This is a genomic window from Streptococcus mitis, assembly GCF_005844455.1.
GTDB lineage: Bacteria > Bacillota > Bacilli > Lactobacillales > Streptococcaceae > Streptococcus > Streptococcus mitis_BF.
In genome coordinates this window covers 1-56196 of the sequence record NZ_SPGF01000005.1, presented here as the reverse complement: position 1 = coordinate 56196, position 56196 = coordinate 1, and the positions used below count along the sequence as shown (strand labels likewise).

Sequence of the window (56196 nt, the reverse complement as noted above, 5' to 3'; positions counted from 1 at the left end):
AGGATTGGAAAAAAGTGTTTTAAAGTCCACTGTCAGCAGACAATGGACAAAGTTGCTTTTTGGAAACAATTGAGTATAACATATGATTTAATCGTTATTGGATTTGGTAAAGCTGGAAAAACACTAGCTGGTAAATTGGCTTCAGCTGGTAAAAAAGTGGCCCTCGTTGAACGTAGCAAAGCTATGTACGGTGGAACTTGTATCAACATCGTATGTATCCCAACCAAAACCTTGCTAGTTGCTGCTGAGAAAGATTTGTCTTTTGAAGAAGTCATTGCTACCAAAAATACCATCACTAGTCGCCTCAACGGTAAAAACTATGCTACTGTTGCAGGTACAGGCGTAGATATCTTTGATGCGGAAGCTCACTTCCTTTCAAATAAAGTCATCGAAATCCAAGCTGGTGATGAAAAACAAGAACTGACTACTGAAACAATCGTCATCAACACTGGTGCTGTTTCAAACGTCTTGCCAATCCCTGGACTTGCTACAAGCAAAAACGTCTTTGACTAAACAGGTATCCAAAACTTGGACAAATTACCTGAAAAACTTGGTGTCCTTGGTGGCAGAAACATCGGTCTTGAATTTGCTGGTCTTTACAACAAACTTGGAAGCAAGGTTACCGTCCTAGATGCCTTGGATACTTTCCTACCTCGTGCAGAACCTTCCATCGCAGCTCTTGCTAAACAATACATGGAAGAAGACGGTATTGAATTGCTTCAAAACATCCGTACTACTGAAATCAAAAACGACGGTGACCAAGTCCTTGTCGTAACTGGAAACGAAACTTATCGTTTCGATGCCCTTCTCTACGCAACTGGACGTAAACCAAATGTTGAACCTCTTCATCTCGAAAACACAGATATTGAACTGACTGAACGTGGTGCTATTAAAGTAGACAAACACTGTCAAACAAACGTTCCTGGTGTTTTTGCAGTTAGAGATGTCAACGGTGGCCTTCAATTTACTTACATTTCACTTGATGACTTCCGTGTTGTTTATAGCTACCTCGCTGGTGATGGCAGCTACACACTCGAAGATCGTCTCAATGTACCAAATACTCTTTTCATCACACCTGCACTTTCACAAGTTGGTTTGACTGAAAGTCAAGCAGCTGATTTGAAACTTCCATACGCTGTCAAGGAAATCCCTGTTGTAGCAATGCCATGTGGTCACGTAAATGGAGACCTTCGCGGAGCTTTCAAAGCTGTTGTCAATACTGAAACAAAAGAAAGTCTTGGAGCAAGCATCTTCTCAGAAGGTTCTCAAGAAATCATCAACATCATCACTGTTGCTATGGACAACAAGATTCCTTACACTTACTTCACAAAACAAATCTTCACTCACCCAACCTTGGCTGAGAACTTGAATGACTTGTTTGCGATTTAAGTTGAGATTTAATCGTATTGAGAGACTGGGCAAAAAGTCTTTAAAATCATAAAAACGCATAGTATCAGGTATTGAACAACCTTGATACTATGCGTTTTATTGCGGGAAGATTTACTTGATTTTCTCCTAAAATTGAGTTTTTGCCCAGCCTCTTTTACTTCTGCGAAATCTCAAATCTGTCTTTTCCCTCTTTTATGATATAATAGAAACATGAAATTAAAAACTACTTTGGGCCTTCTTGCTGGGCGTTCTTCCCACTTCGTTTTGAGCCGTCTTGGACGTGGAAGTACGCTCCCAGGGAAAGTCGCCCTTCAATTTGATAAAGATATTTTACAAAACCTAGCTAAGAACTACGAGATTGTCGTGGTCACTGGAACAAATGGAAAAACCCTGACAACTGCCCTCACTGTCGGCATTTTAAAAGAGGTTTATGGTCAAGTTCTGACCAATCCAAGCGGTGCCAACATGATTACAGGGATTGCGACAACCTTCTTAACAGCCAAATCTTCTAAAACCGGAAAAAATATTGCCGTCTTAGAAATTGATGAAGCCAGTCTATCTCGTATCTGTGACTACATCCAGCCAAGTCTCTTCGTCATCACCAATATCTTCCGTGACCAGATGGACCGTTTCGGTGAAATCTATACTACCTATAACATGATATTGGATGCTATTCGGAAAGTTCCAACTGCCACTGTTCTTCTCAATGGTGACAGCCCACTTTTCTACAAACCATCTTTCCAAAATCCTATACAGTATTTTGGTTTTGACTTGGAGAAAGGGCCAGCCCAACTGGCTCACTACAATACCGAAGGAATCCTCTGCCCTGACTGCCAAGGAATCCTCAAATATGAGCATAATACCTATGCAAATTTGGGTGCCTATATCTGTGAAGGTTGTGGATGTAAACGTCCTGATTTAGACTATCGCTTGACAGAATTGGTTGAGTTGACCAACAATCGCTCTCGCTTTGTCATTGACGGACAAGAATACGGTATTCAAATCGGTGGTCTCTACAATATCTACAACGCCCTAGCTGCTGTGGCCATCGCCCGTTTCCTCGGTGCAGATTCGCAACTCATCAAGCAGGGATTTGATAAGAGCCGTGCTGTCTTTGGACGTCAAGAAACCTTCCATATCGGGGACAAGGAATGTACCCTTGTCTTGATTAAAAATCCAGTCGGTGCAACCCAAGCTATCGAGATGATTAAACTAGCACCTTATCCATTTAGTCTATCGGTTCTCCTTAATGCTAACTATGCAGACGGAATTGATACCAGCTGGATCTGGGATGCTGATTTTGAACAAATCACTGAGATGGATATTTCCGAAATCAACGCTGGCGGTGTTCGCCATTCTGAAATTGCTCGTCGTCTACGAGTAACAGGCTATCCAGCTGAGAAAATCACTGAAACAAGTAGTCTGGAGCAAGTTCTCAAGACCATTGAGAACCAAGACTGCAAGCATGCTTATATCCTGGCTACCTATACTGCTATGCTTGAATTCCGCGAACTGCTGGCTAGTCGTCAGATTGTTAGAAAGGAGATGAACTAATGGTTTATACTTCACTTTCCTCAAAATCTGGCAATTACCCCTATCAGCTCAACATTGCCCACCTCTACGGTAACCTCATGAATACCTATGGGGACAATGGCAACATCCTCATGCTCAAGTATGTTGCTGAAAAACTGGGAGCCCATGTGACCGTTGACATCGTTTCACTTCATGATGATTTCGATGAAAATCACTACGACATCGCCTTTTTCGGTGGTGGTCAAGACTTTGAACAGAGTATCATTGCAGACGACCTACCTGCTAAAAAAGAGAGTATTGACAACTACATCCAAAACGACGGAGTAGTTCTAGCCATCTGCGGTGGTTTTCAACTTTTGGGGCAATATTATGTTGAAGCTTCAGGTAAACGTATCGAAGGGCTCGGTGTCATGGGTCACTACACCCTCAACCAGACTAATAACCGCTTTATCGGTGACATCAAGATCCATAATGAAGAATTTGATGAAACCTACTATGGATTTGAAAATCACCAGGGACGTACCTTCCTCTCAGATGACCAAAAACCGCTGGGACAGGTTGTCTATGGAAATGGAAACAACGAGGAAAAGGTCGGCGAAGGGGTTCATTATAAGAATGTCTTTGGTTCCTACTTCCACGGACCTATCCTCTCTCGCAATGCCAATCTAGCTTATCGCCTGGTTACTACTGCCCTCCGGAAAAAATACGGTCAGGACATCCAACTCCCTGCCTATGAGGACATTCTCAGTCAAGAAATCGCTGAAGAATACAGTGACGTCAAAAGTAAGGCAGACTTTTCTTAAACTAAAGAAAACTATATCAAAGAACTCCGCTATCATGTCGGAGTTCTTTTTGCCTGTTCTTTTACCCTTCTCCCTTGCATTTTCTCTCTTTTTTTGCCAAAATAGAGGGGTAGAAAGAAGGTAGCATATGTCTAAATTACAACAAATCGTAACATATCTTGAATCAGAAAAACTAGACGTCGCTGTCGTATCTGACCCCGTCACTATTAATTACCTCACTGGTTTTTACAGTGATCCACACGAACGCCAAATGTTCCTCTTTGTCCTTGCAGACCAGGAACCACTTCTCTTTGTTCCAGCCCTTGAGGTTGAGCGCGCAACAAGCACTGTCTCTTTCCCAGTTGTTGGTTATGTGGACTCTGAAAATCCTTGGAAGAAAATCCAAAATGCCTTGCCACAGCTTGATTTCAAACGTGTAGCAGTTGAGTTTGATAACCTCATCTTGACTAAATACCACGGTTTAAGATCTGTCTTTGAAACTGCTGAGTTTGAAAATCTCACTCCTCGCATCCAACGCATGCGCCTCATCAAATCAGCTGACGAAGTGCAAAAAATGATGGTTGCAGGGCTCTACGCTGATAAAGCTGTAAAAGTTGGTTTTGACAATATCTCTCTTGATAAAACAGAGACAGATATCATCGCCCAAATCGACTTTGCCTTAAAGCGTGAAGGCTATGAAATGAGTTTTGATACCATGGTCTTGACTGGTGACAATGCTGCAAATCCACACGGAATTCCTGGTGCAAACAAGGTCGAAAAAGACGCCCTTCTCCTCTTTGACCTGGGTGTTATGGTCAATGGCTATGCATCAGATATGACTCGTACAGTCGCTGTCGGCAAACCAGACCAATTCAAGAAAGATATTTACAACTTGACCCTTGAAGCCCAACAAGCTGCCCTTGACTTTATCAAACCAGGTGTGACTGCCCATGAAGTGGACCGCGCTGCCCGTGAAGTCATCGAAAAAGCTGGTTATGGCGAGTACTTCAACCACCGTCTCGGTCACGGTATCGGTATGGATGTCCACGAATTCCCATCTATCATGGAAGGAAATGACATGGTCATCGAAGAAGGCATGTGCTTCTCTGTTGAACCAGGTATCTACATTCCTGGTAAAGTCGGTGTCCGTATCGAAGACTGCGGTGTTGTAACCAAGGATGGTTTTGACCTCTTTACAAGCACCAGCAAAGACTTGCTTTATTTTGATTAATATTCATCTAATACTCAATGAAAATCAAAGTGCAAACTAGGAAACTAGCCGCAGGTTGCTCAAAACACTGTTTTGAGGTTGTAAATAAGACTGACGAAGTCAGTCACATATACTACGGCAAGGCGACGTTGACGCGGTTTGAAGAGATTTTCGAAGAGTATAAAATCTTCCCACAATAAAACGCATAATATCAAGGCTTTTCAACACCTGATATTATGCGTTTTTCTGATTTTGAAGACTTTTGACTCAGCCTCTTTACTTCATCTTCTTGATACTTTGACTAAGAATAAATCCCACAATCATCCCTACAATATTTTGCATGAAATTTGGTAGGATTTCTGGTAGAGCTGCTGCCCAGCCATTCATCAAAGTTGAACCCAAGGCATAGCCCCCCACCATGACAATAGTTGCCAACATAAGGCCTAGCCACTGAGTTTTGCCTTTAAATCCTGCGAAAAATCCCTGCAAGCCATGGTTGATCAAGCTAAAGAACATCCACTGAGGGTAGCCTGATAAGAGGTCAATCAAGAAACCTGCTAGACCTCCAACGACAGCCCCCTCTTTACTACCAAAGTAGAAGGCCGCAAAGAAGATACCCGCATCTAAGAGAGTTAGAATACCTGTTGGTGTCGGGATTTTTAAGAAATAACCTAGAACCACAGAAAGGGCGGTTAATAGAGATACAAGGGCGATTTTAGTTGTTTTGGTTTGCTTCATATTGTCTTACTCCATATTGATCTGCTTGTGCAATGGCACGGTAAACGAAAGCCTTCGAGCTTTCTACTGCTGGTAAAAGTTCATCACCTTTAACAAGATGACTGGCAATGCTTGAGGCAAAGGTACAACCTGCACCAGCATTTTGGCCTTGGATGACAGGATTTTCTAGGACTGTAAAGGTTTGTCCGTCATAAAAGACATCTACAGCCTTGTCCTGACTAAGGCGATTGCCTCCCTTGATAATGACTGCTGGTGCTCCCAAGTCATGCAATTTCTGCGCTGCAGTTTTCATGTCTTCCAAGGTTTTGATCTCTTGACCAGCCAATAATTCTGCTTCTGGGAGATTAGGCGTAATCACACTGACATAAGGGAAAAAGCGAATCAACTCTTGGCAGAGCTCACTAACAGCCACGTCGTGCGTTTCCTTGCAGACCAAGACAGGGTCCAATACCACAGGCACTCCTGAGCGCTGCTTGATAAAGTCCAAGGCCTTCTCAGCTACACTAACAGTAGGGAGAAGGCCAATCTTAATCCCTGCAAACTCCACATCACGCAAACTATCCAATTCATGTTGAAAAATGGCATCGTCAGTTGGAAAGACTTCAAACCCCTTCTCTGTCAAGGCTGTCAAACAAGTCACAGCTACGAAACCATGCAAGCCGTTCAAAGTATAAGTGGCTAAATCAGCCGATAATCCACCGCCACTAAAAATATCATTTCCAGAAAGTGCTAAAATACGATTATTCTTCATAACGAATCTCCTTTAAATACAAGCCATTTGGTGCTGCTGTTGGACCTGCAAGTTGCCTGTCCTTTTTCTCCAAGATGAGGTCAATCTGCTCCACTTGCATACGATTATTGCCGATTTTGAGCAGCGTCCCCACCATATTGCGAATCTGCTTATACAAGAAACCATTTCCTGAAAAGGTAAAGGTCAAAAATTGTCCTGTCTCATCAACCCTGAGACTAGCTTCTGTGATGGTACGAACCTTGTCTTCTACACTGGTTCCAGAGGCTGTAAAGCCTGTGAAATCATGGGTTCCTTCTAATTTCTTAACAGCCTCCTGCATCCGCTCTACATCAAGCGGATAAGGAAAGTGAGTAGCATAGTGACGGCGCATCGGATTTTTAGGACGGCCCCTATCCACGATAAACTCATAGGTCTTGCTGTGCTTGGCATAACGACAATGAAAATCATCCGCCACAAGCTCAATTGAAATCACATCAATATCTTCAGGGGACTGGGTATCCAGAGCAAATCGAAGTTTCTCCTCATCCATTTGATAAGGCAAGTCAAAATGAATGACCTGTCCCAAAGCATGAACCCCACTATCAGTCCTACCAGCACCGTGAACGATAATGGCTTGCCCCTTATTCAATCTAGTCAAGGTTTTTTCAATTTCTTCCTGAACGCTCCGCGCATGAGGCTGGCGCTGAAAGCCAGCAAAGGCATAACCATCATAGGAAATAGTTGCTTTATATCTCGTCATAACTTCTATTCTATCAAGAAATTAGTCTCGTAACAAGCTAGAAAATATATAATTGTCCGGGTACAAAAGCTCCAAAAAGAAAAACTTAGGAAACAAATCCTAAGCTCTCTTTTGAAGTAAGTACATAACAAAGATAGAGGTTACAATCAACCAGGATCCTAAAATGGCGAAGACCAGCATCCCATTGTGAGTTAGTAATCCAATCGCACCTAGAACGAATGGGGTTGTGAAAGCTCCGAAACTACAGCCTAAAACTGCAAATGAGGTTGCTTGATTGAGGAGTTTAGCTGGAATTCGTTCAGAGACAAGTTGAAAGACCGTCGTCAAGGCTACACTGTAGGCAAAACCAGCCAAAATGCTTCCTGCCACTACCACCCACAAGGATGGAGATAAAGCAATCACAATTTGCCCTAAGCCGAAGGTAATACCAGACCAGAGGAGCAATTTTTCCTTAAAGATAGAAATCAAGAAAGAAAAACTCACCCCAGCCACAATTCCAATCAACTGCATGACACTAAGAACAAAACTAGATAACTGGGCATCCCCCAGTCCTCTTTCCACCATCAAACTTGGAATACGGATAGTAATAGCCGTATTGGTACAAACTACCACTGCTGCTTCTATAGCTAGGGTAAAAATCAAGCCTTTCATTTCCCGAGTTAAGCGACTTGCTTCCTTCGCTTTTTTCTTGACTTCTTTTTTTTCCTTTCCATAAGGGACAAAGAGCAGATAAAGAGTCAGCACCAAAAATCCAGCACTATAAGCTAAGAAGGTAGCTGTCCAACCAAAGGCCAACAACTGGCCGACTGCCAAGGTAATGAGAGAGGCCCCAACGACCTCTGCAGAGCCACGTAGCCCTAACATCTGAATTCGTGTTTTTCCTTGATAACGTTCACTGATAATGGAAATAGCCTTGGCATTGATCATCCCAACACCCAAACCAAAGAGAATCCGTGTTCCAAAGACAAAAGGATAGGCTTGATACCAGAAGGGAGCCGTTCCACTCAGTGATAAAATCAGCAAGCCCAAACTAATCTGTAAGCGCTCAGGGAATATTTTTTCTAAGAAACCATTTAGTAGTAACATGATCATGATTCCAAAGGAAGGCAAGCTCGCCAAAAGCTCAATTTGTTCCTTATGATAACCTTGATAATAGTCAAACATGGCTGGTAGGGCACTTGAAATCGAAAAGGAGGTAATCAAAACGAGGGAGAGAGCCAAAATACTGGCCCGTTCTAAAAATTGTTTCATGAAATCTCTTTCTATCTTTCTCTTAATCTTCTATTTTTTGATAGTTATCAAAAAAAGCAAGAAAAGAAGAAGTCTCATTGGTTTGTAGACTCCTTCTTAAACTCGAAAATGAATCCCTTGTGTCTTAGGATGACTTTCTCTTAATTTGCTTAATAAAGTAGAAGATAAATCCTGCCACCATATAGGCAACAAAGATAATCAGACACCACTTGAACACGACATCCCACCCCTTGTTCACATTTAAAAAGAAGTAAGGGAAAGGACTAACCTTAGAATTAGGAATGTCTAGTTTCAGTACCAAGCCATTAAAAAGAGCAAAAATCATATACAGCAAGGGTAAAATCGTCCACACAACTGGATCCCAAATCTTGTATTGACCCTGTTTGTCAAAAAAGAGGGTATCCGCTAAAAACCAAAGGGGAACGATATAGTGGCAAAGGAAATTTTCCAGAGTATAGAAATTAGTCGCAATGGGCGCTAAGAGGAAATGGTAAATCACACAAGTAATCATGATACTCATGGTAACCCCACCTTTTAAGCGCAAGAGACTTGGCCTTTGCCAGTTTTCACCTAAACGGCTCATAACCTTTAGGAGATAGAGCGTAAAAATCGCTACTAACAGATTTGACAGAACCGTATAATAGAGAAGCATCCCAAATCCACCATGCTTGGCGATTTCAAGATAAACTCCCGTAAAAGCCGCTAGAAACAAGAAGATACGGCTATAAAATACTAGTTTATAGTGCTTTGACATACTTAAATTTTCTTCACAAACTCTGATTTGAGTTTCATGGCACCAAAGCCATCAATCTTACAATCGATATTGTGGTCGCCTTCTACGATGCGGATATTTTTCACGCGCGTCCCTTGTTTCAAATCTTTCGGCGCACCTTTTACTTTCAAGTCCTTGATGAGGGTTACAGTATCACCGTCAGCCAATTTATTTCCGTTGGCATCGATAGCGACAAGACCTTCTTCTACTTCTGCAACTTCAGCAGGATTCCACTCGTGAGCACACTCTGGGCAAACCAGTAAGGCACCGTCCTCGTAGACATACTCTGAGTTACATTTTGGGCAATTTGGTAGGTTGTTCATGGTTTCTCCTTATAATCATTCACTATTCTTTGAAAATCAAAATTTCTCGAACAGCAACTATTATACCTTAAAATCAGTATTTTGACAAATTTAGAAAAAAACCGATATCAATCTATCGGCTTTCCAACATCTACATTCTTTTTTCAGCTTCTGCTTTGATTTTTTCAACTACTTCTTGAATATTCAAACCAGTTGTATCAAGGTAGACAGCATCCTCTGCTTGTTTGAGAGGTGAAGTCTCACGATGACTATCTTTGTAGTCACGCGCAGCAATTTCCTCTTTTAGAGTTTCAAGGTCTGTTTCAATTCCCTTGGCAACATTTTCCTTGTAACGGCGCTCTGCTCTCTCATCAACAGAGGCTACTAGGAAAATTTTCAACTCTGCTTGTGGCAATACGACAGTTCCAATATCACGACCGTCCATGACAATTCCACCTTGCTGGGCAATCTCTTGTTGGAGAGAAACTAGTTTCTCACGCACTTGAGGAATTGCTGCAATAGCAGAAACATGATTGGTTACTTCATTTTCACGGATAGGATGAGTAATATCCACATCTCCCACAAAAACAAGCTGGTCTCCAGTTTCTGAACGTCCAAAACTAATTGGGTGCTGGTCCAATAAGTCTAAGAGCTCTTCAACTTCTTCAACTCCTAATTGGTTCTTGAGAGCCATATAGGTCGCTGCACGATACATAGCACCTGTATCTAGGTAGGTGTATCCAAAATCCTTGGCAATAATCTTCGCGACCGTACTCTTACCACTTGAAGCAGGGCCGTCAATAGCAATTTGAATTGTTTTCATATCAACTCCTATTTGATTTTTACAACATCACCTGGATTAGCAAACCAAGACCCTGTAGCCATGTGCCCAGGATTCAAGGCCTCTAACTGAGCAATCGAAATCCCAGCGCGAGCTGCAATAGCTGCTTCTCCTTCTCCAGCCAAGACTTTTGTCGTCCCTTCTGAATCTGTAGTTTCCTCCGAGTGCTCAGAAGAAGATTCTGATTCTGAACTCTGTTCAGTCTGGGAGCTACTAGAAGATGAAATCTGTACTACATTTGCGTCTGAATCGTGAAAATCTTTCAAGGCTGCTGTGCGATTACTCCCACCCAATGATAGATAGATGAGAACAATAATCATCACCACCACAATTACAAAGAAAATACTGGCTAGGATTGTCAAAACACGATTGGCTACTACATCTCTACCTTGAGTTCTCTTACGACGTTCTGATCTTGTTTCTTCTTGGTTTTCATAAATATCTTCTTGCCACGGTTCTTTTGCCATACCTTACTCCTTGTTTTTTTTAACTTTTCTTATTACAATATAAATATGAAAATCACACTTATACCTGAACGATGCATCGCCTGTGGGCTTTGCCAAACTTATTCTGAATTATTTGATTACCACGATAATGGAATCGTACGTTTTTACGATGATCCTGATCAACTGGAAAAAGAAATTTCTCCGAATCAGGACGTCTTAGAGGCTGTTAAAAATTGCCCAACTCGCGCCCTGATTGGAAATCAGGAAGCCTAAATCAATGTCGACAATCCACTCCCTCTAGTTTAGCACATTTCCATGTAAAATTATAGTCTTTTCTCTCTATTTTTTTCTATAAAATCAGGAAGGTCACTTTTTTCTTTGATGAGATAAAGTGGTCTTTTTTTGGTCTCTAGATAAATCTTACTAATATACTTGCCGAGAATCCCAATGGTCAAGAGTTGAATACCACCAAGAAATAGAATAACAGCCATCAGAGAGGTCCAACCTGATGTCGGATTGCCCAAAATAAGGGTCCGAACCACAACAAAAAAGGTCATGAGCAGAGAAATAAAACAAGATAGGATACCAGCCACAAAAGCTATAATCAAGGGAAAATCTGAAAAATTTACAATACCCTCAATGGAGTAGAAAAAGAGTTGCCTAAAACTCCAACTGGTCTTGCCAGCCTGTCTTTCTACATTAGGATAATCCAGATAGTGGGTTTTAAAGCCGACCCAAGCAAAGAGTCCCTTTGAAAAACGATTGGACTCAGTCAAACTTAAAATGGCATCGACCACAGACCTTCTCATCATGCGAAAATCACGGACACCTGACGGTAAGGCTACTGGACTAATTTTTTGCATGAGGCGATAAAAAAGATTAGCACAAAAACTGCGAAAGAAGGGTTCTCCCTCCCGACTGGTTCTCCGTGTTCCTACGCAGTCCAAGTCTGTATTTTGTTCCAGTAAAGTTTTCATCTCAAGCAACATACTAGGAGGATCTTGAAGGTCCGCATCCATTACCACCACCAGATCTCCTGTCGCATACTGCAGGCCTGCATAGAGGGCTGCTTCTTTGCCAAAATTTCGAGAGAAAGAAATATAATGCACTGCCGGATTTTGTTCCCGATAGACCCTTAAGAGTTCCAAGGTCCCATCACTCGATCCATCATCGACAAAGACATACTCGATTTCTGTTTCCAAATCTGGAAGTAAATCTTCCAAAGCCTGATAAAAAAGAGGAAGTACTTCCTCTTCGTTTAGACAGGGGACAATGATTGACATCCCCATCTTAGTCTTCAAATCCATTTGGATGCTTACTTTGCCAACGCCATGCGTCTTCACACATTTGGGTGATATCTAGTTCTGCTTCCCAACCGAGTTCTGCTTTGGCTTTTGCTGGGTCTGAGTAGCAGGCTGCGATGTCACCTGGGCGACGGTCTACAATGCGGTAAGGAATCGGATGCCCCACTGCTTTTTCCATATTTTGGATAATTTCAAGAACAGAGTAACCTTTACCTGTCCCAAGGTTATAAACATTTAGACCTGAACCTTTTTGAATTTTTTTCAGAGCTGCAACGTGACCTTTAGCCAAGTCGACAACGTGGATATAATCACGAACACCAGTTCCGTCTTCCGTATCGTAATCATCTCCAAACACTTGCACTTGCTCTAATTTTCCAACGGCTACTTGAGTCACATATGGCAAGAGGTTGTTTGGAATACCGTTTGGATTTTCTCCCAAATCACCACTCTCATGGGCTCCAATTGGGTTAAAGTAACGAAGTAAGACCACATTCCATTCTGAGTCTGCCTTGTAAATATCCGTCAAAATTTCCTCTAACATGAGTTTAGTACGGCCATATGGATTGGTCACTGAAAGTGGGAAATCTTCCAAGATTGGCACTGTATGCGGATCTCCATAAACTGTCGCAGAAGAACTGAAAATGATGTTTTTACAGTTGTTTTCTTCCATAGCTTTTAGAAGACTGACAGTTCCAGCGATATTATTGTCATAATAGGCAAGAGGAATACGGGTAGATTCTCCAACAGCCTTCAAACCAGCAAAGTGAATCACACCAGTCGGTTCTTCCTGCTTAAAGATATCTCTGAGAGTATCAGTATCACGGATATCTGCCTCATAGAAAGGAATTTCAACTCCTGTGATTCTTTCAACAACTTCTAAACTTTTGCGATTGCTGTTGACAAGGTTATCCACCACAATAACCTGATGACCTGCTTGGATTAACTCAATAACAGTGTGGGTTCCGATGAAACCTGCTCCACCTGTTACCAAAATCTTTTCTTGCATCTTTGTTCCTCGATTCTCGGATTTTTTCTTATTTTACCATTTTTGATAGGGAATGTCATTTGCCATCCTAGAGGGGAAGCTAAAATTTCAGTAAAATTCTTATTCGCTTTTTACTCGTTTGACATAGTTTTCAATTGGGTAGTTTACTGGGTCCAAAGTTAATTCCTTGCCTTGGATAAGTTGGGCTAGATGGTAGCCAATGATAGGACCCGTTGTGAGGCCTGATGAACCTAGTCCACTAGCCGCATAGACACCTGCTAAGCCAGGTACTTGCCCAAAGAAAGGTGAGAAATCACTTGTATAGGCACGGATGCCCACGCGCTCACCTGATGATTTCGCTCCTGCCAAGGCTGGGTAGTGAGGTAAAGCTGCCTCCTCCATTTGTTTGAGCAAGGTTTCATCTACCGTCAAATCAAATCCCATGTCATTTTCATGAGTAGCGCCTAGGGATAATTTCCCACCTGCAAAAGGAATCAAATCCCACTCCCCTTCTGGCATAACAACAGGGTAAGCTTCCATATCTTGGGCAAGCTGATAATCTCGGAGCTGTCCTTTCTGAGGACGGACATCCACAGCATAACCCAAGGGTTCTAACAAGTCCACCAACCAAGCTCCCGTCGCCAAAATAACCTGCTCAAACACCTCTTCACCAATCTGATAACCGGATGTTAAAGGTGTCAGAGTCACTTTTTCTTTGACCAGCTTGACGTGACTGGCTTCTAGCAGACGATTCACTAAGAGTTGACCATCTACTCTCGCTCCACCAGAAGCATAGAGCAGGCGGTCAAATCCCTGCAAGCCAGGGAATAATTCGTTAGCTGATGCTTGGTCCAGAATGACTAATTGCCCTATCAAAGGAGATTCTTCTCTGCGCTGAAGGGCTAGTTGGTAGAGTTCTTCCAACTTGGATTCATCCTTTTTCAAGAGAAAGACTCCCGAACGCTGGTAAAAGTCAATTTCCTGCCCTGATTTCTCTAAATCAGCCAATAAATCCACATAAAAGTCAGCACCCAAGCGCGCCATCTTGTACCAGTCTTTATTGCGACGTTTGGAAAACCAAGGACTGATAATTCCTGCTGCTGCCTTGGTAGCCTGACCTTGTCCATGGTCAAAAACGGTCACCTCTAGGTCACTTTCTTTTGAGAGGTAGTAGGCAGCTGTTGCTCCCACAATTCCTGCTCCGATAATGGCAACTTTTTTCATTCTTTTCACTTTCTAACTAGATATGGTGGAAAGGATTGGTCGATGCTTGACTAGGTACAATATCGATTGTCCAGCCATTTTCTTCCTCCCATTGAGTAAGAAGTGCTGCAATTTTTTCCACAAAAAGCACTTCGATATAATGACCTGGATCCAATGCCAACAAGCCATCAGACAGCATATCCTGAGCAGTATGATAATATATATCGCCAGTAATGTAGACATCTGCCCCCTTTGCTAAAGCATCCTTATAGAAAGACTGCCCGCTTCCGCCACAGATAGCCACTCTTGAAATAGGCTTCTGCAAATCACTCTCTTGATAATGCACCATTCGCAGACTATCTAGACCAAAGACTTGCTTGACATTCTGGGCCAATTCCCCAAAGGTCTGAGGCTGAACATTTCCAATACGACCAATCCCACGTTCAGGGCCTGTCTCCTGCAGATAAGTCGTTTCCTCCATACCTAGCATCTGGCAGAACCAGTCATTGAGACCATTTTCAACGATGTCAATATTGGTATGGCTAACATAAACTGCGATGTCATGCTTGATGAGATCAATGTAAATCTGATTTTGTGGACGGCTAGCTACCAAGTCCTTGATAGGACGGAAAATCGGCGCGTGCTTGACGATAATCAAATCCACTCCCTTTTCAATGGCCTCTGCCACCGTCTCTTCTCGAATATCGAGGGTAATCATGACCCTTTGGATATCCTTGTCCAATGTGCCGATTTGCAGACCACGACTATCCCCCTCCATAGAAAATTCTTGAGGACAAAAGTTTTCATAACGTTTAATGACTTCACTTGCTAACATGGAGAACCTCCTTGATGGCTTGAATTTTATCTACTAGAACTTGACGTTCTTCCAGATTTTTTTCTGGAATTTGTCCGAGGGCAAACTCTAGCTTAACAGCTTCTTTTTGCCATTTTTGGACAAAGACCGGGCTGACTTCTTTGGACAAGAAAGATCCAAAGCGGACATCACTGGCTGATAACTTCATTTGTCCCGCTTCCACAACTAGAATTTCATAAAATTTACCAGCTTCTTCTAAAATGCTTTCTGCTACAATCTGAAAACTATTGTCTTGCAACCAAATGCGCAAGTCGTCTTCACGATTATTAGGCTGGAGAATCAAACGCTCTACATTAGCCAGCTTGTCCAAGCCTTCTTCTAAGATCCTAGCAATCAAACGGCCACCCATACCAGCGATGGTGATGACAGAGACTTGGTCAGCCTCTTCAAAGGCTGCCAGACCATTAGCTAAACGAACTTGGATTTTCTCCTTTAAGCCGTGAGCCTCAACATTTTTAACCGCAGACTGGTAGGGACCTTCCACCACCTCACCTGCAATGGCACTTTTGATCTGTCCTCTCTCAACTAACTCGATAGGCAGATAAGCATGGTCACTCCCCACATCTAGTAAAATGGCTCCCTGTGGCACAAAGGAAGCCACTAATTCTAATCTCTTTGAAATCATTTTCTCTCACTTTCCAAACTCTATTACCTCTTATTATACCACATTTCAATCCTCAACTTTCCAGTAATATAAGTACCTCAAGCGAGAGAAATTTCAATGACCTAACGCAATAGATGGATTCACTTGAGAGATTTACACTCAAGAGAAACTCTTTCTTTTTCCAATCCCCATCAAGATGCAATTTATGTAAGATAAGTCTATTCTTTTCCTATAAAATCTGATAATATAGAGAAAAGAATGATTAGAACAGAGGTTACTTCAATGACGGTTCCCGATAGACTACCTGCTCGTATGAGAATGGATGGACGAGCTATTTTTCAACAGATAAAAAACTACTTTGATACTGAAAATAAAGAATATTTTAAGCACCCCAATACCTATGATGGTATTGCCATGCATCTGGAGCCCAACATCCTGACCAATATGGAGCACTTCGATTTGACTGGCTTTCATTGCGAATGTAAGGATTTCCAAAATCAGGGAGTCTGTAAACACTGGGTTGCCATGGATCTCTACTTTCGTAGTCTCCCCCAAGTTATTCAAGAACGCATTGGTAAAGCGAGTCATAAACCAAGTTTTGCCAGCCAACTAATTCCTACCTTGCCATCCGAAGAGCTCCAAGATGAACTGGTAGAAGAAAAAGCTACGGCGCCTTCACTTGCCCTTCATGGACAAGTCGAAATCCGAAATCATAGCCTATCCTGGACCTTAAAACTACAGGTAGAACAGGCTTCTCGTGCCTATGTTATCAAGGATATAGCTCATTTCATTTTTCTCATTTTCCAACAGGAAGATTACTTTGTTTCACAGAAAATCGGGACAATCAGATTATCCTTGGATCGGTTTAACCAAGCATCTCAAAACCTACTCCTCTATATCAAAAAATATTTCATCGATAGAAATGAATATTCTCATCTCAGCTTTAGTTATGGCATTAGCCCTAGAGATTGCGGACGCTATTTAGAGACTCCTGTTAGCTATTTAAACGACCTCGTGCCACTTTTTCAATCTTTGGATGTCTTCCAATATGTAACCTCAAAAGCCGAATACCCTCTTATATTCTTAGATGATAGTCCCTTTATCCCAGAAGAAGAAATTTTTAAAGTTGTCAAATCTGATAACCACTATGAAATCATCAATACAGCTTATTTTGGTTTCATTATTCAAGAAAAACTTTGGATTCGACACAATCACTTCCACATCATCAAAAAAGAGCACCGTTACTTTTTAGATAAATTAGCTACTTGGATCTATCATTATCAAGAACGTTCTCCTCTTATCTTTTCACAGGAAAATAAGGCTGAACTCATGCAAATCTGTAATATCATCTCAAACTATGTTCCTATCAGTATTCCAGATGAATTACAAATCCATGACTTTATCCCCACCTTTGCCTTCTCCAAGACTAGAAATGAAATTGCCCTCAACATGGTGTGGTCATTTGGAGAAAAGCAAGCCCATTCTAAACAAGATCTCCTAACCCTCCCCTATACTTACCAAGCTAGCAAAGCCAGAAAAATCTATCATCAACTGCTTTCTGCTGGTTTCAAAGAGGAATTTCATAGTCTTTCTAAAATCAAACTCGTTGATTTCTTCCTAAAAGAACTACCTCGTTTTCGTACTCTGGGTCAAGTTCAACTAGATGAATCCCTTGAAAAACTCTTAGTAGACGATCCTGCTGTTATTGACATTTTTGACGACGAGGGCTTCCTTTCAGTTCAGTTTGATTTTTCTATGATTTCAGAAGATGAGGTTGAAAAAGCTATCCAAGCTTTATGGAATCAAGAAAGCCACTACCAAACCAAGCAAGGAAAGGTTCTAGTCTTTGACGATGAAAGTCTCAAGGTTGCCCAAAGTCTCCAAGATCTTCGTGCTAAATTTTCAGACGGAAAAATCAAGATGCACAAATCTCGTGCCTTTAGCCTTTCTGAAACCTTCAAAGACAATGAACATGTCAATTTTTCTCGTGATTTCAAAAAGATGGCTTATGATCTGACCCACCCTGAAGAATTTGATATCAAGCCTTATGAAGTCAAGGCCAAACTTCGCTCCTATCAAAAGGAAGGAGTCAAGTGGCTGAGTATGCTGGATCATTATCATTTTGGGGGAATCCTGGCGGACGACATGGGGCTAGGGAAAACCTTGCAAACCATCACTCTTCTGGAAGCCAACCTTAAACCAGACCAGAAAGCTCTTATCCTAGCTCCAGCAAGCCTTCTTTATAATTGGAAGGAAGAATTCCGAAAATTTGTACCTCACAAACAGGTTGAAGTAGCCTATGGCACAAAAACTGAGCGTATCAAGCAAATCGAAAAATCTGGCACTATCACTATTACAAGCTACCCATCTTTTCGATCTGACCTTGAACACTATCAAAAGCAGTCTTACGACTACCTCATCTTAGACGAAGCACAGATGATAAAAAATAGTCAGACCAAAACAGCACAAGCTTTAAGAGAATTTGATGTCAAAACCTGCTATGCCTTATCTGGAACTCCTATCGAAAACCGTCTCGAAGAGCTTTGGTCTATTTTCCAGATAGTATTACCAGGTCTCCTACCAAGTAAAAAGGAATTTTCAAAATTATCACCTCAACTCGTTGCTAAACTGATTCAACCTTTTGTCCTGCGTAGGAAAAAAGACGAAGTTCTGACAGAATTGCCTGAACTGAACGAGCACCTCTACAGTAATGAACTTAGCAGTTCACAAAAAACGCTCTATCTAGCTCAACTTCGACGCATGCAAGAAATGGTTGCAGGGGCCAGCGCTGATGAGATTAAACGTCATAAAATTGAAATCTTAGCAGGACTGACCCGACTTAGACAAATCTGTAATACCCCTACTCTCTTTTTAGAAGACTACAAAGGAGATAGTGGAAAAATGGACAGCTTATTCGAGCTTCTGGACACTATTCGTGAAAAAGGATCACGACCACTTATCTTTTCACAATTCACCTCTATGCTTGATCTCATTGAGCAAGAACTAGAGAAAAAAGAAATGTCTCACTTTAAAATAACAGGACAAACACCTTCAGATAAACGTCAAGAAATGGTCAATCTCTTCAATCAAGGGGAAAAAGACTGCTTCCTCATTTCCCTAAAAGCAGGTGGAACAGGACTGAATCTAACAGGAGCTGATACCGTCATCCTCTGTGACCTCTGGTGGAATCCAGCAGTCGAGATGCAAGCCATCGGTCGAAGCCACCGCCTTGGCCAGACCAAACAAGTAGATGTCTATCGTCTCATCACCCTTGGAACCATCGAGGAAAAAATCCAAGAACTCCAAGAAAGTAAAAAAGAACTCTTCAACACCGTCCTTGAAGGACAAGAAAGTAGAAGCAATCTGAGCGTTGATGATATTAAAGAAATCTTGGGTGTTGAATAAATGAAAAAGAAAATCAAAGAGCAAACTAGGAAGGAAGCTAGCCACAGGTTGCTCAAAGCACTGCTTTGAGATTGCAGATAGAACTGACGAAGTCAGACCAAAACACTGTTTTGAGGTGGTGGATAAAACTGACCTGGTTTGCACTTTGATTTTCATTGAATATGAATCTGCTGCCTCGATACAAGCAGGCTTGAAAGTTGCTATTGGATTCATCAGTAGATAATAGGCACCCTGGTCTTGCACATCAGATTTACGATAGACTAGTCGTATAAGAAAACCGCAATCCACAGATTGCAGTCTTTCTTTATTTTCTAGCTTGGTAGCGACTAGTCAGGATGAAAATCACGGTAAAGACCAACATCATAACCCCATAGACAGGCAGTGTTTGTCCTGTTAAGGTCGAAATTTCAAGCAGTTTTTGAATTCTTGGGAAGAGAGCTGTGGCTAGGAAGCCTCCTACTGACCAAACAATCAAGAGGACACGCCAGAGAGTGAATGGCATGCAGGCTCTAAATACGGACAAGAAACCAATTGACCCCAGTAGATAATAGAGGAGAGTTGAAATTTCTAACTCAGACCAACCTTGGCTACTTCCAAATATTTTCACAAAGAGTACGCTGGACACGACCATCAGTGCGCTTGGTAGGGCACGAAGCATGGATCTTCTGAGGAAGTTTGGCTCAACAGGTTTGATATTTCGTTCAAAAGTTAGAACGAATGGTGGGAAACCTTCCACGAATTGGTCGATCATGGTTATCTGAATTGGAATGAAAGGGAAAATCAAGATCCACTCAGACCGTCCTAATAAAGCACTAGCAATACAAATGACTGCTAACAGGAAGGAATAGATGGTCTTAATCAAGAAAATCGGTGCGATATGGGCAATGTTATTGACCACACGACGACCTTCAAAGAGAATCTCAGGAACATCATTGAAATCCGAGTTCAAAAGAACCAAATTAGCAATCTGACGAGTAGCAGGATCCCCTTCCGCCATCACGATGGAACAATCCGCCTCACGAAGGGCTAGGATATCATTGACCCCGTCCCCTGTCATAGCTGTTGTATGACCCGCTTTTTTCAGCGTTTGGATGATGAGTTTCTTTTGATGAGGGGAAACCCGTCCGAAAATGGCTGTTTCCTCAGCCATGGCAACCAATTCCTCATCCGTTATTTTTGAACAGTCTACATAGCTGTGATAGTCTACAAACCCAGCCTTCTGAGCAATGCTGGACACAGTGACCGGATTGTCACCAGAGATAATCTTGAGACCCACTTCCTGAGAACGGAGATAGTCCAACGTCTCTGCTGCTCCTTCTCGAATGGGATCCAAGATTTCCAGCAAGGCTAGAGCCTGAATATCAGATGGTTTCTGTGGTTTGTGGTGGTCTAGTTTTTCCTGACTGAGGGCTAAAACCAAGACACGTGATCCTCTCTCCAAAGCCTCTCTGGCTTCTGGGACTTCAGAGTCCAGCAACATCTCAGGTGCCCCTAAGAAAACTGTCCCCAGACCTTCCAATTCTATAGCACCCCACTTGCGGTCGCTAGAGAAAGGAAGATTCGAAAGCATAGGATAGGCAATCTGTCCTTGGAAACGCTGACGAATAGCTTGAGCTGTTGGATTCTTATCCTCACTATGGGCTATGTAGCTGGTCAGGATTCTGGCAATAGCCTCTTCACCGTAGGCTTGAGTCAGAGGAAGAACCGCCTCCACCTGCATCTTTCCTTGGGTGATGGTCCCCGTCTTGTCCAGACAGAGCATATCCACGCGCGCCAAGGTCTCGACAGAGTACATCTCCTGCACCAAGACCTTTTTCAAGCCCAGCTTGATCACCGCAGTCAAGAGTGAAGTAATGGTCAAAAGGGCAATTCCCTTAGGCAACATCCCCAAAAGGGCTGTCGATGAATTTACAACGGATGACTTGAGAGGCAAGCCTTTTAACATCAAGGCTTCTAGCAGGAGGGCCAAACCAAAGGGAATGATAATCTTCCCAGTAAAACCAGCTAGCTTGTCCAGCGATTTCATGATACGGGAGTTGATCGGTTTCACTGTCTTAGCTTCCAGCATGAGTTTGGAAGCATAGTTGTCTACCCCGACATGGTGAACTTGAGCCAAAACTGCGCCACTAGCTAGGAAACTTCCAGACAAAAGCAAGACATCAACTTCCTTTTGCACCAAATCACTTTCTCCCGTCAACATGGCTTCATTGACTTCCGCAAAACCTTCTAAAACGAGGGCATCACTAGGAATTTGCTCCCCAGCAGACAGACGAATCACATCTCCTAACACCAATTCTTCAGGATTCAGAGCCACTTCCTGGCCATCACGAATGGTTTTGACCTTTTCCTTGGTCATGAGATTGAGCTTGTCCACCATGTGTTTAGCCCGCAGCTCGGTCACAATCCCAGAAAAAGCGTTAAAGCAGATAACAGCAAAGAAGACCAGATTGCTCCAAGCCTGCACAAAGGCTAGTGCCAAAGCAATGGCAAAGTTCAAAGCGTTAAAAAGGGTAAAGACATTGCGTTTAACGATTTGCCAAGTGCTAGTACTGCCCGAAGCAGTAAAATCATTGACCAAGCCCTTAGCCTGTCTTTCCTTGACTTCTCTTTGGGTTAATCCCATAATCTTATTTTCATCCATAAATTCTATCATATCATTTTTTCTAAAAGAATTCTAATCTCATCCCAAATATGCACCTAGTCAAGGGAAAAGCGTAACTTCTCAAAGTAACTTCCACTTGCCCAACCGAAGTGGAAATTAGTCTAAAACGGATTTTTATGGTGGAATTAAGTGTGAGACGTTTGAGTTAGAAATGAGGTCTACTATGACAAAACATAAACATCTTACCCTTTCAGACCGTAACGATATCCAGCTAGGTTTAGAGCGCGGTGAAACCTTCAAAGCTATCGGACAAGCCATTCTAAAAGACCCAACTACTGTTTCCAAAGAAGTCAAACGAAACAGACAAGTCCGAGAGTCTACATGCGATAACCTTCCTCGCCCTCTACTCGACAAGGCTCCCTTTGTCTGTAACGGCTGCCCTAAAAGAAGACAGAATTGTGGCTATAAGAAGATCTTCTACCTCGCTAAACAAGCTCAAAAGCAGTACGAACAAACTCTTGTCGAAGCTCGTGAAGGAACTCCTCTCAATTCCAAGACCTTCTGGGACATGGACAAAGTCATTTCTGATGGTGTTAAAAAGGGACAACACATCTATCATATCCTCAAAACTCATAACCTCGATGTCAGCTCCTCAACCGTCTATCGACATATCCGAAAAGGATACCTATCTATCGCTCCTATTGACCTAGCCAGAGCTGTTAAATTCAAAGAAAGACGGAAAAGTAAGCTACCTTCCATCCCTAAAGAAGCTAAAAAAGGCCGTTCCTATGAGGATTTCCAAAACTATTTAGTACTGAATCAACTAGACTCTTGGCTGGAAATGGACACAGTTCTGGGGAGGATGGGAGGTAAAGTCCTACTCACCTTCAATTTATCTTTCTGTAACTTTATCTTCGCTAGGCTTCTGGATAATAAAGCTGCCCTTGAGGTTACCAAACACCTCTATACCATCAAGAACACTCTTCATGAAGCGGATAAAGATTTCTTCCAACTCTTTCCTGTCATTCTTACCGATAATGGTGGAGAGTTTGCCAGAGTCGATGATATCGAAATGGATGTGCGACGAGAGAGTAAACTCTTCTTTTGTGATCCTAATCGCTCTGACCAGAAAGGGAGAATTGAGAAAAATCACACACTAATTTGAGACATTCTACCTAAGGGAACTTCTTTTGACAACTTAACTCAGAAGGACATCAATCTCGTTTGTTCTCATGTCAACAGTGTCAAACGTGCTGCTTTGAATGGAAAGTCAGCCTATGAGCTCTTTGCCTTTACCTATGGAGAAGAGATTCCTAAGCTTCTCGGCATTTCTAAAATACCTGCAGAAGACGTCTGCCAGTCTTCTAAATTACTCCAACATAAGTTCTAAAAACTAACCTTTAACCCCATTCAAACGTCTCACACTAACTTCCACCATAGCGGAACTTAATCTGAAACGCTTTCAGATGAGGGGATTTTGTGCGCTCTTTTTTTCGATTCATTTTGGCTACAAAAGCGATGAAATCAAGCATTAGTAAAACCAGTGGAACTTACCCTGACACGGATTTCCACTGGTTTTTACGATTTTTATCAGACTAACTTCCACTTGGATTAGCGGTGGAAGTTAGTTTGGGAATTTACCGTCAAGGGAAAAGTTTGCCAGCCCTCCTTTGATAAGGTATAATAATAACAAGAAAAGAATCGAAGGAGAACGCATGTTTTATACTTATTTACGTGGATTGGTTGTATTGCTCCTATGGTCCATCAATGGCAATGCCCATTATCATAATACTGATAAAATTCCCAAGCAAGATGAAAATTATATTCTGGTTGCTCCTCATCGCACCTGGTGGGATCCTGTTTATATGGCCTTTGCGACCAAGCCAAAACAGTTCATCTTTATGGCTAAAAAAGAGCTCTTTACCAACCGTATCTTTGGCTGGTGGATTCGCATGTGTGGTGCCTTTCCTATCGATCGGGAAAACCCAAGCGCCTCTGCCATCAAATACCCTATTAATGTCCTCAAAAAAAGCGACCGCTCTCTCATCATGTTTCCAAGTGGAAGCCGTCACTCAAATGATGTAAAAGGTGGCGTAGCCCTGATTGCCAAAATGGCCAAGGTCCGTATCATGCCAGTTACCTACACAGGTCCCATGACTTTGAAGGGCTTAGTTAGCCGTGAACGTGTCGATATGAACTTTGGAAATCCAATCGATATCTCAGATATCAAGAAAATGAATGATGAAGGCATTGAAACAGTCGCCAATCGTATCCAAACAGAATTCCAACGTCTGGATGAAGAAACCAAACAATGGCATAATGATAAAAAACCAAACCCACTCTGGTGGTTTGTCCGCATCCCTGCTCTCATCCTTGCAATTATCCTTGCTATCTTAACCATCATCTTTAGCTTTATCGCAAGCTTCATCTGGAATCCAGATAAGAAAAGAGAAAAACTTGGTTAAAAAGCTAACCTTGGTCAAACGGCCAAGGTTTTTCATATGTATGAAAAATCCATGCAAAAGAAAAAATCTCCCCGAAGGGAGAAGATCTGGTTTATTTTATAGTAGATTGAATCTGGAATAGTACGTTATAACTGTTAAAATATTTCTAGAAATTAATTTTATTTTCCTAATCGATTTGTTCACATCTTGTTTCAATCTACTATACCTTACAGTGCTAGGAACCGTAACCGAAGATTATATAGTGGATTGAATCTGGAATAGTACGCCATGGTTGCTAAAATATTTCTATACATTAATTTGACTTTCCTAATCAATTTGTTCACATCTTATTTCAATCTACTATACTTGAGTATATCGAGGTAAGGTGACAACATAAAAAGCCCTCCGAAATCAGAGAGCCTGATTCTTGCCGGATAAAGCGTTTGTAGACTAGGCGACAAGCCGAAGATTGTACTGATGGTACATCGAGGCGAAGTCAACGAAGTATAGAAACGTTTTAGACGCAAGATTAGCGACGAAGTCCTAGAGAGTTGATTAACTCACGGTAACGGTTAACGTCGTTTTTACGCAAGTATGCAAGCAAGTTACGACGGCGACCGATTTTTTTCATCAATCCACGGTAAGTAGCGTGGTCTTTTTTGTGTTGTTTGATGTGTTCGTTAAGGTGGTTGATTTCCCAAGTAAGGACAGCAACTTGAACCTCTACTGAACCTGTATCACCTTCGTGACGTGCATATTGTGCAATGATTTCATTTTTTTTCTCTTTTGAGATTGCCATGATGTTTCTCCTTTTTATTTGGCTTCATCCGAGTGACAGGTTGGCATGCCTGTAACCAAGAAGAAGTTATTTGTCTTTACGACAATCCCTATTCTACCAATAACTAACTTCTTTGTCAACAGATTTACTTTCTTGTTTTAAATATGCTATAATAATCATAGCAAGAAATCTAAGTTGTCTGTTTTTTAAAACGAGGTGATTATCATGCCTAGATTCTATTCCCATCTCCCCTATTATTTGGTCATCTTTTTCTTTTACTGGCCACTTTATGAGTTGTTATCACTAATCGTTTCTGACCCCCTTTTGCTCAAAAGTCTCTACGTAAATAATATTCTCTTCTATACACCTCTAGTGATCTTTATTGTGTCGTTACTATATAGCTACCGATTCTATTTTTCAATTTGGTGGTTACTTACTATTGGTTTGCTCTTTGGCTTTACTATCATAACCTTTGGTGAGTTTATACTAATTTACTTGCTAATCTATGAAACCTTGGCTCTGATGGGCATGGCTTCTGGTATTATCATCAAGCATATTCTACAAAAAATGAAAAACAAAATACTTTCACAAAATCCTTGAAAAATCTCACAATCATGCTATAATAATCCATAGAGACAAGTCACTTAGTCCCTTTCTACTAGAGAGTGCGTGGTTGCTGGAAACGCATAGGAGGCCTAAACTGACACTACTCTTGAGTTTTTATGAAAACATAAAACGGTGGCCACGTTAGAGCCAATCAGAGGTGTCCCTCTTTTTTGAGGAACATAAATGAAGGTGGAACCACGTTGCGACGTCCTTTCGAGGATGTCGCTTTTTGTTTTTCTAGCTTTCACTATCCTCTGTCCCTGTTTTCATAATAGGGGTTAACACATTCGTCAATAATATAAGTAAGGAGAACATCATGATTAACATTACTTTCCCAGATGGCGCTGTTCGTGAATTCGAATCTGGCGTTACAACTTTTGAAATTGCCCAATCTATCAGCAATTCCCTAGCTAAAAAAGCTTTGGCTGGTAAATTCAACGGCAAACTCATCGACACTACTCGTGCTATCACTGAAGATGGAAGCATCGAAATCGTGACACCTGATCACGAAGATGCCCTTACAATCTTGCGTCACTCAGCTGCCCACTTGTTCGCCCAAGCAGCTCGTCGCCTTTTCCCAGACATTCATTTGGGAGTTGGTCCAGCTATCGAAGATGGTTTCTACTACGATACTGACAATACAGCTGGTCAAATCTCTAACGAAGACCTTCCTCATATCGAAGAAGAAATGAAAAAAATCGTCAAAGAAAACTTCCCGTCAATCCGTGAAGAAGTAACTAAAGACGAGGCACGTGAAATCTTCAAGAGCGACCCTTACAAGTTAGAACTGATTGAAGAACACTCTGAAGATGAAGGTGGTTTGACTATCTACCGTCAGGGTGAATACGTGGACCTTTGCCGTGGCCCTCATGTCCCATCAACAGGCCGTATCCAAATCTTCCACCTTCTCCATGTAGCAGGTGCTTACTGGCGCGGAAATAGCGACAACGCTATGATGCAACGTATCTACGGTACAGCTTGGTTTGACAAGAAAGACTTGAAAAACTACCTTCAATTGCGTGAAGAAGCTAAGGAACGTGACCACCGTAAACTTGGTAAAGAACTTGACCTCTTCATGATTTCTCAAGAAGTCGGTCAAGGACTTCCATTCTGGTTGCCAAATGGAGCGACTATCCGTCGTGAATTGGAACGCTACATTGTCGACAAGGAGTTGGCTTCTGGCTACCAACACGTCTACACTCCACCACTTGCTTCTGTTGAACTTTATAAGACTTCTGGTCACTGGGATCATTACCAAGAAGACATGTTCCCAACCATGGACATGGGGGACGGGGAAGAATTTGTCCTTCGTCCAATGAACTGCCCGCACCACATCCAAGTCTTCAAACACCATGTTCACTCTTACCGCGAATTGCCAATCCGTATCGCTGAAATCGGTATGATGCACCGTTACGAAAAATCTGGTTCCCTCACTGGTCTTCAACGTGTGCGTGAAATGTCACTCAACGATGGTCACCTCTTTGTAACTCCTGAACAAATCCAAGAAGAATTCCAACGTGCCCTTCAGTTGATTATCGATGTTTATGAAGACTTCAACTTGACTGAATACCGCTTCCGTCTCTCTCTTCGTGACCCTCAAGATACTCACAAGTACTTTGACAACGATGAAATGTGGGAAAATGCCCAAACCATGCTTCGTGCAGCCCTTGATGAAATGGGTGTTGACTACTTTGAAGCCGAAGGCGAAGCAGCCTTCTACGGACCAAAATTGGATATTCAAGTTAAGACCGCTCTTGGTAAAGAAGAAACCCTTTCTACTATCCAGCTTGACTTCTTGCTTCCAGAACGCTTCGACCTCAAATACATCGGAGCTGATGGTGAAGAACACCGTCCAGTTATGATTCACCGTGGGGTTATCTCAACTATGGAACGCTTCACAGCTATCTTGATTGAGAACTATAAAGGTGCCTTCCCAACATGGCTTGCACCACACCAAGTAACCCTCATCCCAGTTTCTAACGAGAAACATGTGGACTACGCTTGGGAAGTAGCCAAGAAACTCCGTGACCGTGGTGTCCGTGCAGATGTAGATGAGCGCAATGAAAAGATGCAGTTCAAGATCCGTGCTTCACAAACCAGCAAGATTCCTTACCAATTAATCGTTGGGGACAAGGAAATGGAAGACGGAACAGTCAACGTTCGCCGCTATGGCCAAAAAGAAACACAAACTGTCTCAGTTGATGACTTTGTTCAAGCTATCTTAGCTGATATCGCCAACAAATCACGCGTTGAGAAATAAGAGACAAAACCTGGGATAAAATCCTAGCTACCTAAAAAGCAACAACTATTTTGACCTGAACCCCAAAACCCGGAACACGGATGGAGGGGTTTTAGTATGCCAAAATACACAAAAGAATTTATAGTGGATTGAAACTAGAGTAGTACACTACGACTGCTAAAATATTTCTAGGAATTAATTTAACTTTCCTAATTAATTTGTTCACATCTTATTTCAATCTACTATAAAATCAAACTAGTAATGGAATATTTATCAGGAGAATCTGGAGGCAGTCCGATGGTTGCTAAAAAATATGATATACCCGAAGGTACATTACAAAACTGGATAATAAAATATCAATCAGGTGGATTTGATAACTTATCAAAAAAGCAAAATCAAGATAAATTCACTAGTGAATTTAAGCTATCTGTAATACAATATAGGCAAATCAATAATATCTCATTCAGACAAACCGCAGAGCACTTTAATATAAGCAATGGATCAATAATATGTAATTGGGAGAGAGCATATAGAAAGCGTGGTTTATCTGGACTAGAAGATAACAGAGGAAGGCCTAGAAAAGACATGACCAAATCAAATAAAAAGTCTAAATTTAATACTCCAATCAATGAAAGTGAAAAAGAAGAATTAATAAGATTAAGAGAAGAAAATAGACTTCTCAAAATGAAAATAATATACGAAAAAAAGCTACAAGCCTTGCTCCTGGCAGAGGAAGCAGAAGCAAGGAAAAGACAAAGATAATCCTCAAACTTCTAAAAGAAAATCCACAAAGTAAAATAAATGAATGGCTAAAAATAGCTAAATTACCAAAATCATCAAATGTCCCCTGTCATGTACAGATTACATTCCGCTTAAAATGTTATTAAGTTATTCCGTGTTTACGGGTTCAGGTCATTTCAGCTGTTGCTTTTTCTATTTTATTTAATCTGAGCTAGTAGTGATTGGTCAAACAACAACACAAGATTTGCTTTCATGAGTTAGATAAGGTCAATATCCTCAATCCTTATCTGCTTCATTTTCTTTTACGAGCTCTTTTTGTGAATCCTTTTCAGAGAGTTTTTGATCAATATACTTGTTAATGGTTTCATAAAATTCCTTGGCCGTCTCACTGTCTAATTTTGTCGAATTATGAACTTGATTGACTTTCAATTGAACAGATTGAATACCGTAAGAGGCTTGTTTTTGGTGGAGGGTTTCTAATTCTTCTTCTGAAATCGGATCTCCAACAACCGTCAAGACCAATTCATTGTTCCTTGACTTGTAGACTTGATTAATGACCGTGTGATTGGCGAACTCTTTTCCTACAAACTGTTTGATTCCTTCTTTTCGCGCTTGATCTATCGTCAGAGTGACTGCTGAATAACTGGCTGGAAGAGCCAATAATACAATCAAGGATGTCAAGCCAATTCTCATTTTAATATTTAGCTCTTTAAATGAACTTAAGGGAGATTTCCTCATCAAAATTCCTGTTCCAACAATGTTGGTTAGCATGATAAAGACACAATTGATCAAGAAAAGATAGAGAGCTCCAAATAAAAATCGTACATTTCCATTAGCTAAACCATAGCCTGCAGTACAGATAGGTGGCATCAGAGCTGTTGCAATGGCTACTCCTGGCACGATATTGTTTGCTTCTTTTTTCCTTGAACCAATTACGCCTGCTATCCCACCAGCAATAGCAATGAGAACATCCCAAATGGTTGGAGAGGTTCGTGCAATCAATTCGCTACTTTCATAAGATAAGGGAGAAATCCAGAAATACAGAGCCGAGACAAGCAAGCTGACCAATACTTGGGTAAATAAAACCTCTAGAGATTGCTTGATTAAACGCGTATCAAAAATAGCTAAACCAAACCCCAGTCCAACAATCGGTGTCATAAGAGGGGAAATCAGCATGGCTCCAATAATGACAGCTGTTGAATTCATATTTAGGCCGATAGAGGCAATAAAAATAGCACACATCAAAATCACTGTATCTCTTAATCGAACATGAAGATCATCATATAATTTCTCACGGTATTCACGTGTTGAATAGTTTCCGGTCATTGGTTACTCCTTTTATTTCATATAATTTTGTTTCTGCATGGATAAGGGTAGAGAGATTTCTGTCCAGTCTTACATATTTTTAATTATCATCTGTAATTCTTTTGAAAATTATCCTTTAACTATCCGTCAGTCCATCCTTAACATTATATCAAAAATTTTACAGTCTTTCTCCGAAGAAATCTATCAATTGAACAGATAGAGAAAGTTATCGTCAACCTCATGGTATCATCGACTACTTCAATGACCTCTAGAACCAAACTAAGCATATGATAAGCAAAGGCCAATGGAGAAATGCAAAAATTACAGGAAGGAAGAAAACTGTCAAGATTTGCTTGTTATTGGTTTGCTTAATCTGCTTTTGATTTAGACCTACCTTTTCGTTCGTGGTCTTCATATCCCTCAGAGATTTGTTTATAGTAGATATAGTAGATTGAAATAAGATGTGACCAAATTGATTAGGAAAGTCAAATTAATGTATAGAAATATTTTAGCAACTATGTCGTACTATTCTAGATTAAATCTACTATAAAATAATTTACTCAGATATACAGTTAAAGATAAAAAAGCCCAGTTGTCTTATCCTGGGCTCTTATCTATCATGCTCACTCAATTATCAGATTCATATCGGAAAACTTAATTCTTACGGTCGTTCCTTTCCCAACCTCAGACTCGATGCGAATCTGGTGACCCAGTTCTTCAGAAATTTTCTTAGATAGGTAAAGGCCAAGGCCAGAGGACTGCTGAGTTAGGCGGCCATTGTAGCCTGAAAAGCCACGTTCAAAGACTCGGAGAACATCACTGTTTTTTATCCCGATTCCCGTATCCTTGATACAGAGCCCCTGACCCTCCATATAAATCTCAAGGCCACCTTCCTTGGTGTACTTGAGACTGTTTGAGATAATTTGCTCAATGACCACTAACAGCCACTTTTTATCCGTCACAATTTCTTTATCAAGGTCATGCAGATTGACACTTAAGCCTTTTTGAATAAAGAATAGAGCGTATTTACGCAGTATTTCCTTGACCAAGTCCTCAATTTGAACCTGCTTTAAGACCAAATCATCATGGAAACTTTCTAAACGCAGGTACTGCAAGACTAGATTTGTATAGGAGTCTATCTTGAAAATTTCCTGTTCTAGCTGCTGCTTCAGTTGGCGATCGGCTACTTCTGCAACTAAGAGTTGACTAGCTGCAATGGGCGTCTTAATCTGGTGGACCCATAAGGTATAGTAATCCAGCAAATCCGTCAGTTTTCTTTCTGCATCTGACCTCTGCTGGTAGAGTTCCATCTCACGCGCTTCTAGTTTCTCAGCCAAAACTCTTTCCAATGGAGACTTGGCTTCCCTCTCTCCATAGAGAATTTCCTGACGATAGACCTGCATTTCCACCAATATGTCCCAAGTAAAAAATAAGATGGTTATAAAGCAACACAAGAGGAAAAAGTAGAGAAAGTAAATTCCTAAACTGGTAAATAAAAACTGAAAGAGCAAAACTAGAAATGCTAAAGCAAGCAGATAGACCAACAGACGACTACGGGAACGCAGATAATCTAGAAAAAATTGTTTCCATTCAAGCATGCTTCAGTCCATACCCTATCCCTTTCTTAGTCTCGATAAATCCCACCAAGCCCTGCTCTTCCAATTTTTTACGCAAACGAGCCACATTGACAGAAAGGGTATTGTCATCAATGAAAAAGTCACTGTTCCAAAGTTCCCGCATCAAATCATCACGCGCTACAATATTGCCCGCATGCTCAAACAAAACGCGTAAAATCTGGAATTCGTTCTTGGTCAAATTCAATACTTGCCCTTGATAATGTAAATCCATGGATTTTGTATTGAGGATCACACCGGCATATTCCAGTAAACTCTCGTCACGCCCAAACTCATAGGAACGGCGCAGCAAGCCCTGAACCTTAGCTAAAAGGACCTGCTGGTCAAAAGGTTTGGTCACAAAGTCATCCGCCCCCATATTAATCGCCATAACAATATCCATAGCCTGATCTCTCGAAGACAGAAACATAATCGGCACCTTGGAAATCTTGCGAATCTCCTGACACCAATGATAGCCATTAAACAAGGGCAAGCCAATATCCATGAGAACCAGATGAGGTTCCGACTGGACAAAAAGACTCAAAACTTCCATAAAATCTTCTACCAAGACCACTTCAAATCCCCATTCAGAGAGCATTTTCCCGACCTGTTGACGAATAACCTGATCATCTTCTACTAGTAAAATCTTGTGCATGCGCTCCTCCTTTTCTATTATTATAACAGATTTTTCCATGCTAGCAGGCCTGAAACTGAATTTGAAAGAGCTTGTTTTTAACTAGTACAGACAGGCAACCCTACTAGCTAATTTAAGGGAAATTTGATAAGATAAATAAAAAGAAAGGAGCACTTATGGCCAATATTTTTGACTACCTGAAAGATGTCGCATATGATTCCTTTTACGACTTTCCTTTAAATGAATTAGATATTTTAGCCTTAACAGAAACCACCTACCTCCCCTTTGATAATCTGGTATCCACAAGTCCTCAGCGACTTTTAGACCTTGCACCTCAGGTTCCAAGAGAATCTAACATGTTGACCAGTAAAAATCGCCTCCAGTTATTGGATGAATTAGCTCGACACAAACGCTTCAAAAATTGCAAACTCTCCCATTTTATAAACGACATCGACCCTGAGCAGCAAAAGCAATTTGCGGCTATGACCTACCGCTTCACTCTCGATACCTATTTGATTGTCTTTCGTGGGACAGATGACAGCATCATTGGCTGGAAAGAAGATTTCCACATGACCTATATGAAGGAAATTCCTGCTCAAAAGCACGCCCTCCTCTATTTAGAGAACTTTTTTGCCCACCATCCTAAGCAAAAAGTCATTCTGGCTGGGCATTCCAAGGGAGGAAATCTAGCTATCTATGCGGCTAGTCAAATTGAGCAAAGTTTGCAAAATCAAATCACAGCAGTTTATACCTTTGATGCTCCCGGTCTCCATAAAAAACTGACACAAACCGAGGGCTATCAAAGGATAATGGATAGAACCAAGGTCTTCATTCCACAAGGTTCCATCATCGGTATGATGTTGGAAATTCCGGCCCACCAAATCATCGTGCACAGTACTGCCTTAGGTGGTATCGCCCAGCACGATACCTTTAGTTGGCAGATTGAGGATAGACACTTCGTCCAACTGGATAAGACCAATAGCGATAGTCAACAAGTAGACACAACCTTCAAAGAATGGGTGGCCACAGTTCCTGACGAAGAACTCCAGCTCTATTTCGACCTCTTCTTTGGCACCATTCTAGATGCAGGGATTAGCTCCATCAATGACCTATGTTCCTTCAAGGCTATCGAACACATTCATCATCTCTTTGTCCAAGCTCAATCCTTCACTCCAGAAGAAAAGGAAACCATGGGACGCATTACCCAATTATTGATTGATACCCGTTACCAAGCCTGGAAGAATAGATAAAAAAAGCTTACGAAAAGGTAATACTCTTCGAAAATCTCTTCAAACCACGTCAGCGTCGCCTTACCGTACTCAAGTACAGCTTGCGGCTAGCTTCCTAGTTTGCTTTTTGATTTTCATCGAGTATAAAAACCTTCTCATAAGCTTTTCTTGTTTTAAAGAAAAAATCACTCCTTCATCTGATTCTCTGCATCAGCCACGACTTGTTCTAGGCTGGTCTGACCAAGTTCAGCCTCCATAGCCAGCTGGATTTTCTCCAATTTTTGATCCAAAACCTCATGAATATGAGCTCCGACTGGGCAATTCGGATTTGGATTGTCATGGAAACTAAAGAGTTGACCTGTCTTACCAAGACACTCTACCGCCTGATAAACATCTAAAAGACTAATATCTTTGAGATCTTTGACAATCTCTGTTCCACCCGTTCCACGCGCTACTGAAATCAGCTCTGCCTTCTTCAACTGGGACAAGGTTTTTCTGATAATGACAGGATTGACCCCTACACTAGCAGCCAGAAAGTCACTGGTCACCTTGCTTTCCTTACCCTTGAGGGCAATGATTATCAGCATATGAGTCGCAATGGTAAATCTACTTGGAATTTGCATGCTCTTCTCCTTTTTACGAGGCTAGCCTACCTCTACTCTTCTTTTTCTTTTATTATACCCTTTTTAGTTGTAATGTCAATTGTTACCACTTTTCAACCAGGCATCTAATTCCCTATCATAGCCCTCTTTCTGAGCCAATTCTCTCAGAAATTCCTGATGATGAGTATGGTGGATACCATTGACCAGACTTTCATAGTAAACCTCAAAATAGGGGAGTTTGAGGTCTTTAGCTAGCTGCAATTCAGCTGCCACATCGTAGTCCACCCGTCGGAAATCCATATCTACCAAGCCCTTGTCATCAAACTCCAAAATCATATACTGGGCCCGCAAGTCCTTCCGCAACTGGGCATCCAAAAAGAAAGGCTGCCCAATCGAACCAGGATTGACAATCAATTGCCCACCAGTCCCATAACGAAGCAACTGCTGGTGAATATGACCATAAACAGCAATATCACAAGATGGATTGGTCACCAAACGGTCAAAATCCTCTTGCGCCCCAGTATGAATCAACTCTCGCCCCCAGTTCTTATCAGGCAGATGATGGCTAATTCCCACCGTCAAATTCCCAAACTGACGATGAATCTGGAGAGGTTGATTATGGAGCAATTCAATTTCTTCTATGGAAATTTCCTCTAAAACATACTGGCACTGGCGCAAGAGATAGCGTTGGCTGGGACGAGTACTATCCAATTTCTTGCGGACACCATGCCACAAACTGTCTTCCCAGTTTCCCAAAACTCTAGCCGTAATCGGTAGTTGATCCAACAAGTCCAAAATCCTTCTACGCCCTGTTCCCGGCATGAGAATATCTCCCAAAAGCCAGTATTCATCCACTCCTAGTTGCCGAGCATCTGCCAAAACAGCCTCCAAGGCGGTGGTATTTCCATGAATATCTGAAAGAAGAGCTATTTTTGTCATATTCATCTCCTCGTTTTTTCTCTTGCAATAAGTATAACATAAAAAGTCACAGCTAGAGAAATCTAGCTTTTTTTGATATACTAGATAAAGATATTAAACAAGAGGAAACGAATGACCCCGAATAAAGAAGATTATCTAAAATGTATTTATGAAATCGGCATAGACCTGCATAAAATTACCAACAAGGAAATTGCTGCCCGCATGCAAGTCTCTCCCCCTGCCGTAACTGAAATGATTAAACGGATGAAGAGTGAAAATCTCATCCTTAAGGACAAGGAATGTGGCTATCTACTGACAGACCTCGGGCTCAAACTGGTCTCTGAGCTCTATCGCAAACACCGCTTGATTGAAGTTTTTCTAGTTCATCATTTAGACTATACGAGTGACCAGATTCACGAGGAAGCTGAGGTCTTGGAACATACTGTATCGGACCTCTTCGTGGAAAGACTGGATAAACTGCTAGGGTTCCCTAAAACCTGTCCCCACGGAGGAACCATTCCGGCCAAGGGAGAACTCCTGGTTGAAATCAATAATCTCCCACTAGCTGATATCAAGGAAGCTGGATCCTACCGCCTGACTCGGGTGCACGATAGCTTTGACATTCTCCATTATCTGGACAAGCACTCACTTCACATCGGAGATCTGCTCCAAGTCAAGCAGTTTGATGGCTTCAGCAATACCTTCACTATCCTCAGTAAAAACGAGGACTTACAAGTGAATATGGACATTGCCAAACAACTCTACGTCGAAAAAATCGACTAATTTCTCAAGTCCCCTACCAACCCTGAAAGTTTGATTTTCAGGGTTTTATTTCTATAGTATATTGAAATAAGATGTGAATAAATTAATTAGGAAAGTTAAATTAATTCCTAGAAATATTTTAGCAGCCGTAGTATACTACTCTAGTTTCAATCCACTATATTATTTGATTTTGCTCTCATTTAGTTGTAGAATGTTCGTAAAAAACAAGAAAGATACCTTAACCTATGAAAAAATCACTAAAAATTTTTGCGACGTCTAAATGGTTTGACCTCTTCGGGGTTGCTCTAGTCGTTGGGATTGCAATCGCATCTGGTTACCTCAACTCCCGTCTCGATAAATTCGTAGATTGGGGACCATGGACAGCTCTTGTTCCCTTTGGATTGATTTCCGTAACCAATGTCGGGATTTCCATGTTATCCACTCGTTTCACGGGGAAATTAAGCAAATGGGGAAATTACTTTGGCATTGTCAATACGATTTTGTCTGGCACCATTGACTATATCCTTGGAAATAAGGCGGCCATTATCACCTATCCTGTCACCTTCCTCATTTATACCTTTGCTATTAAGAAATGGGAAGCTTCGCAAGAAGGCAGGCCCAACCAAATGAGCCAAAAACAGCTAAAATTGGCGGACATCATCATTTCCATCATCGCCTTCCTCTTTGCCTTTGCGACCAACTATATCGGCTATGGGGGCAAGATGAATCTCCTTGCCTACGTAACAACTATTGCCTTTGCACTCTCCCTCATTGCCAATGCTTTGAATGCATTGAAACTAACAACTCAGTGGAGCTTTTGGTTAATTTACAATTTCGTTCAGCTGACAAAGGTTGGCATTCAAGGAAATTTTGCCAATATTGGAAAATATATCTTTTATATCCTCAATGCAATCGGAGCCTTATTTGTCTGGAATGACGAAGAAGAAAGATAACAGAAAAACTCAAATAAAAAATCAAGTTGACTCAATAGAATCTCCTTACTAAAATTTTTTAACATTTTAGGTGTATCTCCTATTCGTTTGGAGTAGAATAAAGCTAGATAAAAGAGGGAGGTCTTGTCATGAAAAATCTCTTTAGAATCCATTTTACAGCAATTACAGTCATTGATTTGCTATTATTTGCATTTTTTAGCACTAGACCCGAGGCAGCTTTAGAATGGCTCTTGCTCTCTGGCTTTATTTTCATCCTTGCTCAAGGACTCCTGCTATTTCGCTTGCTTATCCGACTCAAACATCAATTCGCTGAGATTTATCCTCAAATAAATAAAAAGATTCGCTTCTACTATTTAGGGGGGCTCATCAGCGACTTTCTATTATTTGTCCTCTTATCCTTCATTAGTTCTCAGCGATTTTCCACTCTTATGCCAATCGTCACTGCTTGTCATTCTACTTTATATTATAGGACAACTGACTACCTAAGAGAAAACTATCTAGACTTTTCCTTAGAAACACATCTCTTTGTGGGAGTGTTTCTAAGGAAAAGGAGGTTTTATCATGAAAAACATCATCTATATTAAAACCATTCAACTCCTTGTCATCGATGGAATTATGCTGGCATTTTTGGCATTTAAAGAGGGGCTTACTTGGGATTGGATTTTGATTTACAGTGGTTGGCTCATTTTCTTTCATCCTGTGCTATTGACCTATCTTTCCAACCAACTTTGTGATCACTTTAGTCAACTCTATTCTCAGATTAGACCAAGATTCTGGCGTTTTGCCTTACAAATCCTCCTATGGGATAGCCTGATCATTCTCTCTTTGATATTTTTAAGGAATATTCCACTTTTCCTTCAGGGAAGTCTCCTCATCCTAGGGCATCTCATCCCTTCCTATCGCACCTGCCAAATCCTGAAACAAGACTTCCCCAAAGCTTATCAAGAACCGATTTCATTTTGGAGTATTTTATAATAGATGATAGAAAGACCAAGCCGGCTGGGCTTGGTCTTTCTTATCTATTTTTCGTATCAAGGATAATGGTAACTGGTCCGTCATTTACCAGCTCAACCTGCATATCCGCTCCAAAGATACCTGTCTGAACGGGCACTTCTTGAGCTAGTTTTTGATTGAAAGCATCATAGAAGTCTGATGCCATATCAGGCTTGGCTGCGCCTGTAAAGGCTGGACGATTGCCTTTCTTGGTGTCCGCAAAGAGGGTAAACTGTGAAATAGAAAGGATTTGTCCTTCAATATCTTTAACAGACAGATTCATCTTGCCTTCTGCGTCTGAAAAAATCCGCATATTGACAAGCTTTCTCACAGCATAGTCCAAATCTTCCACTTGGTCCTCTGGTCCAACACCCACCAGTAATAAGAGCCCCTGATTGATTTTCCCCTGAACCTGACCTTCGATACTGACTTGGGCTTTTTTAACCCGTTGGATAATGATTTTCATAATAGCCTTTCTAGTAAGAACTCAGACAATTAGCCGTTGGTCCGTTTGACAGAATAAACTTCTGGCACACTCTTAATCTTGTCCACAACCGTGGTTAGCGTCGAGAGGTTGGCAATGCCGAAGGACACATGGATATTGGCAAATTTCATATCCTTGGTTGGTTGGGCGTTGACTGTCGAGATATTCTTGGTTGTGTTTGAGAGAACTTGCAGTACATCGTTCAACAGTCCTGTACGGTTGAGGCCGTAGATGTCGATATGAGCCATATATTCTTTATTTGAGCTAGAGTATTGGTCTTCCCATTCCACATCAAGAAGACGTTGCTCATAGTTTTCTTGGGCGCGCAGGTTCATACAGTCCACACGGTGAATAGCCACACCACGCCCCTTAGTGATATAGCCGACAATGTCGTCACCAGGCACAGGATTACAGCACTTGGCAATCCGAACTAGGAGACCAGACGCACCTTCAATGACCACACCACCCTCATGCTTAACCTTGAGGGTTTCTTTATTTTCAACCTTAATCTCGCCACCTTTGACAAGTTCTTCTGCCTCCGCCTTGGCCTTGGCACGTTCTTCCTCACGGCGTTCCTTTTCAGTCAGACGATTAAAGACGGTAATCGCACCGATTTCTCCAAAACCAATGGCCGCAAAGAGGGATTCTTCTGTCTTGTAGCTGGTCTTTTGCAGAACTTGATCCATACGACGCTTGTCCATGAATTTATTGGCTACATAGCCATTTTCTTGGAACTGAGCCATCAGCATTTCGCGACCCTTGTTGACAGACAATTCCTTATCTTGGTTTTTAAAGAACTGACGAATCTTGTTGCGCGCCTTGCTGGTCTTGACCATATTGAGCCAGTCACGACTCGGTCCAAAGGAGTTGGGGTTGGTGACAATCTCAACCTGATCCCCTGTCTTAAGCTTAGTTGTTAGTGGGACCATGCGACCATTGACCTTGGCCCCAGTTGCTTTTTCCCCGACTTTTGTATGGATTTCGTAGGCAAAGTCAATCGGTCCTGAATCTTTTGGAAGGGAACGGACAGCTCCATCTGGAGTAAAGACATAAATCTCCTCAGCCAGATAGTTTTCCTTAACTGAATCCACAAATTCTTTGGCATCATCAGCCTGGTCTTGGAGCTCCATCATCTCCTTGATCCAATTCATCCCAATAGCTGATTCCTTACTGTTGACCTGCCCTTTAATGCCTTTCTTATAAGCCCAGTGAGCCGCAACCCCGTACTCAGCCACCTCGTGCATTTCCTTGGTCCGAATCTGGAATTCAATCGGCCCTTTTGGTCCATAAACAGTCGTATGGATAGACTGGTAACCATTGGCCTTGCGGTTGGCAATATAGTCTTTAAAGCGCCCGGGCATCGGTTTCCAGAGTTCATGCACGTAACCAAGCATGGCATAAACATCACTTTGCGTATCCAAAATGCAACGAATGGCAATCAGGTCATAGATTTCCTCAAACCGTTTTCTCTTGTCCTGCATTTTGCGGAAAATCGAGTAAATATGCTTGGGACGACCGTAAATCTTCCCTTTCAAGTGACGATCCGTCGTATATTCCTCTAATTTTGTGACCACCTCATCCACCAAGGCTTCACGCTCTCTGCGTTTTTCCTTCATCATATGGGTAATCTTGTAAAACTCCGTTGGATTGAGGTAACGGAAAGACAGGTCTTCCAATTCCCATTTGACACTTGAAATCCCCAAACGGTGGGCAAGTGGGGCATAGATCTCCATAGTTTCTTTGGAAATGCGCTCCTGCTTGTCTTTTCGAAGGTGTTTAAGCGTCCGCATATTGTGCAAGCGGTCAGACAGTTTGACCAAAATCACACGAATGTCCTCAGACATAGCCATAAGCATCTTACGATGATTTTCAGCCAACTGTTCCTCATGAGACTTGTACTTGACCTTACCAAGTTTGGTAACCCCATCAACGATTACGCGCACATCAGGTCCAAACTCTCTTTCCAAATCGTCCAAGGTCGCATCTGTATCTTCCACTACATCATGCAAGAAACCACAAGCTACCGTTACAGCGTCCAGCTTGAGCTTGGCTAAAATACCTGCCACTTGGATAGGGTGAATGATATAAGGCTCGCCTGATTTGCGGTATTGACCACTATGGCAATCCACCGCATAGACCAAGGCCTTATGGACAAAATGGACATCCTCTTCCGTTAAATATTCCTTGGTTAAAGCGACAACTTCTTCGCCTGTTAAATTCACTTCTTTCGGCATTTCTACTCTCCAATTCTTCCTACCATTTTATCACTTTTTTAAGAATATGAAAACTAGATTGGAACAGAATAGGAAAAAAATAATTCAGAATTGATTGATAATTCATAATTATTAGTATATAATATATTACGAAGTTAGATTTTAAACTTAGGTGATAGAAGGAGAGATAGACCAACGGAAACCATATTGTAACCCAAAGAATTTCTGACTTCCCCCAATTCCCCTGAAGATACGAAAGCTAAACAGTGGAACTCGTGTCACATACACTGGTACCTTGACTGGATTTTGGAATTAATACTCAATGAAAATCAAAGAGCAAACTAGGAAACTAGCCGCAGGTTGCTCAAAGCACCGCTTTGAGGTTGTAGATAAAGCTGACGCGGTTTGAATTTGATTTTCGAAGAGTATAAAAATCCTCAAGATACTTTCTTCTATCCTTTAGTTTATAAGGAGAACACCTATGAAAAAACTGCTATTTCTATCTTTGCTCTCCTAGTGTTAGGAGTTAGCTGTTTGTTCCTATTCAACCAGCAAAGTTATAAAAAAACAGTCGTTCAATACTATGCTAACGACCAGAACCTGCCCAATAGGATAACTTATAGTGAATATAGTGATAAACGAGAAGCTAACTACGGTGGCACTCTAAACATCACATCTATCAAACAAGCTAATGACGGAGTTTATGCAACCTATGAAGGGCAATTGACACCTCTCCAATATTGATAAATTGATAACCAGCCTGTCTTCATCTAGTCATGCTGGTTTTTAAGTTCATTTTAAATCCTTACTTATTCTTCCTAACTATGCTATACTTAGTTTAGTACATTCTTTGAGATTGGAGCCAGTATGAAAATCCATAAAACCGTGAATTCCGTTGCCTATGAAAATACTTATTACCTGGAAGGGGACCAACACCTGATTGTGGTTGACCCAGGTAGCCATTGGGAAGCTATTCGCAAGACTATTGAGAAAATCAACAAACCAGTCTGTGCGATTCTCCTGACCCACACCCACTACGACCATATTATGAGTCTGGACTTTGTTCGTGAGACTTTTGGAAATCCCCCAGTTTATGTAGCAGAGAGTGAAGCCAGCTGGCTTTATACACCTGTAGATAATCTCTCTGGTCTCCCTCGTCACGATGATATGGCAGATGTAGTCGCAAAACCAGCTGAATACACCTTTGTCTTTCATGAAGAATACCAACTAGAGGAATTTCGTTTTACTGTCTTGCCAACACCAGGTCACTCTATCGGTGGTGTTTCTATCGTCTTTCCTGATGCTCACCTAGTCTTGACGGGAGATGCTCTGTTCCGCGAAACCATCGGACGGACAGACCTTCCAACTGGTAGTATGGAGCAACTCCTTCACAGTATCCAGACTCAACTTTTCACCCTACCAAACTACGATGTATATCCAGGGCATGGTCCAGCTACGACCATCGCTCATGAAAAGACCTTTAATCCCTTTTTCTAGCAAGCAAAAAACCAATGATATCAGCTGTTTTTTTCTATTCAGACAAAGTTGTAATATAATGTAGTGTTTTCTCCATTAGCCACGCTGTTCCAAGTCCAATAAAGCTACCTAATATTATCCCGATGAAACGAAGCTCAACTAATGTTATTGAATCTGTCTTTGTAATTAGCGTTGATAATAAAATAGTCATGGGATTGATAAAAATATTTGCAACAGCATAATTACGTACCACATAGTATTGGGATAGTCCATATAAACAAGAAATCGTTAAAATCAACGATAGGCCACTGATGTTAAATTGAAATAAAAATATAGATAATATTAAACCGAATGAACTACCTAGTAAATATTGAACATGACGTTTTTTCATCGCTTCAAGATTTTCAACTAATAGAATGGAAGCACAGGCCATTGTTACCCAATAAGGTTTACCTAAACCTAACACGTGACTAATATAAACTGTCAAAAATAGAGCAATGCTGTAAAATATGGCATCAACAAGAGCAACGGCATCTTGTTTAAAAATTTCCGTCAATAATGTCTTATCTAAATAACTCGCCTCTTTTCGTTTATCTAGTCGTTTAATACTATATCCGCCAATTAAACTTAAGAAAATACCTAAAGCAAAAAAACAGCTTATCTCAAAGAGCCTTGATAACGGCAGAGATAAGTTGACACCCATAGCACAAACCATTACATAAAATAGAGCTCCAGGTTTATGAATATCGTATAAGCGTGTCAATAAACGACTGATAAAGGCAACTATTCCAACAACAATAGGTGAAAGCCATGGCGATATAGCAGATAGGAGACCTAATATAAAAGATAGTAATAAGGTTATGCCTATAATTCCTAGAAATTTCATCAAGGATTTTGAAGGGATATTTCGATAATAAAATAGGGTAAACAAACCTATAGAGGATATGCTAGGTATGGAATAATTGTTACTGAAGTAACCCATCAATAGAATAATCAATATAGATATCGTTAAGATAATTGAGCGAAAAGGATTATCATTAACTTTTGTAAAAGTGAGGCAAGATTTTAATAGTTTTAAATACTTCATAGTTTGATTATAACACAATTCTTTTTAGGATATGAGAATTGAGGTTTTAACAAAGCTGTATTCCTAGCTTTTATTTCTCTGTTTTTCTAGTTTTTATTTTTTCAAGCATTGATTATCTTGATCGTCAAGAAAGTCTTGCGTAAAATCAAGGATAATTTTTCAGTACGTTCTGAAAAATATGAGAGCTATCAAGACTTAAAAACGAAAGAATATCAAGTGCTTTCATCTCCTGAAGGTAGACAGATTTTCGCTTAACGTAAGATTGATGTGGAACCTGTTTTTGGACAGATAAAGGCTTGTTTAGGTTATAAGAGATGCAATCTGAGAGGTATATATAGTAGATTGAAATAAGATGTGAACAAATTGATTAGGAAAGTCAAATTAATGTATAGAAATATTTTAGCAACCATTGCGTACTATTCTAGATTCAATATACTATATCAAGTAAAAATTGACATGGGATTGGTACTTAGGACCAACAACCTCCTGAAATACAATAAGAGAACGACTTAAAATAAAAAAGCTAGAGTTCCGCAATTGGGAATCTCTAGCTTTTTGTAACTGAGAACTATTTTGTCTCAGACTCTTTGTCTTACCAAATAATCACGCGCTCTTCTGGTGAACGCCACATACCGTCGCCTTCTTTGACATCATAGGTTGTAAAGAAATCATCGAAGTTTGGCACTTGCACATTGACACGGAGTTTAGCTGGCGCGTGCACATCGACGCTAGCTAAGAGTTTCATAAATTCTGGACGACCTTTCATGCGCCAGATGCGACCGAAGTTGTAGAAGAATTCTTCTGCGGAGAAGTCTGGTTCTCGCTTAGCTGCTTCAAGTGCTGCAGCAATTCCTCCCAAGTCAGCCACGTTTTCTGACACAGTCAATTTACCGTTGATGGTTGCACCATAAGAATCCTGTCCATCAAACTGGTCAATAACTTTTTGTGTTTTCTCCTTGAAGGCAGCATAGTCACTCTCGGTCCACCAATCCTTAAGGCTACCATTTTCATCAAAGGAGGCTCCGTTGGTATCAAAGGCGTGGGAAATTTCATGGGCAATAACTGCACCAATCCCACCGTAGTTAGCAGAAGATGACTGATACAAGTCATAGAAAGGAGCCTGTAAAATGGCCGCTGGGAAGACAATCAGATTCTTCTGTGGATTGTAGTAAGCATTGACCATATGAGCAGGCATGCCCCACTCCTTGTAGTCTACAGGCTGGTTCCACTTGCTCCAACTGTGCTTGATTTCCACACGCGCAAACGCTAAGGCATTGTCAAAAAGACTAGCATTTTCATCGACCACCTTGTCCTTGTAACGTTCTGGCAATTCTTCTGGGTAACCGATATAAGGCTTGATGACATTGAGTTTGACGATGGCCTTGTCACGAGTTTCAGGAGTCAGCCAGTCATTTTTAGCCAAGCGCTCCTTATAGACATCAATCATAGTTGCCACTTTTTTCTCTACGTCCGCCTTAGCTTCTGGAGAGAATTTTTCATGGGCATACCAGAGACCCAAGGCCTGTTTGAAAGGACCTTGTGCTAGCTGGTAGGCTGCCTTAACCTTGTCTTTGGCTTCTGGAACTCCAGAAAGGGCACGACTGTAGGCACCTGACAAGACACGGATTTCTTCCGTTAAATAGCTGGTTGAGAGATTCACAACACTAAAAATCAAGGTTGCCTTGAGAAGAGGCCAGGCTTCTTCACTATAGAATTGATCTGCTGCTTGCCAGAAACGTTCCTCGTCTACGATCACCTTGTCTGGTACTTGTCCAAGAACGGCTTGGAAGAAGTCATCCAAAGGTAGGGCAGGCGCGAATTTTTTGAAATCTTCATAAGAATATGGATGGTAGAGTTTAGCATATTCTGAACTTTCTTCATTAGAGAGCACCACTGCCGCAACTCGACGGTCCAATTCAAGTCTTTTTTCTAGCAAGTCTTCAATTTCTTCATCAGAGAAATCATAAGCCTTGAGGAGATTTGCGCTAGTTTCTTTCCAAAGAGTCAAGAGTTCCTCGCGCTGAGGATGGTCTTCAGCATAGTAGGTCGTATCTGGCAAGATTGTGCTTGGAGCACTAGCCCACAGAACGTTGATTCGAGCATCCATAAAGTCTGGCGATACACCAAAAGGAAGGAAATTAGGTTTGCCAGCAAGCTCAAACTCTGCTAGTTTAGCTGTAAAATCTGCAAAAGTCTCCAATTCTTGGAATTCTTTAAGGAGAGGCAAAACAGGCGTGATACCGTCAGCTTCTCTCTTGTCAAAATCACGAACTAGGCGATGGTATTTGACAAAGTTTGCCAAGATAGCATCCTCAGGCACCTCTTCTCCTGTCAACCACTTGTCTGTTGTCGCCAGCATCAGGTCTTCAATTTCCTGGTCTAAATCCACAAAACCTCCAGTTTGAGACTTATCTGCTGGGATTTCAGCAGTCTTCTGCCATTCTCCATTGATTGCATCATAAAAATCGTCTTGATAACGTGTCATCTTGTTCTCGCTTTCATTTGTACTTGTTTTTAGCTTAACAAAAATTACCTTGGAATGCAATTAAAAATGAACTTTTGACCTGAACCCCAAAATCCGGAACACGGATGGAGGGGTTTTAGTATGCCAAAATACACAAAAGAATTTAAAATCAAACTAGTAATGGAATATTTAACTATGGTATTAAAAAACAAAGGCTTTAATATCAACCATAAAAGAGTTTTAAGAATAATGAAAGAAGAATCCTTGCTATGCTCTAAATTTAAAACCAGATCAAGAAAATACTCATCATACAAGGGACAAATAGGTAAAGTAGCAGACAATATCGTAAAAAGACAGTTTTTAAGTCTATTACATTCCGCTTAAAATGTTATTAAGTTATTCCGTGTTTACGGGTTCAGGTCATTTCTTTTTTCCATCATTCCATCATTTTCCATCATTTTTTAGTTATTATTTTAATTTTTTCAAAAATTAACTTGACTTAATTTTTTTTTTAATGTATATTAAGAAACGAAAGGAATACAACTATATGATACATATCGAAAACCTAAGTGTCTCCTACAAAGAAACGTTGGCACTTAAGGATATTTCACTAGTGCTCCATGGACCAACAATTACCGGTATCATTGGTCCAAACGGTGCTGGGAAATCAACATTATTAAAAGGGATGCTGGGAATTATCCCACATCAAGGTCAGGCATTTCTAGATGACAAGGAAGTTAAAAAATCCTTACATCGAGTCGCCTATGTCGAACAAAAAATCCATATCGACTACAACTTTCCCATCAAGGTCAAGGAATGTGTCTCGTTAGGACTCTTTCCCTCTATCCCTCTCTTTCGAAGTTTAAAGGCTAAACATTGGAAGAAAGTGCAAGAGGCCCTTGAAATCGTCGACCTAGCTGACTACGCTGAACGGCAAATCAGTCAACTGTCTGGAGGTCAGTTCCAGCGGGTCTTGATTGCCAGATGTTTGGTGCAGGAAACCGACTATATCCTCTTGGATGAACCCTTTGTTGGGATTGACTCAGTCAGTGAGGAAATCATCATGAATACGCTGAGAGATCTGAAAAAAGCTGGTAAGACAGTTCTCATCGTCCACCACGACCTCAGCAAGGTTCCCCACTACTTTGATCAAGTCTTACTTGTCAATCGAGAAGTCATTGCCTTTGGCCCAACCAAAGAAACCTTTACCAAAGCCAATCTCAAAGAAGCTTACGGTAATCGACTATTTTTCAATGGAGGTGACCTATGATTGCAGAATTTATCGATGGATTGCAAAAATTCCATTTCTTACAAAATGCCTTGATAACAGCTATTGTCATCGGGGTCGTAGCTGGAGCTGTGGGATGTTTCATCATCCTACGCGGGATGTCACTCATGGGAGATGCCATTTCACATGCTGTCTTGCCAGGTGTAGCCCTTTCCTTTATCTTGGGCCTTGACTTCTTTATCGGAGCCATTGCCTTTGGACTACTAGCTGCTATCATCATTACCTACATCAAGGGAAACTCGATTATCAAAAGCGATACCGCCATCGGCATTACCTTTTCTTCTTTCTTAGCCCTCGGTATCATCTTGATTGGTGTCGCTAAAAGTTCAACCGACCTTTTCCATATCCTTTTTGGTAATATCCTAGCCGTCCAAGATACAGATATGTTTATTACTATGGGTGTGGGAGTAGCCATTCTCTTGTTAATCTGGATTTTCTTCAAGCAACTCTTGATCACTTCCTTTGATGAACTCTTGGCTAAAGCCATGGGAATGCCTGTCAATTTCTATCACTACTTACTCATGGTACTCCTAACTCTCGTGTCTGTGACAGCCATGCAAAGTGTCGGAACTATCCTGATTGTAGCCATGCTGATTACCCCAGCGGCAACTGCTTATCTGTATGCTAATAGCCTGAAAAGCATGATTTTCCTTTCCTCAACCTTTGGAGCAACAGCTTCAGTTTTAGGACTCTTTATCGGCTATAGCTTTAACGTTGCGGCAGGTTCTAGTATCGTGCTTACAGCCGCTAGTTTCTTTCTCATTAGTTTCTTTATCGCTCCAAAACAACGATATTTGAAACTAAAAAATAAACATTTGTTAAAATAAGGGGCAAAGCCCCAATAAAATTGGAGGATCTAATGAAAAAATTAGGTACATTACTCGTTCTCTTTCTTTCCGTCATTGCTCTTGTAGCATGTGCTAGTGGAAAAAAAGATGCAGCTTCTAGTCAAAAACTAAAAGTTGTTGCCACTAACTCAATCATCGCTGATATTACTAAAAATATTGCTGGCGACAAGATTGATCTTCACAGTATCGTTCCTGTTGGTCAAGACCCACACGAATACGAACCACTTCCTGAAGACGTTCAGAAAACTTCTCAAGCTGATTTGATTTTCTATAATGGGATCAACCTTGAAACAGGTGGCAATGCTTGGTTTACCAAATTGGTTGAAAATGCCAAGAAAACTGAAAACAAAGACTACTTTGCAGTCAGCGAAGGCGTTGATGTTATCTACCTTGAAGGTCAAAACGAAAAAGGCAAAGAAGACCCACACGCTTGGCTCAACCTTGAAAACGGTATGATCTTTGCTAAAAATATCGCAAAACAATTGAGCGCTAAAGACCCTAGCAACAAGGAATTCTACGAAAAAAATCTCAAGGAATATACTGAAAAACTAGACAAGCTTGATAAGGAAGCTAAAGAGAAATTTAACAACATCCCCGCTGAGAAAAAACTTATCGTAACCAGTGAAGGATGCTTCAAATACTTCTCTAAAGCCTATGGTGTCCCAAGTGCCTACATCTGGGAAATCAACACTGAAGAAGAAGGAACACCTGACCAAATCAAGACCTTGGTTGAAAAACTTCGCCAATCAAAAGTTCCATCACTCTTTGTAGAATCAAGTGTGGATGACCGTCCAATGAAAACTGTTTCTAAAGACACAAACATCCCAATCTACGCTCAAATCTTTACTGACTCTATCGCAGAACAAGGTAAAGAAGGCGACAGCTACTACAACATGATGAAATACAACCTTGATAAGATTGCTGAAGGATTGGCAAAATAATACTCTTCGAAAATCTCTTCAAACCACGTCAGCTTTATCTGCAACCTCAAAGCGATGCTTTGAGCAACCTGCGGCTAGCTTCCTAGTTTGCTCTTTGATTTTCATTGAATATAAGCCTCTGAAAAACGTCATTCTCACATGAGCTGGCGTTTTTTCTCTGCCCATATTTCCGGTTAAATCATTGGAAAATTCTGACTGTTTCAGCTAAAATGGAAGAAAAAAGATTGGAGTATCTTATGGTAACTTTCCTCGGAAATCCTGTGAGCTTTACAGGTAAACAACTACAAGTCGGCGACAAGGCACTTGATTTTTCTCTCACTACAACAGACCTTTCTAAAAAATCTCTGGCTGATTTTGATGGCAAGAAAAAAGTCTTGAGTGTCGTGCCTTCTATCGATACAGGCATCTGCTCAACTCAAACGCGTCGTTTTAATGAAGAACTGGCTGGACTGGATAATACGGTTGTCCTGACTGTTTCCATGGACCTCCCTTTTGCCCAAAAACGTTGGTGTGGGGCTGAAGGTATTGAAAATGCCATCTTGCTTTCAGACTATTTAGACCATTCCTTTGGACGTGATTATGCCCTCTTAATCAATGAGTGGCACCTATTGGCACGCGCAGTCTTTGTCCTCGATTACTGACAATACCATTCGCTACGTTGAATACGTGGACAATATCAACTCTGAACCAAACTTCGAAGCCGCAATTGCAGCCGCTAAAGCCCTATAGAAAAAAATCCTCTGTCACAAAGAGTTTCATTCCTGCTCTTTGAAACGGAGGATTTTTGAATACGAGTAAATATAAGTTCAATTAGATAAGAACAATCGCCTTATACTCAATGAAAATCAAAGAACAAGTTAGGAATCTAGTTACAGCAAGGCGAAGCTGACGTGATTTGAAGAGATTTTCAAAGAGTATTACTCTACAGATTTCAAGGCTTCTAACATATCAACCTTTCTCAGATGATGATTGACAAAGAAACCAAGCAGGGTCAAAATGATGCTTACTGCTGCCACTGGGATTACATAGACCTCCCAGCCTACCTGAGGATAAAAGAGAATAGTCGCAGGCGAAATCATTTGAATCAAAAATTGGTGTAAATAGAAACCTGAGACCAGACCAAGTACGATTCCCACAAGAGATAGTACAATCGTTTCACGGTAAATATAGAGAGTGACTTCATTATTATGAAAACCGAGAACCTTGATAGTGGAGAGTTCACGGATTCTCTCAGCCACGTTGATATTGGTCAAATTGTAGAGGATAACAATAGCCAACAGAACCGATACGATGACCAAGATGGTCATGGTCTGATTGAGTGAGCTAGCGACGGAGTCAAAGAGTCGAATGGCTGAAGCATTCTGGACAACGCTGGACACCGCAGATTGATTCATAAGCAAGCCTGCCTGCCTTTCAATACTAGTAGCACTAGAATCCTTTAGCGAGACCAGATAAGTATTAGCTTGCGGCACCTGTCCGTAAATTTGCTCATAGCTAGCTTGACTCATATAAATAAAGTGACCAACATAGTTCTCAGTAATAGCGGCTACCTTTAGCTCCTGACCTTCAATTTCTAAAGTCTGACCAACCTTGAGATCTGCAAGCTGGGCTAGTTTAGCTGTAATAACGACGCCATCTTTTAATGTCAGCTCTTGCTGATGATGTTGCAGATGGATAAAGGGTGTCAAATCTTCCTTATCTGTCATCATAAGGGTAATGGTTTGGAGACCAGCCTTACCTTTGAAATCCTTGTCTAGCGTCTTAGAATAAATTTTCTGGTAGGCTTGAATATCCTGCCCTTTCAACACTTCTTCTAGCTCTGCCTTGTCTTGATTGGTCGCACTAGGATTTTCAGAGACAATCATCTGATACTGTTGGATTTGTTGAAACTGTCTAGATGGAACTCCTGCTACAGAGGATTGGATTCCCAAGCCTGCAAAGAGCAGAGCGACTGAACCTGCCACACCAAAGACCGTCATCAACATCCGTTGCTTATAACGAAAGATATTGCGGGCTGTTACCTTATGGGTAAAACTGAGACGACGCCAGATAAAACCGATGCGCTCTAGTAAGATTTTAGCTCCTTTAACAGGTGGTTTAGGCAGTAAAAGCTGGGCTGCTTCATCGTGCAGTTCCTTCCTAGCCACCAGATAGGCTGGTAACACACTTGCCAACCAACTCAAGCCAAGAGCTAGTAAACTATAGCTCCAATAGAACTGAATCTGGGTTTCTCCCACCACCATACCTTCTGTAATAACACTTGAAATCACACTGGCTAGCAAACAATGACCAAGTATACTACCTAGAGCTGTTCCGACAGTCCCAGCCACTAGACCGTAGAGGAGAAACTTGGCGATAATATCCTTACTACGATAGCCCAAGGCCTTAAAAATCCCTGCATGTGTTCGCTCTTCATCCACAAAACGAGTCATAGTTGTAAAGGTCACCATAGCTGCTACGGCATAAAGCACTACCGGAAAGATATTGCCCACTGCCCGAATACTGGCTGAAGCATTGCTGTACATGAGGTAGCCCTGACCGCCAGGTATGGTCTGACGATTATAGACCTGATACTTGGGCTCGGACAAATCGTCCAAGACTTGCTGATGTTTGTCTAATTTTTCCTTTTCTTGGGCTAGATTTTGTTCAGCTTGCTTTAGTTTATCCTCTTCCTTGCTCAATTCCTGCTTGGCTTGGGTAAGTTGAGCACTGGCCTGATCTCTCTGATTTTGAGGCAGCAAAGCTAATTGACTTTCCTGAGCCTGTAAACGAGTTTGAGCAGTTGCTAAACGACGCTTGCCTTCCTGCAAATTAGTCTCAGCCTTGTCAAGTGTCTCTTGACCTTTATCTAGAGACTCTTGTCCTTCTTTTTTCAAGAGTTGCAGACGTGCCTTGCCATTATCTGACAAAGCTTGTTCAAGGTCTTCCTGATGTTGCTTGGATTTTTCTTCATAGGCTTCCGAGAAAGCATTTAAGCCTGCTAAATCTTGATATTTCAAACGAGCTATATTGTAAACTTTCTGATCAAACTGACTAGGTAAAATCACCCCATAGGCTGTCAGAGTCCCACTTCCACTTCCTGCGTAGCCCATATCTCGCTGGGAGAGGATTTCAGCCGAATCCACAAAACCAGTAATGGTATAAGTATGGTCTTTTAAAGAGGAATGACCCTCTTCTTTTTCTTTAAAACTAATCTCCTGTCCCACGATGTATTGGCCTTGCAAATGAGTGGCCAAAGCAATTTCCTTGTCTGACTGAGGAAGTCGTCCCTCTCTTAGCTGAAAGTTTGAAATTCGCTCTGGTTTGGAGTACAGCCGAATGGCATCCTGCCCATTCTCCATAGTCACATCTGTCAAATAGCCAAACTCAACCTCTGCGCCCTCCGTCTGTCCTAGTTCTTCTTGATCTGCTTGATCCAAACCATAGTTAGACATGACTGCCAAATCCAAGGTTTGAGCAGTCGTTAAATAGTCATTGGCGGTCGCCTCCATATTGGGGCTAGTTACTTTGAGGCCTACTAAGGCTAGAGAGCCCAACATCATCAAGGTCAAGATAGATAAAAAACGTCCCTTGGAGCCTGTGAAGGACTGAATTAAGTCCTTCCAATAGGTTTTTCGCTTGATCATGCTAGTACTCCAAACTGTCGATATCCTGAGGATGCTGGTTGATCACCACATCCTTGACACTGGCATCGTGCATATGAATCACGCGATCAGCAATGGGCGCCAAAGCTCCATTATGAGTCACGATGAGCACCGTCGCTCCCTTTTGACGAGACATATCTTGGAGAATTTTCAAAACCTGCTTGCCCGTCTGATAATCCAAGGCTCCAGTCGGTTCATCACAAAGGAGGATTTTAGGATTTTTGGCTACTGCGCGTGCAATGGAGACTCGCTGCTGCTCCCCTCCAGAAAGCTGGGCTGGGAAATTATTAAGACGATGAGCCAGACCTACATCTGTCAAAACCTGCTCAGGATCCAAGGCATCCATCACAATTTCTGAGGCCAGTTCCACATTTTCCTTAGCTGTCAGATTAGATACTAGATTGTAAAACTGAAAAACAAAACCGACATCATTTCTACGGTAATTGGTGCGCTGGTGGGAACTATAGTCTGCAATATTGACACCATCAATCCAGATTTCTCCCTCGTCATTGGTATCCATTCCCCCAAGAAGGTTAAGAACTGTTGACTTACCAGCACCTGACGCACCTAGAATAATCACCAACTCCCCTTTTTCAATTTCAAAATTCACATCACGATTGGCCACAATCTCCGTGTCCCCAACCTGATAACGCTTGTAACAGTGTTTCATCTCAATATAAGCCATCAGACCCACTCTCTCAAACAAATTACTTTCTACTACCAGTATAACACTTTTTCAACTAGTTGGAAACTACTTACATTCTCAACCCCTTCAAAAAAGGCAGTCTAAATTCACTGCCTTCCATTATCTGCTTAAAAATAAAATTGAACCAGATCACCTTCTGCTGTTGCCACCGAAATACAATCTTTCTCTGTGCAATTCACTTTTGCTTTTTCTTGATTGACTTCAATCACACTATTTTCAATATCTGGATAAGAGACTCGTAAATCTCCTCCGCTCCTTGATAAAATGGTCATCTGTAAGAGTTTTTTATCCTCCCACCTCATGCTAACTTCAAAATGTCCACGTTCCATTAAACCTGAAACGGAACCTGAAGACCAAGCATCGGGTAGGGCAGCTAGAGGTAGCAGATAAGCTGTATGAGACTGGAGCAACATTTCCGCCATACCACTAGTAGCACCAAAATTACCATCTATCTGAAAAGGTGGATGGCTACACCAAAGATTGGGCAAGGTGGATGCCTTTAACTGCTCTGCTAATAATTTATGGGCTCGATTGCCATCTCCCAAACGCGCCCAGAGATTGATCTTATTAGCCTTGGACCAGCCTGTTTCCCCATCTCCACGATCATTGAGGCTATCACGCGCCGCATCAAGATACTCTTTCCCTTATGACTAAAGAGATTTCCAGGATAAAGTCCCACCAGATGGGAAGCATGACGATGTTGGGACTCCACTTTCTCATTTTGAAAATGCTATTCTTCCTCCTCATACCACTCCCTGATTCGACCAGATTGAGTGATTTGCAGAGGATTAAGCAAGTCAAACTTCTCCTTGACCTCAGTCAACAAGTCCTCATCCAGTCCCAATTCTTGAGCAGCCTGAATAAAATCATGAAATAATTGCCAAATCAGAGATTGGTCGTAGGTATTGCCAATCGAAATCGGCCCATGTTCTGGAGAATAAGACGGAGAAGATACCCAACGCTGGGCCTCCTTATCCTCATGTAAAAAAGCATTCCAAAAACGAACCGTTTCCCTCAACATGGGATAAATTTTCTCCCTGAGATAGTCTTGGTCCCTGTAAAATGAGTAGAGCTCATAAACCGTTTGCATCATCCAAGCATTGGCAGCTGGTGACCACCCCCAGTAGTAATCCCAACCAGGTGCCGTCCAGCCAAAAGGAGTCGCTTGAGTATGAACCAACCAACCTTTCTCCTCCCCTTCCTGAGAAACGATGCCTGCATACCTTGCAGCCGCTAGGCGACCATAGACACGCAAATCATCGATATAGTTGATGACCGGAAAGGCCGTCTCTAGAAGATTAGTAACATAGGCTAGCCAATAATTCATCTGCAGGTTGATATTCAGGTGATAATCCGAATTCCAAGGAGGATTGTCGACCGCATTCCAGACTCCTTGCAGGTTAGCTGGTAGCGCATCTGGGCAATCTCTGGACGAACTAATCAATAAATACCGTCCATACTGGAAGAACAGTTCCTCCAAAGCCTGCCCCTCTTGTGGCTTATAGTTTCTTCGCAACACATCTGTAGTAGAGGCGTCAAGCTCAGCCCCCAAATCCAATTGAACACTCTGGAATAAGGCTTGGTAGTCCTGAATATGCCTAGACTTCAATTGGTCATAACCCTTTTCTTTAGCTGTGTCCACCAAGTCCTTTACTTGCTGCTCCAAATCTAGTTTCTTGCGATAATTGCTAGCAGGATTTTGGGCAAAATCCGTCTTAGCTACCAAGAAAAGATTGGCATAACTGGCTCCTGATATCTGAACCTTATCCGACCAGACTCTAATGTCTCCATCCGTTTGCCAAGCTAGATAACTAGCAAACTGCAGGTCATTATCCTTAACCCGTCCCTTCATCAAGATATGATAACCAGTGATATCCAGCTGGCATTCCTTGTAATCAGACTTTTTCTGCTCATACTTTCCATCAGAAGCCAAATCACGGGTCAAGGACAGTTCTATAGTAAAATCTAGACTTTCCGACCCTTCCTGACTAAAACGCTGAACCAATAGATCATCTGGAAAACTGGTAAAGGTTTCTCGTTCAAATCTCGTTCCCTTAAAAGCATAAGAAGTCGTCGCAAGCGCCTTACTGATATTCAGCTGTCTCTGATAGTCCGTCACCTGAGACAGAGAATTACCTTGCTGGCTGAACTCTATGAAAATATCTCCAAAAGACAGATAGGTTCCATATTGACTCGTTTTTGGTCCGACTAGGTGCTGCTCAGCCAATTCTTTTGTCCGATTGTAATCTCTCTTTTCCAAAGCCTGCCGAATTTCAGCTAAAAAACCATACTGGTCCTGAAGATTTCCACCCTGATAATCTGAACTATCAGGAAGTGGACCACCAGACCAGAGACTTTTTTCATTAAATTGAATCTGCTCAGCCCCTATAAGACCAAAAACTTTAGCACCTAAAGAACCATTACCTATCGGTAAGGCCTCTTCTTCCCAGACCTTGTAAGTGGTTGAAGCTGGTTGCTTGTAGGTCAGTACATAATCTTGTTTTTTATTCCTTATCATACTACCATACTAACATAAAAAGCCTAGAAATCAATTCTAGACTTACAATTTTTTATTTTCCAAGGTAGTATTCTTTTACGACGTTCAATTTTTCGTCGAATTCGAATACCAATGGTGGGAAGTTAGGGATTTCTACACCCATGATTTCATCATCTGACAAGTGTTTGATGTGTTTCACAAGGGCACGGATTGAGTTACCGTGAGCTCCTACGAATACGTTTTTACCATCTTTAAGAGCTGGAGCGATTTTATCTTCCCAGAATGGAAGGGCACGTTCCAAAGTCACTTTCAAGTTTTCAGCATCTGGGATGACTGAGTCGTCAAGTGAAGCATAACGACGGTCAGTGTGAGCTGAGTGCTCATCATCACGGTCCATGTTTGGAGGCAATACATCGTATGAACGACGCCAGATGTGAACTTGCTCATCACCAAATTGCTCAGCAGCTTCAGCTTTGTTTTTACCAGTCAAACCACCGTAGTGACGTTCGTTCAAGCGCCATGATTTTTCAACTGGAACCCACAATTGGTCAGAAGCTTCAAGAGCCAAGTTAGTTGTTTTGATAGCACGTTTCAATACTGAAGTGTAAGCTTGGTCAAATTCGATACCAGCTTCTTTGATCAATTTACCAGCGTCAATCGCTTGTTGTGTACCTTTTTCAGACAAATCAACATCAGCCCAACCAGTGAAAAGGTTAGCTTTGTTCCATTCAGACTCACCGTGGCGAGCAAAAACCAATTTTACCATTAGATGGATTCTCCTTTAAATTTTCCGAGGTTTCCCCTCGTTTATCTATTCTATTTTACACAATTTTTCACAAAAAAGCTAGTCAAAACCAAAAAGGAAAGGACTGTTTGACAATCACATTGTTTTTGGTTGTTTCTATTCTATCTTCATTAGGCTTCCTGCGAAACAAAATATGGTACAATAGTTCTATGAATTATGAAGCAAGCAAACAATTAACTGATGTACGATTTAAGC

General features: G+C 41.4%; 46 protein-coding genes and 7 pseudogenes. 24 read left to right on the top strand and 29 right to left on the bottom strand.

What is annotated here, in order from left to right; genetic code table 11:
* Positions 1-42: 42 nt before the first annotated feature.
* The 4 genes and pseudogenes from FGQ53_RS02015 to FGQ53_RS02000 all read left to right on the top strand — a co-directional run bounded on the left by FGQ53_RS02015 (position 43) and on the right by FGQ53_RS02000 (position 4935).
* Positions 43-1389, top strand: a pseudogene (locus FGQ53_RS02015) (FAD-containing oxidoreductase).
* A 210-nt stretch (positions 1390-1599) separates the two neighbouring features.
* Entirely contained in the window at positions 1600-2943 is a 1344-nt protein-coding gene (gene murT / locus FGQ53_RS02010; RefSeq protein ID WP_138335383.1) for a lipid II isoglutaminyl synthase subunit MurT, read from the top strand.
* A complete protein-coding gene (gene gatD, locus FGQ53_RS02005) occupies positions 2943-3725 on the top strand; it encodes a lipid II isoglutaminyl synthase subunit GatD (protein WP_138335381.1) in 783 nt (260 codons plus the stop codon). Before murT ends, gatD begins: the two co-directional genes overlap by 1 nt.
* Before the next feature lie 127 nt (positions 3726-3852).
* Complete coding sequence (locus tag FGQ53_RS02000) at positions 3853-4935, top strand: M24 family metallopeptidase (protein WP_138335379.1); 1083 nt, start codon at positions 3853-3855, stop codon at positions 4933-4935.
* Positions 4936-5190: 255 nt separating this feature from the next.
* Here the strand turns inward: FGQ53_RS02000 and FGQ53_RS01995 are convergent, their stop codons facing one another.
* The 8 genes from FGQ53_RS01995 to FGQ53_RS01960 all read right to left on the bottom strand — a co-directional run bounded on the left by FGQ53_RS01995 (position 5191) and on the right by FGQ53_RS01960 (position 10775).
* Entirely contained in the window at positions 5191-5652 is a 462-nt protein-coding gene (locus tag FGQ53_RS01995; RefSeq protein WP_138335376.1) for an ECF transporter S component, read from the bottom strand.
* A complete protein-coding gene (locus FGQ53_RS01990) occupies positions 5630-6403 on the bottom strand; it encodes a bifunctional hydroxymethylpyrimidine kinase/phosphomethylpyrimidine kinase (RefSeq protein WP_138335374.1) in 774 nt (257 codons plus the stop codon). Before FGQ53_RS01990 ends, FGQ53_RS01995 begins: the two co-directional genes overlap by 23 nt.
* On the bottom strand, positions 6393-7142 hold the full coding sequence (truA, locus tag FGQ53_RS01985) for a tRNA pseudouridine(38-40) synthase TruA (RefSeq protein WP_138335372.1): 750 nt from the start codon (positions 7140-7142) through the stop codon (positions 6393-6395). The genes FGQ53_RS01990 and truA overlap by 11 nt, the downstream gene beginning before the upstream one ends.
* A 99-nt stretch (positions 7143-7241) precedes the next feature.
* Entirely contained in the window at positions 7242-8393 is a 1152-nt protein-coding gene (locus tag FGQ53_RS01980) for an MFS transporter (protein WP_138335370.1), read from the bottom strand.
* Between the two features lie 124 nt (positions 8394-8517).
* On the bottom strand, positions 8518-9147 hold the full coding sequence (locus tag FGQ53_RS01975) for a Pr6Pr family membrane protein (protein WP_084930454.1): 630 nt from the start codon (positions 9145-9147) through the stop codon (positions 8518-8520).
* Positions 9148-9149: 2 nt separating this feature from the next.
* Positions 9150-9488 carry a zinc ribbon domain-containing protein YjdM gene (locus tag FGQ53_RS01970; protein ID WP_001061590.1) on the bottom strand — a complete coding sequence of 113 codons (339 nt, stop codon included), beginning with the start codon at positions 9486-9488 and terminating at the stop codon, positions 9150-9152.
* A gap of 130 nt (positions 9489-9618) precedes the next feature.
* Entirely contained in the window at positions 9619-10290 is a 672-nt protein-coding gene (gene cmk, locus FGQ53_RS01965) for a (d)CMP kinase (protein WP_138335368.1), read from the bottom strand.
* An 8-nt stretch (positions 10291-10298) separates the two neighbouring features.
* Positions 10299-10775 (bottom strand): SAG1386/EF1546 family surface-associated protein, encoded by a 477-nt coding sequence (locus FGQ53_RS01960; protein WP_138335366.1) that lies wholly within the window; start codon positions 10773-10775, stop codon positions 10299-10301.
* 45 nt (positions 10776-10820) lie between these two features.
* Between FGQ53_RS01960 and FGQ53_RS01955 the strand changes: the two genes are divergently transcribed.
* Positions 10821-11027 (top strand): ferredoxin, encoded by a 207-nt coding sequence (locus tag FGQ53_RS01955; protein ID WP_171019060.1) that lies wholly within the window; start codon positions 10821-10823, stop codon positions 11025-11027.
* Between the two features lie 50 nt (positions 11028-11077).
* Here the strand turns inward: FGQ53_RS01955 and FGQ53_RS01950 are convergent, their stop codons facing one another.
* The 5 genes from FGQ53_RS01950 to FGQ53_RS01930 form a co-directional block, all read right to left on the bottom strand.
* Positions 11078-12061, bottom strand: coding sequence for a glycosyltransferase family 2 protein (locus FGQ53_RS01950; RefSeq protein ID WP_171019059.1), 984 nt, complete (start codon positions 12059-12061; stop codon positions 11078-11080).
* Complete coding sequence (gene galE, locus FGQ53_RS01945; protein WP_138335362.1) at positions 12045-13064, bottom strand: UDP-glucose 4-epimerase GalE; 1020 nt, start codon at positions 13062-13064, stop codon at positions 12045-12047. Before galE ends, FGQ53_RS01950 begins: the two co-directional genes overlap by 17 nt.
* Positions 13065-13163: 99 nt before the next feature.
* The gene (locus tag FGQ53_RS01940) at positions 13164-14267 is read right to left on the bottom strand and encodes an NAD(P)/FAD-dependent oxidoreductase (RefSeq protein WP_171019058.1); all 1104 of its coding nucleotides are present in this window, start codon (positions 14265-14267) and stop codon (positions 13164-13166) included.
* Between the two features lie 16 nt (positions 14268-14283).
* Positions 14284-15081, bottom strand: coding sequence for a Nif3-like dinuclear metal center hexameric protein (locus FGQ53_RS01935; RefSeq protein ID WP_138335358.1), 798 nt, complete (start codon positions 15079-15081; stop codon positions 14284-14286).
* Complete coding sequence (locus FGQ53_RS01930; protein WP_138335356.1) at positions 15068-15745, bottom strand: tRNA (adenine(22)-N(1))-methyltransferase; 678 nt, start codon at positions 15743-15745, stop codon at positions 15068-15070. Before FGQ53_RS01930 ends, FGQ53_RS01935 begins: the two co-directional genes overlap by 14 nt.
* A gap of 237 nt (positions 15746-15982) precedes the next feature.
* Here FGQ53_RS01930 and FGQ53_RS01925 point away from each other — a divergent pair, with 237 nt between their 5' ends.
* Positions 15983-19129, top strand: a complete 3147-nt coding sequence (locus tag FGQ53_RS01925) for a DEAD/DEAH box helicase (protein WP_138335355.1) — start codon at positions 15983-15985, stop codon at positions 19127-19129.
* 304 nt (positions 19130-19433) lie between these two features.
* Here FGQ53_RS01925 and FGQ53_RS01920 read toward each other — a convergent pair whose 3' ends face one another.
* Positions 19434-21770 carry a cation-translocating P-type ATPase gene (locus FGQ53_RS01920; protein WP_138335384.1) on the bottom strand — a complete coding sequence of 779 codons (2337 nt, stop codon included), beginning with the start codon at positions 21768-21770 and terminating at the stop codon, positions 19434-19436.
* Positions 21771-21954: 184 nt separating this feature from the next.
* Between FGQ53_RS01920 and FGQ53_RS01915 the strand changes: the two are divergent.
* Both FGQ53_RS01915 and FGQ53_RS01910 read left to right on the top strand, forming a co-directional pair.
* Positions 21955-23121, top strand: a pseudogene (locus FGQ53_RS01915) (IS30 family transposase).
* A 325-nt stretch (positions 23122-23446) separates the two neighbouring features.
* On the top strand, positions 23447-24196 hold the full coding sequence (locus tag FGQ53_RS01910; protein ID WP_138335353.1) for a lysophospholipid acyltransferase family protein: 750 nt from the start codon (positions 23447-23449) through the stop codon (positions 24194-24196).
* Between the two features lie 508 nt (positions 24197-24704).
* Here the strand turns inward: FGQ53_RS01910 and rpsO are convergent.
* Positions 24705-24974: a 30S ribosomal protein S15 gene (gene rpsO, locus FGQ53_RS01905; protein ID WP_001018251.1), complete on the bottom strand. Its 270-nt coding sequence runs from the start codon at positions 24972-24974 to the stop codon at positions 24705-24707.
* 204 nt (positions 24975-25178) lie between these two features.
* On the opposite strand from rpsO, the gene FGQ53_RS11905 reads away from it, so the two are divergent.
* The 3 genes from FGQ53_RS11905 (at position 25179) to FGQ53_RS01880 (ending at position 28560) form a co-directional block, all read left to right on the top strand.
* A complete protein-coding gene (locus FGQ53_RS11905; RefSeq protein ID WP_138335351.1) occupies positions 25179-25553 on the top strand; it encodes a hypothetical protein in 375 nt (124 codons plus the stop codon).
* 322 nt (positions 25554-25875) lie between these two features.
* Complete coding sequence (gene thrS / locus FGQ53_RS01890) at positions 25876-27819, top strand: threonine--tRNA ligase (RefSeq protein WP_138335349.1); 1944 nt, start codon at positions 25876-25878, stop codon at positions 27817-27819.
* 195 nt (positions 27820-28014) lie between these two features.
* On the top strand, positions 28015-28560 hold the full coding sequence (locus tag FGQ53_RS01880; protein ID WP_343324285.1) for a helix-turn-helix domain containing protein: 546 nt from the start codon (positions 28015-28017) through the stop codon (positions 28558-28560).
* Between the two features lie 255 nt (positions 28561-28815).
* Here FGQ53_RS01880 and FGQ53_RS01875 read toward each other — a convergent pair whose 3' ends face one another.
* The 4 genes and pseudogenes from FGQ53_RS01875 to FGQ53_RS01860 form a co-directional block, all read right to left on the bottom strand.
* Positions 28816-29865, bottom strand: a complete 1050-nt coding sequence (locus tag FGQ53_RS01875; RefSeq protein ID WP_138335345.1) for a DUF389 domain-containing protein — start codon at positions 29863-29865, stop codon at positions 28816-28818.
* A gap of 143 nt (positions 29866-30008) precedes the next feature.
* Positions 30009-30299: pseudogene (locus FGQ53_RS01870) on the bottom strand (ABC transporter permease); the annotation flags it as partial.
* Positions 30300-30467: 168 nt separating this feature from the next.
* Positions 30468-31442: a sensor histidine kinase gene (locus FGQ53_RS01865; RefSeq protein ID WP_138335343.1), complete on the bottom strand. Its 975-nt coding sequence runs from the start codon at positions 31440-31442 to the stop codon at positions 30468-30470.
* Positions 31435-32112: a response regulator transcription factor gene (locus FGQ53_RS01860; protein WP_000548991.1), complete on the bottom strand. Its 678-nt coding sequence runs from the start codon at positions 32110-32112 to the stop codon at positions 31435-31437. Before FGQ53_RS01860 ends, FGQ53_RS01865 begins: the two co-directional genes overlap by 8 nt.
* Positions 32113-32267: 155 nt before the next feature.
* On the opposite strand from FGQ53_RS01860, the gene FGQ53_RS01855 reads away from it, so the two are divergent.
* Complete coding sequence (locus tag FGQ53_RS01855; RefSeq protein ID WP_138335341.1) at positions 32268-33341, top strand: DUF2974 domain-containing protein; 1074 nt, start codon at positions 32268-32270, stop codon at positions 33339-33341.
* 164 nt (positions 33342-33505) lie between these two features.
* Here FGQ53_RS01855 and FGQ53_RS01850 read toward each other — a convergent pair whose 3' ends face one another.
* Complete coding sequence (locus FGQ53_RS01850) at positions 33506-33943, bottom strand: Rrf2 family transcriptional regulator (RefSeq protein WP_138335339.1); 438 nt, start codon at positions 33941-33943, stop codon at positions 33506-33508.
* A gap of 75 nt (positions 33944-34018) precedes the next feature.
* Positions 34019-34861 carry a metallophosphoesterase family protein gene (locus tag FGQ53_RS01845; protein WP_171019057.1) on the bottom strand — a complete coding sequence of 281 codons (843 nt, stop codon included), beginning with the start codon at positions 34859-34861 and terminating at the stop codon, positions 34019-34021.
* A gap of 111 nt (positions 34862-34972) precedes the next feature.
* Here FGQ53_RS01845 and FGQ53_RS01840 point away from each other — a divergent pair, with 111 nt between their 5' ends.
* The 4 genes and pseudogenes from FGQ53_RS01840 (at position 34973) to FGQ53_RS01815 (ending at position 37530) form a co-directional block, all read left to right on the top strand.
* Positions 34973-35623, top strand: a complete 651-nt coding sequence (locus FGQ53_RS01840; RefSeq protein ID WP_138335335.1) for a metal-dependent transcriptional regulator — start codon at positions 34973-34975, stop codon at positions 35621-35623.
* Positions 35624-35847: 224 nt separating this feature from the next.
* Positions 35848-36555 (top strand): nicotinamide mononucleotide transporter, encoded by a 708-nt coding sequence (locus tag FGQ53_RS01830; protein ID WP_138335331.1) that lies wholly within the window; start codon positions 35848-35850, stop codon positions 36553-36555.
* Between the two features lie 128 nt (positions 36556-36683).
* A pseudogene (locus tag FGQ53_RS11900) lies at positions 36684-37098 on the top strand (hypothetical protein).
* 18 nt (positions 37099-37116) lie between these two features.
* Complete coding sequence (locus tag FGQ53_RS01815) at positions 37117-37530, top strand: hypothetical protein (RefSeq protein WP_138335325.1); 414 nt, start codon at positions 37117-37119, stop codon at positions 37528-37530.
* 40 nt (positions 37531-37570) lie between these two features.
* On the opposite strand, the gene dtd is transcribed toward FGQ53_RS01815, so the two are convergent.
* Both dtd and FGQ53_RS01805 read right to left on the bottom strand, forming a co-directional pair.
* Complete coding sequence (gene dtd, locus FGQ53_RS01810; RefSeq protein ID WP_138335323.1) at positions 37571-38014, bottom strand: D-aminoacyl-tRNA deacylase; 444 nt, start codon at positions 38012-38014, stop codon at positions 37571-37573.
* Positions 38015-38043: 29 nt separating this feature from the next.
* Positions 38044-40266: a RelA/SpoT family protein gene (locus FGQ53_RS01805; RefSeq protein WP_138335321.1), complete on the bottom strand. Its 2223-nt coding sequence runs from the start codon at positions 40264-40266 to the stop codon at positions 38044-38046.
* Between the two features lie 474 nt (positions 40267-40740).
* Here FGQ53_RS01805 and FGQ53_RS01800 point away from each other — a divergent pair, with 474 nt between their 5' ends.
* Together FGQ53_RS01800 and FGQ53_RS01795 are read left to right on the top strand one after the other, a co-directional pair.
* Positions 40741-40989, top strand: coding sequence for a hypothetical protein (locus FGQ53_RS01800; RefSeq protein ID WP_138335319.1), 249 nt, complete (start codon positions 40741-40743; stop codon positions 40987-40989).
* A gap of 123 nt (positions 40990-41112) precedes the next feature.
* Entirely contained in the window at positions 41113-41742 is a 630-nt protein-coding gene (locus FGQ53_RS01795; RefSeq protein ID WP_138335317.1) for an MBL fold metallo-hydrolase, read from the top strand.
* A gap of 34 nt (positions 41743-41776) precedes the next feature.
* Here the strand turns inward: FGQ53_RS01795 and FGQ53_RS01790 are convergent, their stop codons facing one another.
* Entirely contained in the window at positions 41777-42808 is a 1032-nt protein-coding gene (locus FGQ53_RS01790) for an FUSC family protein (RefSeq protein ID WP_138335315.1), read from the bottom strand.
* A 180-nt stretch (positions 42809-42988) separates the two neighbouring features.
* Here FGQ53_RS01790 and FGQ53_RS12260 point away from each other — a divergent pair.
* Positions 42989-43138 (top strand): annotated as a pseudogene (locus FGQ53_RS12260) (transposase); the annotation flags it as partial.
* A 262-nt stretch (positions 43139-43400) separates the two neighbouring features.
* Here the strand turns inward: FGQ53_RS12260 and pepO are convergent.
* Positions 43401-45293, bottom strand: coding sequence for an endopeptidase PepO (gene pepO, locus FGQ53_RS01785; protein ID WP_138335313.1), 1893 nt, complete (start codon positions 45291-45293; stop codon positions 43401-43403).
* A gap of 120 nt (positions 45294-45413) precedes the next feature.
* On the opposite strand from pepO, the gene FGQ53_RS01780 reads away from it, so the two are divergent.
* The 5 genes and pseudogenes from FGQ53_RS01780 (at position 45414) to tpx (ending at position 49078) form a co-directional block, all read left to right on the top strand.
* Positions 45414-45656, top strand: a complete 243-nt coding sequence (locus FGQ53_RS01780; RefSeq protein WP_138335312.1) for an IS3 family transposase — start codon at positions 45414-45416, stop codon at positions 45654-45656.
* Positions 45657-45819: 163 nt separating this feature from the next.
* Complete coding sequence (locus FGQ53_RS01775; protein WP_138335311.1) at positions 45820-46542, top strand: metal ABC transporter ATP-binding protein; 723 nt, start codon at positions 45820-45822, stop codon at positions 46540-46542.
* Complete coding sequence (locus FGQ53_RS01770; protein ID WP_138335310.1) at positions 46539-47387, top strand: metal ABC transporter permease subunit; 849 nt, start codon at positions 46539-46541, stop codon at positions 47385-47387. The genes FGQ53_RS01775 and FGQ53_RS01770 overlap by 4 nt, the downstream gene beginning before the upstream one ends.
* Before the next feature lie 32 nt (positions 47388-47419).
* Positions 47420-48349 carry a metal ABC transporter substrate-binding lipoprotein gene (locus FGQ53_RS01765; RefSeq protein ID WP_138335309.1) on the top strand — a complete coding sequence of 310 codons (930 nt, stop codon included), beginning with the start codon at positions 47420-47422 and terminating at the stop codon, positions 48347-48349.
* A gap of 236 nt (positions 48350-48585) precedes the next feature.
* Positions 48586-49078: pseudogene (gene tpx, locus FGQ53_RS01760) on the top strand (thiol peroxidase).
* A 188-nt stretch (positions 49079-49266) separates the two neighbouring features.
* On the opposite strand, the gene FGQ53_RS01755 reads toward tpx, so the two are convergent.
* The 4 genes and pseudogenes from FGQ53_RS01755 to FGQ53_RS01740 form a co-directional block, all read right to left on the bottom strand.
* Positions 49267-51975 carry an FtsX-like permease family protein gene (locus tag FGQ53_RS01755; RefSeq protein WP_138335308.1) on the bottom strand — a complete coding sequence of 903 codons (2709 nt, stop codon included), beginning with the start codon at positions 51973-51975 and terminating at the stop codon, positions 49267-49269.
* A 1-nt stretch (position 51976) separates the two neighbouring features.
* The gene (locus tag FGQ53_RS01750) at positions 51977-52678 is read right to left on the bottom strand and encodes an ABC transporter ATP-binding protein (protein WP_138335307.1); all 702 of its coding nucleotides are present in this window, start codon (positions 52676-52678) and stop codon (positions 51977-51979) included.
* 128 nt (positions 52679-52806) lie between these two features.
* Positions 52807-55217: pseudogene (locus tag FGQ53_RS01745) on the bottom strand (glycosyl hydrolase family 95 catalytic domain-containing protein).
* A gap of 52 nt (positions 55218-55269) precedes the next feature.
* The gene (locus FGQ53_RS01740) at positions 55270-55962 is read right to left on the bottom strand and encodes a phosphoglycerate mutase (protein ID WP_057489489.1); all 693 of its coding nucleotides are present in this window, start codon (positions 55960-55962) and stop codon (positions 55270-55272) included.
* Positions 55963-56196: the final 234 nt, after the last annotated feature.

Coding starts and splice junctions, on each gene's coding strand:
- murT (WP_138335383.1), top strand. CDS start 1,600: ATGAAATTAAAAACTACTTTGGGCCTTCTTGCTGGGCGTTCTTCCCAC.
- gatD (WP_138335381.1), top strand. CDS start 2,943: ATGGTTTATACTTCACTTTCCTCAAAATCTGGCAATTACCCCTATCAG.
- FGQ53_RS02000 (WP_138335379.1), top strand. CDS start 3,853: ATGTCTAAATTACAACAAATCGTAACATATCTTGAATCAGAAAAACTA.
- FGQ53_RS01995 (WP_138335376.1), bottom strand. CDS start 5,652: ATGAAGCAAACCAAAACAACTAAAATCGCCCTTGTATCTCTATTAACC.
- FGQ53_RS01990 (WP_138335374.1), bottom strand. CDS start 6,403: ATGAAGAATAATCGTATTTTAGCACTTTCTGGAAATGATATTTTTAGT.
- truA (WP_138335372.1), bottom strand. CDS start 7,142: ATGACGAGATATAAAGCAACTATTTCCTATGATGGTTATGCCTTTGCT.
- FGQ53_RS01980 (WP_138335370.1), bottom strand. CDS start 8,393: ATGAAACAATTTTTAGAACGGGCCAGTATTTTGGCTCTCTCCCTCGTT.
- FGQ53_RS01975 (WP_084930454.1), bottom strand. CDS start 9,147: ATGTCAAAGCACTATAAACTAGTATTTTATAGCCGTATCTTCTTGTTT.
- FGQ53_RS01970 (WP_001061590.1), bottom strand. CDS start 9,488: ATGAACAACCTACCAAATTGCCCAAAATGTAACTCAGAGTATGTCTAC.
- cmk (WP_138335368.1), bottom strand. CDS start 10,290: ATGAAAACAATTCAAATTGCTATTGACGGCCCTGCTTCAAGTGGTAAG.
- FGQ53_RS01960 (WP_138335366.1), bottom strand. CDS start 10,775: ATGGCAAAAGAACCGTGGCAAGAAGATATTTATGAAAACCAAGAAGAA.
- FGQ53_RS01955 (WP_171019060.1), top strand. CDS start 10,821: ATGAAAATCACACTTATACCTGAACGATGCATCGCCTGTGGGCTTTGC.
- FGQ53_RS01950 (WP_171019059.1), bottom strand. CDS start 12,061: ATGGATTTGAAGACTAAGATGGGGATGTCAATCATTGTCCCCTGTCTA.
- galE (WP_138335362.1), bottom strand. CDS start 13,064: ATGCAAGAAAAGATTTTGGTAACAGGTGGAGCAGGTTTCATCGGAACC.
- FGQ53_RS01940 (WP_171019058.1), bottom strand. CDS start 14,267: ATGAAAAAAGTTGCCATTATCGGAGCAGGAATTGTGGGAGCAACAGCT.
- FGQ53_RS01935 (WP_138335358.1), bottom strand. CDS start 15,081: ATGTTAGCAAGTGAAGTCATTAAACGTTATGAAAACTTTTGTCCTCAA.
- FGQ53_RS01930 (WP_138335356.1), bottom strand. CDS start 15,745: ATGATTTCAAAGAGATTAGAATTAGTGGCTTCCTTTGTGCCACAGGGA.
- FGQ53_RS01925 (WP_138335355.1), top strand. CDS start 15,983: ATGATTAGAACAGAGGTTACTTCAATGACGGTTCCCGATAGACTACCT.
- FGQ53_RS01920 (WP_138335384.1), bottom strand. CDS start 21,770: ATGGATGAAAATAAGATTATGGGATTAACCCAAAGAGAAGTCAAGGAA.
- FGQ53_RS01910 (WP_138335353.1), top strand. CDS start 23,447: ATGTTTTATACTTATTTACGTGGATTGGTTGTATTGCTCCTATGGTCC.
- rpsO (WP_001018251.1), bottom strand. CDS start 24,974: ATGGCAATCTCAAAAGAGAAAAAAAATGAAATCATTGCACAATATGCA.
- FGQ53_RS11905 (WP_138335351.1), top strand. CDS start 25,179: ATGCCTAGATTCTATTCCCATCTCCCCTATTATTTGGTCATCTTTTTC.
- thrS (WP_138335349.1), top strand. CDS start 25,876: ATGATTAACATTACTTTCCCAGATGGCGCTGTTCGTGAATTCGAATCT.
- FGQ53_RS01875 (WP_138335345.1), bottom strand. CDS start 29,865: ATGACCGGAAACTATTCAACACGTGAATACCGTGAGAAATTATATGAT.
- FGQ53_RS01865 (WP_138335343.1), bottom strand. CDS start 31,442: ATGCTTGAATGGAAACAATTTTTTCTAGATTATCTGCGTTCCCGTAGT.
- FGQ53_RS01860 (WP_000548991.1), bottom strand. CDS start 32,112: ATGCACAAGATTTTACTAGTAGAAGATGATCAGGTTATTCGTCAACAG.
- FGQ53_RS01855 (WP_138335341.1), top strand. CDS start 32,268: ATGGCCAATATTTTTGACTACCTGAAAGATGTCGCATATGATTCCTTT.
- FGQ53_RS01850 (WP_138335339.1), bottom strand. CDS start 33,943: ATGCAAATTCCAAGTAGATTTACCATTGCGACTCATATGCTGATAATC.
- FGQ53_RS01845 (WP_171019057.1), bottom strand. CDS start 34,861: ATGACAAAAATAGCTCTTCTTTCAGATATTCATGGAAATACCACCGCC.
- FGQ53_RS01840 (WP_138335335.1), top strand. CDS start 34,973: ATGACCCCGAATAAAGAAGATTATCTAAAATGTATTTATGAAATCGGC.
- FGQ53_RS01830 (WP_138335331.1), top strand. CDS start 35,848: ATGAAAAAATCACTAAAAATTTTTGCGACGTCTAAATGGTTTGACCTC.
- FGQ53_RS01815 (WP_138335325.1), top strand. CDS start 37,117: ATGAAAAACATCATCTATATTAAAACCATTCAACTCCTTGTCATCGAT.
- dtd (WP_138335323.1), bottom strand. CDS start 38,014: ATGAAAATCATTATCCAACGGGTTAAAAAAGCCCAAGTCAGTATCGAA.
- FGQ53_RS01805 (WP_138335321.1), bottom strand. CDS start 40,266: ATGCCGAAAGAAGTGAATTTAACAGGCGAAGAAGTTGTCGCTTTAACC.
- FGQ53_RS01795 (WP_138335317.1), top strand. CDS start 41,113: ATGAAAATCCATAAAACCGTGAATTCCGTTGCCTATGAAAATACTTAT.
- FGQ53_RS01790 (WP_138335315.1), bottom strand. CDS start 42,808: ATGAAGTATTTAAAACTATTAAAATCTTGCCTCACTTTTACAAAAGTT.
- pepO (WP_138335313.1), bottom strand. CDS start 45,293: ATGACACGTTATCAAGACGATTTTTATGATGCAATCAATGGAGAATGG.
- FGQ53_RS01780 (WP_138335312.1), top strand. CDS start 45,414: ATGCCAAAATACACAAAAGAATTTAAAATCAAACTAGTAATGGAATAT.
- FGQ53_RS01775 (WP_138335311.1), top strand. CDS start 45,820: ATGATACATATCGAAAACCTAAGTGTCTCCTACAAAGAAACGTTGGCA.
- FGQ53_RS01770 (WP_138335310.1), top strand. CDS start 46,539: ATGATTGCAGAATTTATCGATGGATTGCAAAAATTCCATTTCTTACAA.
- FGQ53_RS01765 (WP_138335309.1), top strand. CDS start 47,420: ATGAAAAAATTAGGTACATTACTCGTTCTCTTTCTTTCCGTCATTGCT.
- FGQ53_RS01755 (WP_138335308.1), bottom strand. CDS start 51,975: ATGATCAAGCGAAAAACCTATTGGAAGGACTTAATTCAGTCCTTCACA.
- FGQ53_RS01750 (WP_138335307.1), bottom strand. CDS start 52,678: ATGGCTTATATTGAGATGAAACACTGTTACAAGCGTTATCAGGTTGGG.
- FGQ53_RS01740 (WP_057489489.1), bottom strand. CDS start 55,962: ATGGTAAAATTGGTTTTTGCTCGCCACGGTGAGTCTGAATGGAACAAA.